The organism is Vibrio sp. YT-16 (assembly GCF_033337405.1).
In the GTDB taxonomy this organism is placed as follows: Bacteria; Pseudomonadota; Gammaproteobacteria; order Enterobacterales; family Vibrionaceae; genus Vibrio; species Vibrio alginolyticus.
On sequence record NZ_JAWOQQ010000003.1, the window covers coordinates 446,051 to 503,721 of the forward strand.

Annotated in this window: 51 protein-coding genes and 1 pseudogene (1 of these 52 cut by a window edge); 24 read left to right on the plus strand and 28 right to left on the minus strand. The window is 44.7% G+C overall.

The annotated features are described in order from the left end of the window. The 5 genes from R7F07_RS08095 to R7F07_RS08115 form a co-directional block, all read right to left on the minus strand. Positions 1-1,338: VWA domain-containing protein (locus tag R7F07_RS08095; RefSeq protein ID WP_318110474.1), on the minus strand; the 1,338-nt coding region annotated here is incomplete at its 3' end. After that, a complete protein-coding gene (locus tag R7F07_RS08100; protein WP_171342472.1) occupies positions 1,331-2,335 on the minus strand; it encodes a vWA domain-containing protein in 1,005 nt (334 codons plus the stop codon). The genes R7F07_RS08100 and R7F07_RS08095, both read right to left, overlap by 8 nt. Further along, the gene (locus R7F07_RS08105) at positions 2,328-2,804 is read right to left on the minus strand and encodes a DUF4381 domain-containing protein (protein WP_054574933.1); all 477 of its coding nucleotides are present in this window, start codon (positions 2,802-2,804) and stop codon (positions 2,328-2,330) included. Before R7F07_RS08105 ends, R7F07_RS08100 begins: the two co-directional genes overlap by 8 nt. A gap of 37 nt (positions 2,805-2,841) precedes the next feature. Then, a complete protein-coding gene (locus R7F07_RS08110; RefSeq protein WP_064354905.1) occupies positions 2,842-3,768 on the minus strand; it encodes a DUF58 domain-containing protein in 927 nt (308 codons plus the stop codon). A gap of 13 nt (positions 3,769-3,781) precedes the next feature. Continuing rightward, positions 3,782-4,738: an AAA family ATPase gene (locus tag R7F07_RS08115; RefSeq protein ID WP_025768547.1), complete on the minus strand. Its 957-nt coding sequence runs from the start codon at positions 4,736-4,738 to the stop codon at positions 3,782-3,784. 310 nt (positions 4,739-5,048) lie between these two features. On the opposite strand from R7F07_RS08115, the gene R7F07_RS08120 reads away from it, so the two are divergent. The 8 genes from R7F07_RS08120 (at position 5,049) to R7F07_RS08155 (ending at position 13,949) form a co-directional block, all read left to right on the plus strand. Beyond that, entirely contained in the window at positions 5,049-6,965 is a 1,917-nt protein-coding gene (locus R7F07_RS08120) for a methyl-accepting chemotaxis protein (RefSeq protein ID WP_171342473.1), read from the plus strand. A 56-nt stretch (positions 6,966-7,021) separates the two neighbouring features. Then, positions 7,022-7,222: a restriction endonuclease subunit S gene (locus tag R7F07_RS08125; RefSeq protein ID WP_005375165.1), complete on the plus strand. Its 201-nt coding sequence runs from the start codon at positions 7,022-7,024 to the stop codon at positions 7,220-7,222. Positions 7,223-7,468: 246 nt separating this feature from the next. After that, positions 7,469-8,137: a LuxR C-terminal-related transcriptional regulator gene (locus R7F07_RS08130; protein ID WP_021707603.1), complete on the plus strand. Its 669-nt coding sequence runs from the start codon at positions 7,469-7,471 to the stop codon at positions 8,135-8,137. Between the two features lie 228 nt (positions 8,138-8,365). Further along, positions 8,366-9,022 (plus strand): LuxR C-terminal-related transcriptional regulator, encoded by a 657-nt coding sequence (locus R7F07_RS08135; protein ID WP_005383910.1) that lies wholly within the window; start codon positions 8,366-8,368, stop codon positions 9,020-9,022. A gap of 206 nt (positions 9,023-9,228) precedes the next feature. Then, positions 9,229-9,819: a calcium-binding protein gene (locus R7F07_RS08140; protein ID WP_005375168.1), complete on the plus strand. Its 591-nt coding sequence runs from the start codon at positions 9,229-9,231 to the stop codon at positions 9,817-9,819. 152 nt (positions 9,820-9,971) lie between these two features. Further along, positions 9,972-11,690, plus strand: a complete 1,719-nt coding sequence (locus R7F07_RS08145) for a type I secretion system permease/ATPase (protein WP_042521608.1) — start codon at positions 9,972-9,974, stop codon at positions 11,688-11,690. Beyond that, positions 11,665-13,005: an HlyD family type I secretion periplasmic adaptor subunit gene (locus R7F07_RS08150; protein ID WP_005383906.1), complete on the plus strand. Its 1,341-nt coding sequence runs from the start codon at positions 11,665-11,667 to the stop codon at positions 13,003-13,005. Before R7F07_RS08145 ends, R7F07_RS08150 begins: the two co-directional genes overlap by 26 nt. A gap of 95 nt (positions 13,006-13,100) precedes the next feature. Further along, on the plus strand, positions 13,101-13,949 hold the full coding sequence (locus tag R7F07_RS08155; protein WP_005375171.1) for a mechanosensitive ion channel family protein: 849 nt from the start codon (positions 13,101-13,103) through the stop codon (positions 13,947-13,949). A gap of 95 nt (positions 13,950-14,044) precedes the next feature. On the opposite strand, the gene fhuB is transcribed toward R7F07_RS08155, so the two are convergent. Genes fhuB through R7F07_RS08175 form a run of 4 tightly spaced genes read right to left on the minus strand, consistent with a single transcriptional unit; the run spans position 14,045 to position 19,868 of the window. Continuing rightward, complete coding sequence (fhuB, locus tag R7F07_RS08160) at positions 14,045-16,012, minus strand: Fe(3+)-hydroxamate ABC transporter permease FhuB (RefSeq protein ID WP_171342474.1); 1,968 nt, start codon at positions 16,010-16,012, stop codon at positions 14,045-14,047. After that, the gene (locus R7F07_RS08165; RefSeq protein WP_171342475.1) at positions 16,009-16,938 is read right to left on the minus strand and encodes an iron-siderophore ABC transporter substrate-binding protein; all 930 of its coding nucleotides are present in this window, start codon (positions 16,936-16,938) and stop codon (positions 16,009-16,011) included. The genes fhuB and R7F07_RS08165 overlap by 4 nt, the downstream gene beginning before the upstream one ends. Then, entirely contained in the window at positions 16,929-17,714 is a 786-nt protein-coding gene (locus R7F07_RS08170; protein WP_005383893.1) for an ABC transporter ATP-binding protein, read from the minus strand. Before R7F07_RS08170 ends, R7F07_RS08165 begins: the two co-directional genes overlap by 10 nt. Positions 17,715-17,765: 51 nt before the next feature. Continuing rightward, positions 17,766-19,868: a TonB-dependent siderophore receptor gene (locus R7F07_RS08175; protein WP_171342476.1), complete on the minus strand. Its 2,103-nt coding sequence runs from the start codon at positions 19,866-19,868 to the stop codon at positions 17,766-17,768. A gap of 145 nt (positions 19,869-20,013) precedes the next feature. On the opposite strand from R7F07_RS08175, the gene R7F07_RS08180 reads away from it, so the two are divergent. The 6 genes from R7F07_RS08180 to R7F07_RS08205 all read left to right on the plus strand — a co-directional run bounded on the left by R7F07_RS08180 (position 20,014) and on the right by R7F07_RS08205 (position 27,197). Beyond that, complete coding sequence (locus tag R7F07_RS08180; protein WP_318110476.1) at positions 20,014-21,885, plus strand: ABC transporter ATP-binding protein; 1,872 nt, start codon at positions 20,014-20,016, stop codon at positions 21,883-21,885. Between the two features lie 228 nt (positions 21,886-22,113). After that, complete coding sequence (locus R7F07_RS08185) at positions 22,114-23,157, plus strand: DUF4118 domain-containing protein (protein WP_253657587.1); 1,044 nt, start codon at positions 22,114-22,116, stop codon at positions 23,155-23,157. Then, the gene (locus R7F07_RS08190) at positions 23,154-23,852 is read left to right on the plus strand and encodes a response regulator transcription factor (RefSeq protein ID WP_171342477.1); all 699 of its coding nucleotides are present in this window, start codon (positions 23,154-23,156) and stop codon (positions 23,850-23,852) included. Before R7F07_RS08185 ends, R7F07_RS08190 begins: the two co-directional genes overlap by 4 nt. A 151-nt stretch (positions 23,853-24,003) precedes the next feature. Then, positions 24,004-24,657 (plus strand): potassium channel family protein, encoded by a 654-nt coding sequence (locus R7F07_RS08195; protein ID WP_053320111.1) that lies wholly within the window; start codon positions 24,004-24,006, stop codon positions 24,655-24,657. 1 nt (position 24,658) lies between these two features. Continuing rightward, the gene (locus tag R7F07_RS08200) at positions 24,659-26,023 is read left to right on the plus strand and encodes a TrkH family potassium uptake protein (RefSeq protein WP_025768536.1); all 1,365 of its coding nucleotides are present in this window, start codon (positions 24,659-24,661) and stop codon (positions 26,021-26,023) included. A gap of 247 nt (positions 26,024-26,270) precedes the next feature. Then, positions 26,271-27,197, plus strand: coding sequence for a LysR substrate-binding domain-containing protein (locus R7F07_RS08205; RefSeq protein ID WP_115386780.1), 927 nt, complete (start codon positions 26,271-26,273; stop codon positions 27,195-27,197). 93 nt (positions 27,198-27,290) lie between these two features. Here the strand turns inward: R7F07_RS08205 and R7F07_RS08210 are convergent, their stop codons facing one another. After that, a complete protein-coding gene (locus R7F07_RS08210; RefSeq protein ID WP_318110477.1) occupies positions 27,291-29,027 on the minus strand; it encodes a BCCT family transporter in 1,737 nt (578 codons plus the stop codon). Between the two features lie 320 nt (positions 29,028-29,347). Here R7F07_RS08210 and R7F07_RS08215 point away from each other — a divergent pair, with 320 nt between their 5' ends. The 6 genes and pseudogenes from R7F07_RS08215 to R7F07_RS08240 all read left to right on the plus strand — a co-directional run bounded on the left by R7F07_RS08215 (position 29,348) and on the right by R7F07_RS08240 (position 35,225). Then, positions 29,348-30,535: an aromatic ring-hydroxylating oxygenase subunit alpha gene (locus tag R7F07_RS08215; RefSeq protein ID WP_017635305.1), complete on the plus strand. Its 1,188-nt coding sequence runs from the start codon at positions 29,348-29,350 to the stop codon at positions 30,533-30,535. Position 30,536: 1 nt separating this feature from the next. Further along, the gene (locus R7F07_RS08220) at positions 30,537-31,973 is read left to right on the plus strand and encodes an aldehyde dehydrogenase family protein (RefSeq protein ID WP_104980126.1); all 1,437 of its coding nucleotides are present in this window, start codon (positions 30,537-30,539) and stop codon (positions 31,971-31,973) included. A gap of 142 nt (positions 31,974-32,115) precedes the next feature. Further along, positions 32,116-32,277 (plus strand): annotated as a pseudogene (locus R7F07_RS08225) (rubredoxin); the annotation flags it as partial. Continuing rightward, positions 32,266-33,549, plus strand: coding sequence for an NAD(P)/FAD-dependent oxidoreductase (locus R7F07_RS08230; RefSeq protein WP_242013377.1), 1,284 nt, complete (start codon positions 32,266-32,268; stop codon positions 33,547-33,549). The pseudogene R7F07_RS08225 and the gene R7F07_RS08230, both read left to right, overlap by 12 nt. 12 nt (positions 33,550-33,561) lie before the next feature. Continuing rightward, the gene (locus R7F07_RS08235; RefSeq protein WP_005385877.1) at positions 33,562-34,878 is read left to right on the plus strand and encodes an NAD(P)/FAD-dependent oxidoreductase; all 1,317 of its coding nucleotides are present in this window, start codon (positions 33,562-33,564) and stop codon (positions 34,876-34,878) included. Continuing rightward, on the plus strand, positions 34,875-35,225 hold the full coding sequence (locus tag R7F07_RS08240; RefSeq protein ID WP_017635301.1) for an ethanolamine utilization protein EutQ: 351 nt from the start codon (positions 34,875-34,877) through the stop codon (positions 35,223-35,225). The genes R7F07_RS08235 and R7F07_RS08240 overlap by 4 nt, the downstream gene beginning before the upstream one ends. Positions 35,226-35,451: 226 nt before the next feature. Here R7F07_RS08240 and azu read toward each other — a convergent pair whose 3' ends face one another. The 4 genes from azu to norR form a co-directional block, all read right to left on the minus strand. After that, positions 35,452-35,904 (minus strand): azurin, encoded by a 453-nt coding sequence (gene azu / locus R7F07_RS08245; protein WP_005375211.1) that lies wholly within the window; start codon positions 35,902-35,904, stop codon positions 35,452-35,454. 335 nt (positions 35,905-36,239) lie between these two features. Next, on the minus strand, positions 36,240-36,890 hold the full coding sequence (locus R7F07_RS08250) for an HAD family hydrolase (RefSeq protein WP_171342478.1): 651 nt from the start codon (positions 36,888-36,890) through the stop codon (positions 36,240-36,242). A 269-nt stretch (positions 36,891-37,159) separates the two neighbouring features. Further along, positions 37,160-37,678 carry a hypothetical protein gene (locus R7F07_RS08255; RefSeq protein WP_005375218.1) on the minus strand — a complete coding sequence of 173 codons (519 nt, stop codon included), beginning with the start codon at positions 37,676-37,678 and terminating at the stop codon, positions 37,160-37,162. A gap of 397 nt (positions 37,679-38,075) precedes the next feature. After that, positions 38,076-39,608 carry a nitric oxide reductase transcriptional regulator NorR gene (gene norR / locus R7F07_RS08260; RefSeq protein ID WP_005375220.1) on the minus strand — a complete coding sequence of 511 codons (1,533 nt, stop codon included), beginning with the start codon at positions 39,606-39,608 and terminating at the stop codon, positions 38,076-38,078. A 190-nt stretch (positions 39,609-39,798) separates the two neighbouring features. On the opposite strand from norR, the gene norV reads away from it, so the two are divergent. From norV to R7F07_RS08280, 4 genes are all read left to right on the plus strand, one after another. Continuing rightward, on the plus strand, positions 39,799-41,298 hold the full coding sequence (gene norV, locus R7F07_RS08265) for an anaerobic nitric oxide reductase flavorubredoxin (protein WP_171342479.1): 1,500 nt from the start codon (positions 39,799-39,801) through the stop codon (positions 41,296-41,298). 10 nt (positions 41,299-41,308) lie between these two features. Further along, complete coding sequence (norW, locus tag R7F07_RS08270) at positions 41,309-42,457, plus strand: NADH:flavorubredoxin reductase NorW (protein ID WP_171342480.1); 1,149 nt, start codon at positions 41,309-41,311, stop codon at positions 42,455-42,457. A gap of 42 nt (positions 42,458-42,499) precedes the next feature. Next, positions 42,500-42,838: a DUF1971 domain-containing protein gene (locus tag R7F07_RS08275; RefSeq protein ID WP_005375231.1), complete on the plus strand. Its 339-nt coding sequence runs from the start codon at positions 42,500-42,502 to the stop codon at positions 42,836-42,838. 184 nt (positions 42,839-43,022) lie between these two features. Beyond that, entirely contained in the window at positions 43,023-43,901 is an 879-nt protein-coding gene (locus tag R7F07_RS08280; RefSeq protein WP_017821261.1) for an NAD(P)-dependent oxidoreductase, read from the plus strand. 195 nt (positions 43,902-44,096) lie between these two features. Here the strand turns inward: R7F07_RS08280 and R7F07_RS08285 are convergent, their stop codons facing one another. From R7F07_RS08285 to R7F07_RS08350, 14 genes are all read right to left on the minus strand, one after another. Further along, positions 44,097-45,536 (minus strand): catalase, encoded by a 1,440-nt coding sequence (locus tag R7F07_RS08285; protein WP_171342481.1) that lies wholly within the window; start codon positions 45,534-45,536, stop codon positions 44,097-44,099. Between the two features lie 290 nt (positions 45,537-45,826). Beyond that, the gene (locus R7F07_RS08290; RefSeq protein WP_005375238.1) at positions 45,827-46,444 is read right to left on the minus strand and encodes a glutathione S-transferase family protein; all 618 of its coding nucleotides are present in this window, start codon (positions 46,442-46,444) and stop codon (positions 45,827-45,829) included. 14 nt (positions 46,445-46,458) lie between these two features. After that, complete coding sequence (locus R7F07_RS08295) at positions 46,459-47,493, minus strand: NADP-dependent oxidoreductase (RefSeq protein WP_171342482.1); 1,035 nt, start codon at positions 47,491-47,493, stop codon at positions 46,459-46,461. Positions 47,494-47,644: 151 nt separating this feature from the next. Further along, on the minus strand, positions 47,645-48,244 hold the full coding sequence (locus tag R7F07_RS08300) for a TetR/AcrR family transcriptional regulator (protein WP_171342483.1): 600 nt from the start codon (positions 48,242-48,244) through the stop codon (positions 47,645-47,647). Positions 48,245-48,294: 50 nt separating this feature from the next. Further along, positions 48,295-48,615 (minus strand): N(4)-acetylcytidine aminohydrolase, encoded by a 321-nt coding sequence (yqfB, locus tag R7F07_RS08305; RefSeq protein WP_171342484.1) that lies wholly within the window; start codon positions 48,613-48,615, stop codon positions 48,295-48,297. Between the two features lie 67 nt (positions 48,616-48,682). Continuing rightward, positions 48,683-49,078, minus strand: coding sequence for a VanZ family protein (locus R7F07_RS08310; protein ID WP_171342485.1), 396 nt, complete (start codon positions 49,076-49,078; stop codon positions 48,683-48,685). A 2-nt stretch (positions 49,079-49,080) separates the two neighbouring features. Beyond that, positions 49,081-50,388 carry an oligosaccharide flippase family protein gene (locus R7F07_RS08315; RefSeq protein ID WP_171342486.1) on the minus strand — a complete coding sequence of 436 codons (1,308 nt, stop codon included), beginning with the start codon at positions 50,386-50,388 and terminating at the stop codon, positions 49,081-49,083. Positions 50,389-50,396: 8 nt separating this feature from the next. After that, entirely contained in the window at positions 50,397-51,428 is a 1,032-nt protein-coding gene (locus R7F07_RS08320) for a glycosyltransferase family 4 protein (RefSeq protein WP_017821257.1), read from the minus strand. Beyond that, positions 51,425-52,258 (minus strand): putative capsular polysaccharide synthesis family protein, encoded by an 834-nt coding sequence (locus R7F07_RS08325; protein WP_171342487.1) that lies wholly within the window; start codon positions 52,256-52,258, stop codon positions 51,425-51,427. The genes R7F07_RS08320 and R7F07_RS08325 overlap by 4 nt, the downstream gene beginning before the upstream one ends. Before the next feature lie 15 nt (positions 52,259-52,273). Further along, positions 52,274-53,521: an O-antigen ligase family protein gene (locus R7F07_RS08330; RefSeq protein ID WP_171342488.1), complete on the minus strand. Its 1,248-nt coding sequence runs from the start codon at positions 53,519-53,521 to the stop codon at positions 52,274-52,276. Beyond that, a complete protein-coding gene (locus R7F07_RS08335) occupies positions 53,487-54,539 on the minus strand; it encodes a glycosyltransferase (RefSeq protein WP_171342489.1) in 1,053 nt (350 codons plus the stop codon). The genes R7F07_RS08330 and R7F07_RS08335 overlap by 35 nt, the downstream gene beginning before the upstream one ends. Before the next feature lie 2 nt (positions 54,540-54,541). Further along, positions 54,542-55,351 carry a putative capsular polysaccharide synthesis family protein gene (locus tag R7F07_RS08340; RefSeq protein ID WP_005375261.1) on the minus strand — a complete coding sequence of 270 codons (810 nt, stop codon included), beginning with the start codon at positions 55,349-55,351 and terminating at the stop codon, positions 54,542-54,544. Continuing rightward, positions 55,329-57,509 carry a GumC family protein gene (locus R7F07_RS08345; protein ID WP_171342490.1) on the minus strand — a complete coding sequence of 727 codons (2,181 nt, stop codon included), beginning with the start codon at positions 57,507-57,509 and terminating at the stop codon, positions 55,329-55,331. Before R7F07_RS08345 ends, R7F07_RS08340 begins: the two co-directional genes overlap by 23 nt. A 15-nt stretch (positions 57,510-57,524) precedes the next feature. Then, a protein-coding gene (locus R7F07_RS08350) for a polysaccharide biosynthesis/export family protein (RefSeq protein WP_171342491.1) crosses the window boundary here: on the minus strand, positions 57,525-57,671 show its end. 387 nt of this gene lie beyond the right edge of the window; only the last 147 of its 534 coding nucleotides appear in the window; its start codon lies beyond the right edge, outside the window — the gene reads right to left on this strand; its stop codon occupies positions 57,525-57,527.

Here is a 57,671-nt window from a genome sequence, read left to right on the forward strand (position 1 = left end):
CTGTTTTAGCTTTTCTTCTACAACCGATAGGTTTTTCTTCGCGGCTTCAAAGTTAGGCTTTTCCTCTAGCAGTTTTTTATACAAATCAGCCGCATCTTCTAATTGACCATTTTGAGCGAGCGAGTTGGCGAGGTTATAGCGGCCGTTAAGGGAGGCATCATGAGAAAATGCTTCGATAGCGGCTTCGTAGTCACCTTTTTGATAACTGGCGGCTCCTTTCCAGCTTGGGTTTGTAAATAGGTTTTGCGCCTGTTCATACTCACCTTGCTTGTAGAGTTCCGCTCCTTGTTGGTCGGCATTTAAGAACGGATTAGCTTCTGCATGCGGTGTCCACGTTACTGGGACTGCAGTCGCAACTACCACCCAAATCAGGCCGCGTCGAAACAGTAAAGCCGCAGGAAGAAGTAACAACGGCAGTAACCAAAAGCCACTGTTGAGACGAGAATCAGTTTTAACTTCTTCGCTTTGGGTCGCAGAAAGCTGGCTACCAATGTTATTGGTAAAGGCCGCGATGTTTTCAACATCACGGTTGGTGTGTTGAATAGGAACAAATAGGCCACCAGTCGTATTCGCTAGCGTTTGTAGATTTTTCAGATTTGTTTTCGCTACGACGGTTGTGCCTTGTGCCGTTTTTAGCAGAGAGCCATCGGGCAGCGCGATAGGCGCACCGTTAGGAGTCCCGACGGCAAGAACAGAAATGCGAAACTTTGTACCTTGGACTAAATCTAACGCGCGAGACAGCTCTGACGTATCAAGATCATCCGCTAACACGATGATATCGCCTTGTTGCGTGCCGGCTTGAGAAAACTGGTTGATCGCAAGTTCAATCGCGGCAGGCAGGTTTGCTCCTTGAAAAGGCATCAGCTCTGGTGACAAATTTTCGATAATCCCCGCAAGCGTGCTGGAATCAGTTGTCAGTGGACTTAAGTTATAGGCATCGCCAGCGTAAGCAATAAGTCCAGTGGCTCCCTCTTTCCATTTAGGCAGCAAATCGAGCGCCTTATAACGTGTTTGTGCTAGCCGATTGGGTTTGATGTCTGTAGCAAACATAGAGCGAGACATATCAAGCACCAAGATACGGTTTTGGTTTAACTCAAAGCTTGGTCGAGCATTGGACTGCCAGCTTGGCCCCGCTAATGAAATGCAAGTTATTGCCCAAGCTAAACCCCATAGAGTGAAGTAATGCTTAGACTGCGTGTTTTGTCCGAGCATCCGCGATAGGTGAGGGGCAATCAGTGTGGACTTTTGGGCTCTAAATTTGTGATTAAGCAAGAGTGCAATAGGGATCACGATGAGCCCCAAAAGCCAATAAGGATTGAGGAAAATAAACTCAGCCATGTTTTCTCCTTAATAGGAATAACAATACCGACAATACAAATGCAGCGCTTAATGGATATGGAAACCATTCAGACTGAGGGCGCCAAGTTTGTGTGTCGCTAGATACGGGTTCTAGCTGGTTGATGGTGTCATAAATCTTTTCGAGCTCTTCTGTATCTCGCGCTCGAAAATATTGTCCACCTGTCACCTCTGCCACTTTAGTCAGTGTTTGTTCATCTAAGTCGGCTGCGGTGTTGACTTTGCGAGTCATGAAAAACTCTTTTACCATCATTTCACCAGCGCCCACGCCCACGGTGTAAATAGTGGCGTTGTATTTTTTCGCAATTTCCGCTGCTTCTAGCGGCTCGAGCACCCCTGCAGTATTGCTGCCGTCACTGAGCAAAATCATGGCTCGTTGCGGAGCATCACTGTCTACAAAGGTTTTTGTGCCTAAACCAATACCATCACCAATGGCGGTTCGTTGACCAACCAAGCCGATGACGGTTTGATTAATCTGCTGCATGACGGTTTTGCGGTCTGCAGTGAGTGGTGTTTGCAAATAAGCATGGTCGCCAAACAAAACAACTCCGAGACGGTCACCTTTTCTCTTTGCTACGAAATCAGACAGAACTTTTTTGACTGCTGTGAGGCGATCGATATATTCGCCGTTGAGTTCCATGTCTTCCTGCTGCATCGAACCGGACAGATCGACGACTAACATCAAGTCCCGATACTTGGGTTGGAATTCAACGGGATCGCCAAACCAAACTGGACGCGCACAAGCGACGACAAGAAGGCCCCAGATCGCGATTGAAAGTGCTTTTTGCAGCGCTTGCTTAGGCTTGCTGCGATTCTCATTGGTTGGTAAGTACGCCAATTTGATCTCGGCTTGTTGAGATTCTTGTGGCAGGAACTTGTATACCAGCCATGGGATGGGCAACAAAAACAGTGCCCACCACCAGACAAATTCAATGTTTAGCCATTGGGCAAGATCGGTTATGAGTGTTTGCTCAGTCACGGTTATTTGCCTTTTTCTTTGGTGGCAAAGCGTAGGTTATCCAAAAGACACAATCGTCTACCAAGCTTTGATGCTGCCCTTGGGAAGAATTCTGATACAACGCTTCTTGCCACTGATGTTGTTTGTCTACGAATCGACTTTCTTTGGTATGGCTATCGAGAAATTCATACCAAGCGATTCCGGTTAATGGTGCGATCTCTTCACGCGGAAAGTAACTCAATGCTGCCTGGCGCAATATTTCCAGAGCAGAAGAGGGGGTATGAGGCGCGGTAGGTTGAGTTAAAAGTGTTAATGCTGTCTTTTTTGCGCGTAAGTGTTTTTTACGCCATCTCACATAAAGACAAATGCCGAAAACGAAGAGCAAGGTGGCTGCAAGCACCACCCACCATCCCCAAGCGAGCGGAAACCAATCCGGTGCGTTTGGCAAAATCAAAGGTTCAAGGTTTAGGCTTTGGTTGTTTGTTGTCATTATTATTACTGCTTAATAAATACTGCTTGTCAGTTTGTTAGCTTAATTGTGAAATTAAGGGCCAGCCACTTGATAGCGTGTTAAATGGAATTGCTATTGAATGGCATTGCTGCTTAATGGTTTCTTGATGTTGGGTAAAGTGGCTTTCGAGTTCTCTTCGTTGTCCTTTAGAGCCAAAGTTAAACCATTGACTATGCTGCCCATCCGAAGCTTTCACTTGACCTCTAAAGTCTGTTTCGCCTCTTTCTAACGGATCATAAAACTGAACGGCCCTTACGCTATTGTGTTGTTTGAGTCGACGTAGTTGTGCCAGTTCCGTTGGTGTTACGTGGGCAAAGTCACTGAGCATAATCAATTCGCTGCCTTTTGGGGTGAGCGTATGAAGTGTCTCCAATACTTGTGTATACGGCAGTGTACGAGTGTCGTTGCTTGCAGTACGAGTTACTTGCGCATTATGTATGTCGACTATGGCGTTAAGAATCCGCAGCCCTTGTCTTTGTAAAGAAGAGGGGCGAAATTCAAGACATTGATGTCCGTCATCAATCACTGCGCCGATGCGATCTTTTTTAGCTAGAGTTAGCCAAATTAGAACACTGGCAAAGTGGGCCAATTGAACGGATTTGAGTACATACTTAGATCCAAAATGTAGACTAGAACTTAGATCAAGATAAAGAATGACCGCTTGCTCTTTATCTTCTGCAAACAACTTTGTATGTGCTTTACCGGTCCTAGCGGTGACTCGCCAATCAATGCTGCGAATATCGTCGCCAGGTTGATATTGGCGCACCTCCATAAAATCCATACCTCGCCCTTTTTGGCGACTGGTATGGTTACCACTCATCTGCGACCAGAGACTCTGTGCTGGTGGTAACCAACGTACAGATTGAGTGCGATATTGGAGCAGCTCTTCAAGGGTTAATGTCACCCCATTCGCATGAGGTGGTAATGAATGTGTAGCGGACATATCACTCACCTGTTTATGCACTGCCAACAAGGTTTAGCAGTTTATCGATGACCTGGTTTGCCGTAATGCCTTCCGCTTGAGCGTGGTAACTCAACAATAAACGGTGGCGCAGTACCGGATAAGCCATGGTTTGAACATCTTCCGGAGAGACAAAATCACGACCAGCAAGCCAAGCGTGCGCACGTGCACAGCGATCAAGAGCGATGGTGGCACGCGGACTCACACCCATTGACAACCACTTGTCCAACTCAGTGTCATATTCGTTGGCTTGACGTGTCGCCATAACTAAACGGACGATGTACTGCTCTATCGTTTCCGCCATATGAATATCCAACACTTCTTTACGTGCGGTGAATATATCTTGTTGGCTTAACATTGGGCGTTCAACCTTTGCTTCGCCTTTTGCTTCTCCGCGGTTAATACGCAAGATAGATAGCTCATGCTCCGCATCTGGGTATTCCACTTCTAAATGCAATAAAAAGCGGTCTAGCTGCGCTTCAGGAAGGGGGTAGGTCCCTTCTTGCTCTATCGGGTTTTGAGTTGCCATAACCAAAAACAACTCTGGCAGCGGGTAGGTATGACGACCTGCTGTGACTTGTTTCTCTGCCATTGCTTCAAGCATTGCCGCTTGTACTTTGGCTGGCGCACGGTTTATCTCATCCGCAAGAATAAGCGAGTTGAAGATAGGACCTGATTGGAAAGTGAATTCTCCGGTTTCGGGACGGAAGATATCGGTGCCGGTTAAATCGGCTGGCAGCAAATCAGGGGTGAACTGAATGCGGTGGAAGTCGCCTTCAACACAGTCTGAGAGTGATTTTACTGCACGGGTTTTTGCTAACCCAGGAGGGCCTTCAACTAAAATATGCCCATCCGCAAGAAGCGCAACAAGCAGTTGCTTTACCAGATCTTGCTGTCCGATGATCTGCGACTCTAAGTATTGCTGAAGAGTTTCGAAGTTAGATTTATGCATGCTTTGGACTCTCGGTATCCATATGATTTTCGTGTTGAGTATTGGTCATTTTCCATGTGAAAAAAGTTCCAACGCTCTATTGCAATTTATCTTTTCAATATTGGGACGCTACAGAGAATTGCAAGTACGTGCTATCTCTGAAAGTGCTTATTTGACAGTGTGTTACATTTATTTTTCATAATATAATGAGAAATGCCTCTAGTTTTGTACATATGAGCCGATAAAGATTCCGTGGTGTGCGTGTCATGAGATATGCACCTGATTCCCCTTGTGGGGCCAATAACAAGTGATTCTTTTAAAAGGTCCGAATATGTTGAAACTTCATTCCTTGAGCATCAAACAGAAGGTTGTACTTGGCATTACGTTTGCTGTTCTAGCATCAACAATCATTGTTGGTGTTATGGCTCAGCGTCATGCGAGAGATGTATTGAGCCATCGTCTTATTGACATCGAGCTACCTGCGATGTTGCAGCAAATCAATACCGAAATTGACCGCGAAGTTGTCGAAATGCAACAAGCGGCAAAACAGCTGGCTACAAACGAATTTATTGTTGAAGCCCTATCTAATACAGACCGTGATCCGTCAGTAGAAGTTCAGTTGGTTCAGCAGCTCAATAACGTTAAATCACAGTATGGTCTTAATGATGCGTCGGTAGCGAATCGTCAAACGGCATATTACTGGAATCAAAACGGATTCTTACGTCAACTTAACCGAACGCAAGATGCTTGGTTCTTTGGATTTACGTCGTCTGGTCAAGAAACGTCCGTGAGTGTGTTCCAAGAGGCAAATGGCGAAGTGAAAATGTTTGCCAATTTCCAAGATATTAATGGTACATCAATGTCAGGTCTCTCTAAATCTATGGGAGATATGGTTGCTTTGCTCAATGGGTTTAAAATTGAAGATACGGGTTACGTGTTCCTCACTAATGAACAAGGCCAGATTCAAATACACCGCCAACAAGGTAAGAACCAAACTTCTATCACTAAACTATTTGGTAGTGACGCAAGTGCGCTGTTGAACAAAAATAGCTTCAACCTAATTAATGTGGAGTTTGAAGGGCAGGATACTTTTGTTTCTAGTTTGTATGTTCCTTCAATGAACTGGTTTGTTATTGGCGTGGTTCCCGTTGATGAAGTATTCGCTGACCTGAATGCGACAGCTAAAAAAATGCTGTTTACGACCATCATTGTTGCCGTTGTATTCATCCTCATGGGCGTATGGTTAGCAAACAGCATTACGAAACCAATCCGACTGATTGCCGATCGTTTTACCGACCTTGGGCAAGGTGAAGGCGATTTGGCGCAGCGTATTGAAATTAAGGGTAATGATGAAATTGCTCAGCTTTCAAAAGGCTTTAATGGATTTATTGAGAAGATTCATGCCACGATGAAAGAGGTTGCTTTAACCAGTGGCTCATTAAGTCAAGCGGCAGAAAGTGTGTCAACGAAAGCAACATCCACACACGACAACAGCCAAGAGCAGCGTGATCAAACCATTCAAGTAGTTGCAGCTATCAACCAAATGGGTGCGACCATCAGTGAAATTGCATCGAACGCTGCTACCGCTGCTGATACGGCAAATCAGGCTTCAGATAACACTCAAACTGGTCGAGAAGTTGTGATGAAAGCAAAAGAGGTGATCAGCCGCCTAGCCGATGATGTTGAAACAACCAATATTGTTGTTACGCAGTTGGCATCGACAACCAAAGATATTGGCTCGATTCTGGGTGTAATTCGTGACATCTCTGAGCAAACGAATTTACTTGCGCTAAACGCTGCAATTGAGGCTGCTCGTGCTGGTGAGCAGGGACGTGGTTTTGCGGTTGTTGCTGATGAGGTAAGAAACCTAGCTTCACGCACGGCTGATTCTACAGAAGAGATTCAGCGCATGATCAATCAGCTTCAAAGTGACGCACAAGACGCGGTAAGTGCTATGGAAGCGGGCAAAGCGGTCACCATAGAAGGGGTTACTTCTACCGATGAAGCAGTCGAGGTATTAATCAGTATTTCTGAACGAATCACCGACATCTCTGATCGTAATACACAGGTTGCAACGGCGACGGAAGAGCAATCCACGGTGGTGCATACCATTAATCAAAATATCGAAGAAATCAACGCGATAAATGAAATGACAACCGCGACAGCAGAAGAGTTGGCGGATGCAAGTCGCGATCTTCAAGCGCTCTCTTCTCGTTTGGACAAGATGGTTGGTAGCTTCAAGTTATAGAGTTGGATAGAATAGGCGAAGTTTAAAAGTTCAATCATTAATTTTAGGTAAGTACTATGAATGACTTCGAAAAAGAACTAGAGCAAATTTCTCAAGAAACCGCTCAGGAGCCAGAAGTAAAACTGCCGTCGCTAGAAGAGCAAAAAGCGATCGTCGCTGAGCTGAAAAAGCTGGAAGCGGAAGGTAAGCTGACGCCAGAAGTGTTAGAACAACACTTTGGTAAGTTTAACCAAAAAAACGCAGTTCCAATCCACTAAGTTAGGTGGTGTTTTGCCTCTAACGTGTGTGATTAAATCACCTGCTCAAACACAAAAAGGGAGTTTATACTCCCTTTTTTAATGTCTGAAAAATGCTAATACCTCTCACATACTTGCCACTTAAAAATTATTGACACTTCAATGAGTTATTAATTAGTACTAGTGATTTTCATACTTGACAATACTACCGCTCTATCTAAATCTATTGCGTATTTCAATAAAAACGACCAAGGGAATGCGATCAGGATGGAGCAGCAAAAAAAAAGAAACGTTATTTTAATCACGGAGGGAAGTCTACAGTCATCTCTGTTGAAAGATGTATTGGAGACCAAACTCGGTATTAGTGTTGCTCTAATCACGCCAGATAATCTGATTCACGGAGTGTTACATGAATCTCTTGCATCAGCCATTATTGTTGATTGCAGCGTGATCACGGATGAAATTTTTCGCCGTTATGCGGAGTTTAAAGCGGCCAAGCAGAAAGACACGCTTGAAATCTTAATTAATTGTGAGCAATCCATATCGACAGAAGATCTCTTTGCTTGGCGTACTTTGGCCGGTATTTTCTATACCTCTGATGATATAAAAACGTTGCAAGTTGGTATTGGTAAGGTGCTTCAAGGAGATATGTGGTTCAGCCGTAAGTTTTCTCAGCAGTACATTACTTACCTTCGTCGACATTGCAAACCTATAAATAAGAATGTTTCCGCTATTCTGACCAAACGAGAGCAACAAATAATTACCTTTCTTTCCATGGGGGCGTCCAATCAACAAATCGCCGAACAATTATTTGTCAGCGAGAATACGGTAAAAACGCATTTACATAATATTTTCAAGAAGATTGATGTGAAAAATAGAGTTCAAGCACTTATTTGGGCAAAGGAAAATATTTCAGACAACTCGTTAACGGTGTAATGCTATTGCAATATTAGGTTGCCTAATTTAGTAAACTCTTAATAATTTCTGTGACCTGAATGTGTTAAAAGTGTTTCTTTTATGAGAAACACTTTTTTTGATTCTCTTTTTAATAACTTTAGAATTTAAAAAAGTAGCAAATAACTTTACTCTGTGAACTAGCACTTACATATCAAACTAAGTGCTGACGATTAACTACTAATTTAAGAATGTTAAGTCACTGAAAGTATGAGAAACATTATGGAACAGTATATGGAAAAGCCTGAAATCCTAATGCTCACTCAACAAAGTTTACAGAGTGAAAACTTTAAGGAAATGCTTTCTAAAAATACAGAAACTAAAATAACGATCATTGATACTAAAAACCCTAGCTATCATGAACTCATTCCGGAACGCTACTTTTTGCTTGTTGATTTTTCAGTTGAGATCCCTTCCGAAACTTTAGTTTATTTAAAAGATAGTAATAAAGTGCTAGGAACCATAATGCTTAATCTAGGTTATGACTTAGACACAGAAGAACTCGCTTCTTGGCCTCATGTAAAAGGTATATTTGGTCCAGGAGATTCAATGGACAAGGTTTGTCAGGGATTAAAAGCAATAATAAAAGGGGATAACTGGCTGTCTCGAAGATTACTTGATCAGCTAGTAAATTATTATCGAGGTAGAGAAGCAAATAACATTATCGAACCTGCTATTGAGGTTGAGCTTACTCGGCGTGAAGTTCAGGTTTTAAAAATGTTGAAAGAAGGTGGTTCAAATATGGAAATCGCTGATTCTTTATTTATCAGCGAGCATACTATTAAATCACATCTATACAATATTTTTAGAAAGTTAGAAGTAAAGAACCGTACGCAAGCTACAAGTTGGGCTAAGAGAAACCTGTAGTACTAGTATTAACTTGCTGTAATAAAAAGAAAATACTCTATAAAGTACTAAATTTTATATTTATTATTAAAATGTCAGTCTGAAATATCATCCCATATTCAAACTTATTCCTATTCAGTTGACTATTAGACTTCTCATGTCGTGACGAATCTAGTCAGACGTGGAACAGAAGGTCTATTCAATTAATAAGCTAAGAGGGAATAAAAATGAGCGCAAGTGACAATGACACGTATTTAGGCGATGCAGGTGTAAATAACCAATTTGCTGATTTCGATGGCGGCGATGATTTGTTTATCGGTTTTGGTGGTAATGACTCGTTTGTTGGCGGTGGCGGTAATGATTATGTGATCGGCGGCGACGGCGACGATCGCCTAACTGGTGGTGCTGGAGATGACATCCTTAGGGCTGGTACAGGAAACGACTACCTCGGCGGTGGTACCGGTAATGACTTGCTGTTGGGTTTGTTGGGTGACAATAAATTAAATGGTGGTGTCGGTGAAGATATTCTTGTTGCTGGTTCTGGTGACAACGTTTTAGTTGGCGGCAGCAATGGCGATAAGTTTGTGTTCACGGATAAGTTTGGTGGCCATGGCGAAGCCAAAGTTGTTGATTTCACCATTGGTGAAGACTCTTTGCACATCATTAGCGACTCTGTCACTGACTTTGGTGATTTAAGCTTTAGCTACGATGCAGTTGGGAATGCAGTGTTTACCGATGGGGCTGATCTAACAGTGAAACTTATTGGCGTGACTGAAACTGACATCAACACCTATGGTGCAGATCTGTTCGTAATCTAAACGACTGAAAATAACTCTGGATGGGAATTAGTTTGCGTGGCTCTGCCATGCTGAGGTGAACTAATCGGACACTCTAGAGCGATTTGAGGTTACCTTAAGCTAGGCGCTAGTATTTCTGGCGCCTACAATTTTCACGTTAAACGGAAGTAGTCGTGCAAAAAACGGTTTTCAAAGAAGTGAAACAAAAACTATGCACGCTTGCGGGCTTGCTGATCGTTTTTAGCCTTTTTATCAACTTATTGGTTCTCTCGATTCCGTTGTACATGCTTCAAGTGTACAACCGAGTGATATCTTCCTACTCAACCGATACTTTATTCTTGCTCACTGTCATCGTAATTGTCGCGTTGTTAACCATGTCCATCATCGACATTGCACGAGCACAAATGAGTAAATCTTTTGGTTATTGGATGGACACAAAACTCTCCGCTTTCATGCTCAAGCGCACGATTCAATATCAATCACATACCGGGAAGAGTTATACCTCGCAAACTCTGAGAGACATTCAGAACATCAAAAGCTTTTTGAGCAGTCAAGCACCTTACCCACTGTTGGATGCGCCCTGGACACCGCTGTTTATTTTATTTGTGTATTTATTGCACCCGATATTAGGTCACATCGCGTTACTTGGATCTATCGTATTGTTTAGCCTAGGTCTACTTAATGAGCTAATGACGCGTAAAACAATGCAAGAGAGCGAAGTCAGAGCGATTTCTCATATCAACAACGCAGAATTAGCCACGCAAAACTCCAATTCAATTCTCGCAATGGGGATGATGAATGCATTTTTAGAGAAGTGGCAGTCGCGCGTGAGTGAAGTGAATGTGCTTGAAGAGCGAGTTGCAGGTAAGTCTATCTACATGGCTAACTTTTCTAAGTTTGTGCGTGGATCACTACAGATATTTTTACTGGGAGGTGGTGCATGGTTAGTAATCCAACATGAGATAACGGCAGGGGCGATGATCGCGAGCTCCATATTAATGAGTCGGGCATTATCGCCGATGGAGCAGGCGATAGGCACGTGGCGAAGTGCGATGTCTGCTAAAGGCGCCTATAAAAGGTTGAAAGAAATCGATGCGATCGTGCGCCAAGATGAATCAGATATGCCACTGCCTAAACCAAAAGGACACTATGAGCTTACCGGACTAGCCTATCGCCATCCTGGAGCAACCGAACCAGTGCTCTCATCGCTCAGCTTATCGATTCCTCCGGGTGTTGCTGTTGGGGTGATTGGCCCTTCTGGTACGGGTAAATCGACGTTTGCTCGGCTGTTATTAGGTACGGTTAAGCCATTAGCGGGTAAAGTGACTCTTGACGGTATGGAAGTCTCCGTATGGGCATCTGAAGATCGCGGCGTACATTTTGGGTATCTCGCTCAAGAGGTGGAGTTATTTCCTGGCACAATTCGAGAGAACATCGCACGCTTTAAAGAAGAAGACCCCGCTAAAGTCATCAAGGCGGCGCAACTAGCAGGATGTCATGAATTAATACTCAAGAAAAACAAAGGCTATGATTGCATTATTGGTGAAAATGGCCGTGGTTTATCTGGGGGGGAAAGGCAGAGAATCGCTCTTGCAAGAGCCGTTTATGGCGACCCATCTATTGTGATTTTCGATGAAGCGAATGCCAACCTCGATGGTGAGGGAGAGGCTGCGTATCAACGTTTAATTGCCCATTTAAAAGCACAGAGTACAACGATTATCGTCATTGCCCACAATCCGAGTACGTTACGACAAATGGATAGGCTGTTGTATTTGGCTGACGGCCGAGTCAAGTTATACGGCGCTAAAGATGAAGTATTAAAACGTTTGATGGGCGAAGAAAGAACAGATATCCCAAGGGTAAGAAATGAGCAATCAACTGCCAACCGTTAATCAGAGTTCTACCGAGATCGTATACCGTTTTAGCCCCAAAGCGAGACTAAGCTTTCGAAAACCAATTTTACTTGGTGTGGTGACCTTAAGTGTTTTTCTTGGAGGCCTTGGCTACTGGGCTGCAACAGCCAAATTAGAAAGTGCAGCGATTGCTTATGGTGATTTGTCTGTTCTCACTAAGCGACAAGAAATTCAGCATTTAGAAGGCGGTATTATTGAAAAGCTATATGTACAGGAAGGGGATTTAGTCGAAAAAGGTCAGTTATTGATTCAACTTTCTAAGCGTCAAGCTATGGCTAAGTTGGATTCGTTAAGTGGTCGTTTTATCCATACTCTAGCAAAGGAAAACCGTTTAAGTGCGGAGCTTGATGAGCTTCCAACGATTGTATGGTCTGATGATCTTGAAAGCATTCCCCGTGTCGATATCGTACAAGAAGCACAACTGGTTCAAAACAAGATCTTTGAAGCGAGAAAGCGATTCTTTGATAGTAAACTGAGTATCATTGAGCAGAGTATTTCTGGAGCAAACTTAGAGCTTGAAAACCTTCAGCAAACCAAAGTGATTGAGACGGAACGGCTCAACTTTATTGCTGAAGAAATAGACAGCAACCAAGCCTTGGTGCAAAAAGGTTTCTCGGGAAAATCTACTTTACTTCAACTCAAGCGCTTAGCAGCGGAGGTGAGAAGTACCTTAAGCCAGTTAGATAGGCAGTCGCTCACCGTTAGAAAAAGGTTAGATGAGAACCTAGCGCAAATTGAAGAGTTGAAGCTTGAAAGGCTGAATGAGATTGTCGAGGAACTACGAAATACCAAAACGGAAATTGTCGCAATTCGGGAAGAATATCGCTCCGCTCAAGATATTGTCGCAAGAACAACGATCAACGCACCTATTTCTGGTCGCGTAGTCAACATGCAAGTGTTTACCGAAAAAGGTGTGATTGGCTCGGGTGAAACGTTACTAGAACTGGTCCCGCAAGACGATAAGTTGTTAGTCGAGGCTCGTGTTAATCCTCAGGATATTGATTTAGTGAATCCAGGCCAGCAAGCGCATGTTCGTCTGACCGCTCTGAATGCACGGACGTTGGCACCTTTAGACGGTACTGTGCTGACGATTTCTGCCGATAAGCTCTCGCAAGAAAACCAAGAAGATTTTTATCTCGCTAGAATTGCAATTTCACCGGAAGATGTGACAAAACATCGTTTAACCTCAGGCATGAATGCCGAAGTGCTTATTTTATCTGAGCCACGAACGCCATTGAGCTACCTAATAAAGCCAATTACAGAAAGCATGAATCGCGCCTTTAGAGAGGAGTAATTTCAAAAAGACTTGAGTGAGCACGGACAACAGACAAAATAATTTGTTATCGTTAGCTGTTACTGGGCCGTATTTTTATTCGAGGGAGCCGTGGAATGGAGAAAGTGCAGTTAGTTGTCGATTTTCTTCTCACTCATAAATTGATTTTTACCGCACTGATCTTTGCGATTATGTGGTTAATTCGTCGTGCAATTTTATCGATGATTCGTGGTGATCACGCTTTTCTCTCAGAAGATCAGCGTAGTTGGATGTCCAGAACTAAAAATGGCACCTTTGCTGTTACATTACTGATTTTATTTATTTTATGGCAATCAGAAATTAACGAGTTTGCTCTGAGTGTAACGGCGATTGCCGTTGCCATTGTAGTGGCATCCAAAGAAATCATTTTGTGTTTTACGGGTTCGATTCAAAGAGCAAGTTCGCGTTCTTTTCGCGTTGGAGACTGGATTGAGGTCGGAAAGTTGTGTGGTGAAGTGATTGAGCACAATATGATGGCGACGGTGATTCAAGAGATCGACCTGCATCATGGGCAATATCATTACACCGGCAAAACAGCGACATTGCCTAATAGTATGTTCTTTACCTATCCAGTAAAGAACCTCAACTTCATGAAGCGGTACGTTTACCACAACTTTTCTGTAGTGGTGAAAGACTTCGTCAATTTGTATCCACTGTTACCGATTTTAACTGATAAAATTGAAGAACATTGCAGTTACTTTGCTGATGTTGCACATCGTTACAATGCGATGATTGAAAAACATGCCGGTGTTGACCTTCCTGGTTCTGAGCCACATATGCATATTTCTAGCAACATTAATGGTGAACAAATTCTGCACGTGATGATTTTCTGCCCAACCGATAAAGCTAACCACTTAGAGCACTTAATTCGTAAGGACTTTATGGAACTTTATGAGCAACGTTTTCCTGTAGTGCGAGAAGAATAGAGCATCGTACTTCGCCTTTAATTTCAAACCCCGCTATCAAAATAGCGGGGTTTGTTTTTCTTAGCGTATTTTTAGGCTGTAACAATATTCCCAACTTAGCTGAATTTACTCTTCAGCATTAAAAATAGGAAGTAAGTGCTGCCTATAATAGCGACCAACGTGCCAGCTGCGACCTGACTTGGATAAATAGCGATTTGTCCTAGCCAATCTGCCCACAACATTAGGGTTGCGCCAATTAAGGCACCGACACACAGTTGCTCTTTCACTTTTCTTGCTCCTAACATCATCGCCATATGGGGAGCGACCAAGCCAACAAAAGATATTGGACCAACTGTAGCGGTAGAAAAGGCGCATAACAAAGCAACGATGGTGAGCATAAGCGTATTGGCTACGGTAGGGTTAAGCCCTCGTGCATTTGAGAATTGTCGCCCGATGGCAATTAGTGTTAGCCAACGAGAAATCGAGAATACAGCGGCAAGCAGAACTATTATGGCCAAACATAGCATCAGTGCGGTGTCGGCTGTGACTCGATAAATAGAACCAGTTAGCCACAATAAAATTTTGTAACTGTCACCAGAACTTTGAGCTAGCGAAAATTGAACGAGGGCTTCTAGTAGTGCCGTTAGTGCGATGCCGGACAACACGAAGTTAGATGGATTAAAATGGCTTCGTTTACCGATAATCAGCAATAACATCAATACGGACATACTTCCGAAAAAAGCGATACCCCAGCTAAATGCGGAGAGAAGCGACCCAGCGATGACTCCTGTCGTTATAATGGCAAACGTGGCTCCGGAAGACACACCGAGAATATCGGGACTTGCCAGAGGGTTATAAACAATGCGTTGCAAAATGATTCCGGCAACGGATAGCGCAATACCGACAGAAAGTGCGGTTAACATTCGCGGCCAACGCAATTGCCATTGGAACTCACCTGGCACAGACCATTGGATCCCGTTTATACCATGGGTAACGAATGAGTAAGCTAGAATCCCAACCAGACTGAATAGCGCAATGCTGCATACCGCGCGTTTAGAAAGCGCCGTTTTTCCTTGGCTCATTGAAAGGTTAAGTTGATCGGTTGCCGTCAGTTTTTTACGAGTAAACCAAATTAAAGCGGGAGCGCCAATAGCTGCAGCCGCTACGCCGCTAGGAATGGTTTCCTCTAACCATAAGCTCAGCGAGATAGCGGCAGAGTCTGTGATGATTAGTAGCATTGCGCCCAAAAGCATGCTGCTGATCAATTCGTCGCGCGGTGTTCTTGCCCCCATCGCTCTGGCAATATTGGGTGTCAGTAATCCGATGAAGCTGATAATACCAACTGCGGTGATGGAGGCAGATACCAGCCAAATACCCATCACCATTAACGCACCAAACGCGGGTAATACCGCTAAGCCTCGGGCTGCTGCGCCTTCTTGTCCTAGTTTCATTAAGGTCAGAATACGTGGTGCGACGATCAAAATTACGATTGCGATAGCGCAGCGAGGCAATAACCACTCAAACCAATCCCAGCTGTATTGAGAGAGGTCTCCTGCTCCCCACATAAAAATATTCTGTGCGAACTGGGCGTTTAAAATAATAATGGCTGTGGCGATAGAACCGAGCAAGATATTGATCACCATCCCCGAAACGACCAACGGCAAACCTGTCATATTACGCACACCGGCAATTGATACGATCAGGCCAAACGCCACTAAAGCCCCAAACATTGCGGCTAATGCAGAGTAATCGGCGACCCAATCGACGAACCAAATGTTTACCACGACTAATGCAAGCCAAGCACCAGAAGAGGTGCCAAGAGTCAACGGCGAGGTGAGGTTATTCTGCGTTAATTGCTGCATTAAGCTGCCGGTGAGACCAAGCATGGCACCAACAAGCAGGGTCATACTTAACCTAGGAAGTTGCGCTTGCGTAAAGAATACATCACGAAACTCGGTTGCTACCTCTGGTTTTGTTAATAATTGCCATTGTTCGAAAAGTGATAAATTAGTATCAATTTGTAGGCTAAAGACGCTAAGTAACGTAATCAGCGCCAGATAACCAATATAATGTTTCGTTCTCATTGTTCTGGTGCCAACTCTATTAGACTGTCGGTAATCGCTTCAGCGGTGTATTGCAAAGACATGGCACCGCCATACGCCCACACTGCTCTGACTGAATTTACCCGCTGCTTTTTCACAAACGGCATCGCTTGCCAAAGTGGCGACTCTTTCAGTTTTCGTTCTTCTGGGAAAGGTTGTACGTAGAGAACGTAGCTGTTTTGAAGGCCCTGAAGCCGATTGATTCGATCTTGCTTTACTCCCCACGCTCGTGGGTCCTCTTTAATTGGAGCCTGTAATCCCAGTTTTCTAACCACGTAGTCAGTGGTGGAGTTTTCGGTTGCAAGTAATACAGTATTCGGAGTTGAAAATCGCATCACAAGAACGCTGAGTGGAGAAGAGTAATAGTGGCGAATTCGCTGGCGCATCTGCGCAAATGAAGAATCTAATTCTGCCAGTTTCTGTTCAGCAAGTGCCTCTTTATTGAATAGCTTGCTGAGCGTACGAAAGTGACGAATGGCCGTTTCAGCAGCGGCCTCATTTTCAGAAAAATTAGGTAAATAGATTACCGGAGCAATTTGTTTGAGTAACGGAATCAAGTCTTGCTGTGGAGACGCAGCAAGGATGACATCTGGTTTCAAACTGGCTATTTTTTCTAAGTTGGGCTCTGCTCGGGTTCCAATATCTTCAATTGATTCTGGTGCAGTTGGATTGACGACCCATTGGCGGTAGCCTGGTAAATTTGGGGCTGCGATTGGTTCTACGTTTAGCGCCAAAACTTGTTCTAAGATGTCCCAGTTTAAGGCTACAACGCGTTGTGGCGCGTGCTCAAAACTATGCTCACCATATTCATCGGTAACGGTGATGACTGCATGTGCATTGGTCATAAAAAATGCGAGGAGAAAAGCAGATTGTGTAACCACGGTAAGTAAACGAGCCATTATGCGCATACAACAGCCACCTTTTGGCTCGCTAATGTGTTAGCCGGGCTTGGGTGCTCAATCAGCTTAATTGGTGACTCATATAGTTTAGAAAGGCGTGCCTCGTCTAACAACATGTCGGCGTTGCCTTCAAAGGCAATCTTACCTTTTTTGAGCGCAACAATGTGGGTGGCGTAGCGCAGTGCTAAGTTCAGATCGTGCAGGATCACGATAATGCCTACATTCTCGGTTCGATTCAGTTCTGCCAGCAGCGCCATTAGTTGAAACTGATGGTGAACATCGAGCGCCGAGGTTGGCTCATCGAGAATTAAAATTGGCGATTGTTGAGCCAGTAGCATAGACACCCAAGCACGTTGGCGTTCGCCGCCCGATAAGTCATCCGCCAAAGCTTGAGCAAAAGGTGTAACTCCTGTTCGTTCCATAGCCTGCGTGATGATCTGTTTGTCTTCGGTTTTCCAACGACCAAGTGCCCCACGCCACGGAAAGCGACCTAAGCGCACTAGCTCTTCTACCGTTAAACCAGCCGAAGAGGGCAGCTTTTGTGGCAAATAGGCGATCTGTTTTGCCAACTCTTTGGTTTTGAGTGATGAAAGGGAAGTATCGTTTAGTGTTACCGTGCCTTTATCTGGTGGCATTTGACCAGAAAGCAGGTTCACCAGTGTCGACTTACCTGAACCGTTATGGCCTAAAACGACCGTTAGCTCATTTGTTGGGATGTTAAGTTGTTCGATGCCGAGGATCTGACGTCCACCTCGCACGATCTCAATATTAGACAGTTGAAACATGGATGGCTCTTAGGAGAAAACTCCCCTCAATAGAGGGGAGTAGAAGTACAATTACCAGCGGTAGTTTGCGTTTAGCATAACAGAGCGAGACTGGCCGTAGTAACACCAGTAATCGCAACCTGAAACAAACTCTTTATCTAGGATGTTGTTCACGTTTAGCTGTGCTTGCCACTGTGAAGTGATGTCGTAAGTGACTGACGCATCCCAAAGAGTGACTGAAGGAACAGTTAGGTTCGAGCTCTTAGGGTTATCTTTTGACTCACCTACGTAGCGCACACCAGTACCGATATTGAGGCCTGGAATCAGGCTGTAGGCACTGTAGTCTACCCATGCAGACGCTTGGTGCTCAGGAATAAGTGCGGCTTGTTTTTTACCTTGGCCAAAGCTCTCATCTGTTTTCGCTTTAGTGTAGGTGTAGCTTGCCATCAGCTTTAGATCGTCGGTTAGCTGCGCCGTGCTTTCTAGCTCAATACCTTGAGATGTCACTTCACCTGTTTGTGTCGCAATCCATGTTGATGGGTTAGTAACCAACGCGTTCTTTTGCGTGATGTCGAACCATGCAAGGTTGATAAAGCCATCCATAAAGTTTGGCTCATACTTCACACCCACTTCTACTTGCTCGCCTTCCAGCGGTTTGTAAAGTTCATTGGTTGCCGCATCAATAGTGCTGATCACTTCAAACGACTGAGAGTAGTTTGCGTAAGGTGACAGGCCATTGTTTGCAAGGTACATCACACCCGCACTTAGAGAGAGCTGACCATCATCACGAGATTCACTTTGATCAACGGTAGCGCCTTTGCCAGAGTTTTCTGTTTTCACCCAATCGTAACGAGCACCTATGTTACCAATCCACTGTTCATGCAGTTTCAATTGGTATTGTGAATAGAGACTTGCTTGAGATTTCTCAATCTCACGTTTCACGTTGTTGGCAGGATCAAGAGGGGTGAAGTTGCCGTAAACTGGGTTCCACGGATTGATGGTACCAAATGCGTAGTTGTCCTGCTCGTCGCCATCGGTTTTGTGGAATTGCAGATCCATACCGATAAGCACTGTGTGCTCTGCGTTGTCTGTCATCCAGTTGCCGACGGCATTGTTATCGAACGTGATGCTCTGGTTTTTTCCGTCACGGAATACGATGCCTTGCGTTAACTCTTCTTTCGCTGGATCGTTGTTTGAGAACGCGTAAGAGCTGCGCAAGTACAACTCATTCGAACCGTAGTTGAGGTTTTGCGAGAGTGACCACGTGTCATTGATGTCGTGCTCTAGTAAGTAACCTAGAGAAAACTGCGTGCGTTCGTATTTATCGTAGTTTGGCTGACCAAGGTTAGTCGAAGGATCGATTTTGCCAAAGTTAGAACCAATCAGAGTACCTGCTGCCGGGAAGAATGGGTTAGTTGGTACACCGTCATCATGAAGGTAAGTTGCCAAAACGGTCAGCATTGTACGGTCAGAAATGTCGAACTCGACACTTGGCGCTAGGTAGAAACGCTCGTTATTTGTGCCGTCCAGTTCACCATCTTGGCTTGTCATCAAGCCAACCAAACGATAGCGCACAGTGCCTGCGTCGTTTGCTTCGTCAGCAATGTCAAAACCTACGGATTGGTGTTGGTTGTTGCCAACTTCGACTTTTACTTCGCCTTGAGGCGTAAACGTTGGTTTTTTCTGCACCGCATTCACGATACCGCCTGGTGCCGATTCACCAAACAGAATAGCCGATGGACCTTTAACGACTTCTACACTTTCTAGGCCGTAAGGTTCGACCAACCATGTGTAGTAACCATCGCGGAATAGGCGGTTGCCGTTTAGGTAAGTCGCTGCATCAAATCCACGAACTTTGAACCAATCAGTGTCGTTGTCTGCGCCATAAGGCTGAGCGGTTACACCAGACGTGTAGCGTAATGCTTCATCTAGCTTTTTCGGTGCACGAACACGAAGTTCATCTTCAGAAATGATAGATACGCTGCGCGGCGTTTCTGCTGCCGGGGTTTCTACTTTAAGTGCTTGCGCGGTGACCGTTATGGTCTCCATGGCAATCACGTCATCTTGTACGACGTCTTCTTGAGCTTGTGCTGTGAATGCAACCACTGCTGTAGGTGCTAAAGCACAAACCAACGCGTTGCGGATAGCGATGGTCAGTGAGTTATTCTTTTGCATAAATCTATTCCCGATAATTATGATTAACGCTAAGCTTAATTGTAATTATTATCATTTGAGCTTTTGTTTCGGTATTTTACTGACTTTTGTATCAAAAGATAGTAAAACGTTCGCAAATTCATTCGCGGTACCTAAAGTCATTGTTATGTTCAATTGGTTTGAAAAGCTGACCCAACCCTTTCCCCAGATGGAAACCGAAAAGCCACCGAAGACGCTATTTGGCTTTTGTCGTTTTTACACTCGTGGCTTTGAAGCCCCTTTACTCGTTATGGCTGTGTTCAGTGCGCTTATTGCCATTACTGAGGTGACGCTGTTGCGTTATATGGGCGAGCTCGTCGATATTCTCTCTAATCAAGATCGCGCAACATTCTGGCAAGACCAGGGTGATCGCATGCTAATGATGCTGTTCTTAGTGGCGGTTGTGATGCCAGCTCTCGGTTTTGTCCACTCAATGGTGATGCACCAAACGTTATTGGGTAACTACCCGATGTCTATCCGTTGGTTGATTCACCGTTACTTGCTAAAACAAGCGGTTGGATTTTTCCAGCGTGACTTTGCAGGCCGAGTTGCGACCAAAGTGATGCAAAGTGCGTTAGCGGTACGAGAAACGGTCATGAAGCTGGTGGATGTACTGGTTTATATCAGCGTTTATTTTCTTTCGATGCTCTGGATGATGGGCGAAGCCGATGGTTTGCTAATGTTGCCTATTGTGATTTGGATAGGAATGTACGCGGTTATCCAGTTCTACTTTATCCCTAAAATGAAACAAGTAGCGACGGAGCAAGCGGATGCTCGTTCTGTAATGACTGGGCGCATTGTCGATTCTTACACCAACATATCTACCGTAAAGCTATTCGCGCACTCGCAAAGAGAGTTGGAATACGCAGAAAGCAGCATGAAGCAATTTTTGGTGACGGTTTACCGCCAAATGCGCATGGTGACTTGTTTACTGTTTAGTGTGGATGCCATCAACTATTTGCTGCTGATGTCTATTAGTGCTATTTCGGTTTATCTATGGCTAGATCACGCTGTAACAATTGGTGCTATTGCGATTGCTATCAGTATTGCGATTGCTATCAGTATTGCGTTGCGCGTACAAGGTATGTCGAAGTGGATCATGTGGGAAGTTAGCGCACTGTTTGAAAACATCGGTACAGTAGTAGACGGTATTAATACGATTTCAAACGATGTTGAAGTGAAAGACGTACCAAATGCTAAGCCTTTGCAAATCTCTCAAGGTGAGATCTGCTTTGATCACGTAGGTTTTAACTACAGTGATGAGAAGGCAGTATTTGAGAACTTGAATCTGACTATCAAACCGGGCGAAAAAGTCGGCATTGTCGGTCGTTCTGGGGCAGGTAAATCCACGTTGGTTAACCTGTTGCTGCGTTTTTACGATGTGAATACGGGTAAGATTTGTATTGATGGGCAGGACATTTCTCAAGTCGAACAAGAGTCGCTTCGCCAACACATCGGTATGATCACGCAAGACACCTCTTTGCTACATCGCTCAATTAAAGAGAACATTCTTTACGGTGATCCAGATGCTTCAATGGATGCCGTTATCGCAGCTGCTGAGAAAGCACATGCTCATGATTTCATTCAATCTCTACGAGACGAGCAAGGTAACGTTGGCTATGACGTTGAAGTGGGTGAACGCGGTGTGAAGCTGTCTGGTGGTCAGCGTCAACGTGTGGCGATTGCTCGCGTTCTGCTGAAAAACGCGCCAATTTTGATCATGGATGAAGCAACGTCTGCACTTGATTCAGAAGTAGAATCGGCAATTCAAGAAAACCTTGAAGTTCTGATGGAAGGAAAAACAGTGATTGCGATTGCTCACCGTTTATCAACGATTGCCGCGATGGATCGTTTGATTGTAATGGATGACGGCAAAATCATTGAGCAAGGCTCGCATTACGAGCTGCTGCAATTGGGTGGTGTTTACGCTCAGTTGTGGAAGCATCAAACCGGCGGATTTTTGTCTGAGCAAGGTGATGCTCAACTGCAAGTCATCTAATATGACGCTACACGAAAGAGGAGCAAATGCTCCTCTTTTTTGTGTCTGTCGTTTATACCGAGTAAGTAGGCGTTAATGGGCAACGTTAACTTGTGATTATTCATTGAGTTAGGCCAACTTAATGATGATTATGTTTATAACTCACTGTCGTTATTGAATTTTTTACGCTTTTTTTACGCGAACTCCGAATGGGCTTTTGCTAAAGTTTTCTACATCGAATTTTGGTTGATGTATTTTATGTTTGTTCAATGGCGAGATAACACCTTTCTCTTTTCTACTACCGTGATTGTTGGCGCGGTTGTCGTCTCATGGTTGTTAGACCAACTGTTTGGCTCTACAGCCGCAGTCCTGCTGATTTTACAGTTAGCGGTCGTGGTAGTGGCGTTTCAATGCAACTCGCGATTCGCTTATGCGGCGGCGGTGATCGAAGCGTTGAGCTTCAACTTCTTTTTCACGACGCCTCGTTACTCTTTGCAGATGTTTCGTCCGGAAGACATTTTTAATTTAGTCGTGTTTATGGTGGTGGCATTTATCACCAGCACCTTTGCGGATCTTTATCGTCGCCAGCAGGGCGAGTTAAAACAAACCAAGCTGCAAAACAGCATCCTGCTATCGGTGTCCCATGACTTACGCACGCCGCTGGCAACCATTATTGGAACATTGACCACACTCAACGAGTACATGCCCAAGCTCAATGACTTAGAGCGTAAAGAATTGCTCGACAGTGCGACTTCAGAAAGCCATCGCTTGCATCAATATATCGAGAACCTCTTACAGGCGACTAAGCTCCAGCACGGCACATTAAAAATTACCAAAAAAGATGAGTTGATTGCAGATATTGTTCGGGATGCGGTTTCTCGTTTGCCAAATTACACCGAGAAAGTGTCCATGAATATGGATGATTCCGTTGATTATTTGTCAGTAAGTCGTTCGCTCATCGAACAAGCGATTTTTAATGTGTTGGATAATGCCATGCGATTTTCACCAGAGAATGAATCTGTTGAGGTTTCACTTTCTAAGCAGGGTTCGTCGTGCGTGATTGATGTTCGGGACATGGGGATTGGCATTAAAGCTGAAGATGCGGAAAAAATATTCAGCCTTTTCTATTCCGGCACGAACAACAAATCGGCCGATTCAGGCACCGGAATGGGACTCGCGGTTGCCAAAGGCATCATCACCGCACACCAAGGATATATTCAATCTATGCCAGTATCAGAAGGGACGCTGATCCGCATTCGACTTCCACTCAATCAAGGAGCAGAGCAGGCGTGAGTTACAAAGTTTTAGTCGTGGACGATGAGCCTCGCATTCATACCTTTATTCGAATTTCGCTGTCTGCTGAAGGGTTTGATTACATTGGCGCGAGTACCATTTCAGAAGCCAAAGCGTGTTTCGAAGCGCATTCGCCGCACGTCATTCTGCTAGATTTAGGCTTGCCCGACGGCGATGGGAAGGAGTTTCTCACTACGCTTCGTCAGACCTATAAAACGCCAGTGCTAGTGCTGACAGCTCGCGATCAAGAAGAGGAAAAAATCCGCCTTTTAGAAGCGGGCGCGAATGATTACTTGAGCAAGCCTTTTGGCGTAAAAGAGCTCATCGCGCGCATCAAAGTGCTGGTTCGAGATTTGGTGGATGAGCAAACCGTCGCTGATGAGCTGGTGGCTGGCCGAGTCAAAATCATCAAAAGCACTCACCAATTTTGGTTGGATCAGAGGGAAATTCCACTCACCAAGAAAGAGTTTTCTTTCATTGAACAATTGATTCTCAAGCCGGGAAAACTCATTGAGCAAACTCATTTGCTAGCGGTGATTTGGGGAAAAAGTCATGTCGAAGATACTCACTACTTACGCGTGCTAGTGAGTCAACTACGCAAAAAACTGAACGATAGTGCTGACGAACAGCGGCTATTAAAAACCGAGCCGGGGCTGGGTTATCGTTTAGTGCTAGAGGCGTCCAAGCACCACTAAATTCCAAATTTAATCAACGTTAATGCCAAGGTTTAGTGCTGGTTATCGGCACTCGAACAGGATTCGTGTTGCCTATTTTCCGTGACGGAAAATCAGTCTAACCCTTAACGCATTAGCATTTTCTATACATAAAACACAGTTAGGTATTGATATGGCTCACTTTACAGTAATTGGTCTAGGGCGATTTGGCGTTGCCGCCAGCTTAGAACTTATTCATCTTGGACACACCGTAACGGGGATGGATAGCGACCCGAAAATCGTCGAAAAATACGTCGAAGAGTTAACGCAAGCGGTCATATGTGACGCAACAGACGAAGGTGCACTCAGAGAGTTAGCGTTAGCGAACAGTGATGTGGTGTTGGTGGCGATTGGCGAAGACATGCAAGCCAGTTTGTTGTGTACGCTGGCGCTGAAAAATCTGGGTGTGAAATCTATTTGGGTCAAAGCGAGCACCAAAGCGCACCATACCATCGTGTCTAAGCTTGGTGTACAACGCATTATTCATCCGGAAGAGGAGATGGGCGTAAGAGTCGCGCAGGCACTCAACTATCCGATGGTGAACAACTATTTAGAAATGGGGCATGGCTTGTATGTGGTGGAAATCCACGTTAAATCCAATCTGCACGATACGCCGCTTTCTAAGTTGATCAGCCGAGGCAGTTACAACATTCAGCCAATCTTGGTGAAGCGCGAAGAAGCCGTCTACACCAATATCAATGATGAGTTTGTGCTTAATGAGTTCGACACGCTGTTGCTTTGCGGTAGTCGCGCTGAGCTGAAATACGTCGCTCCAAGGTTGGTGTAACATGGTTTTGTGGCATCCCTCTATTATCCCAATCGAGCGAAAACCCAAAGCGGGCAAAAAATTGTTGGGCGCACCGCCATTAATACTTAGCCTCAGCTTTGCGTGCTTGATCATGCTCGGCACGGTCTTACTCAAACTGCCGATTGCCACCACAGAGCCCATCACTTGGATTCAAAGCCTGTTTACAGCAACATCGGCCATTACGGTGACGGGATTAGTTGTGGTAGACACGGGCACGGCGTTTACGCCTTTTGGGCAAGTGGTTATTGCTTTCCTGATTCAATGTGGTGGCCTAGGTTTGATGACGTTTGCTATCGTGACCTTGCTGGCTCTGGGCGGAAAAATTGGCTTTTTGGAGCGAGCAGTCGCGAGAGAGGCGTTCAACCAGACTGATTCATCGACACTCATTGCCACTGCTAAATCTGTATTGATGTTCGCTCTGCTCGTTGAACTTATTGGTTTCACTATTTTGAGCGTTTATTGGAGTGAAGAGCTGGGCTGGGAAACCAGTTTGTTCCATGGTTTCTTCTACACCATCAGTGCGTTTAACAATGCAGGTTTTGCGTTGAGTGCCGATAGCTTAATGCCTTACGTGGACGACCCGGTCGTTAACTTCACCATTACCAGTTTGTTCATTATTGGTGGTTTAGGCTTCTCGGTTTGGATTGACTTAAAACGCAATCGCCGTTGGCATCGACTCACCGTTTACAGTCGAATGATGATCTTAGGCACGATGATCATTAACGTGGTGGCACTTATCGCGATTTATCTGATTGAATATGACAACCCCAACACGCTTGCCCCGTTGAGCGAAGCAGGGAAATGGTGGGCATCGTGGTTTCAAGCGGTGACGCCAAGAACGGCAGGGTTCAACACTTTAGCTATCGATCAGTTGGAAGATGCCACAACGGCGATCATTCTGGTGTTGATGTTTATCGGCGGTGGATCATTGAGTACGGCAAGTGGCATTAAAGTTGTGACATTTATAGTGTTAGTCTTGGCGACTTACAGCTATTTGCGTCGCGATGAAGCAACCTATGCCTTTCAACGCGAGATTCCCAAAGAGACCATCAGCAAGGCATTGGCGCTGACTCTGATCTCGGTGGGGGTGACTTGGTTTGCCATATTCACGCTGTTACTGACAGAGAAAGCGTCTATGTTAGACATTATGTTCGAAGCGGTCTCGGCACTGGGTACGGTTGGGTTATCGCGAGGCTTAACGGGCAGTTTGTCCGAACCGGGTGAGTTAGTGATCATCTTCATGATGTTTATGGGACGATTAGGGCCTCTTACATTAGCGTACTTCTTAGCCAGTCCAAGAAAGAAAAAAGCGCGTTACGCGAGTACTAAACTGGCAATAGGGTAAATGGGCTAACTCGTACAAAGTGAGCAAAAGGCTAGACAAAAGAGGAGTAACTGCTCCTCTTTTTGTGCTCGTTGTAGCCACGAAACTGTATACGGCAGTCTCTCTCACAACAATTTATGATTCATCTCTATTTTTTATCATTTATAAATTGTCGTTTTTGAGGTGTTGTCCAGAATGGCATTATCCACGTGCAACATAAGATTGCCGGGAATAAAAATAATTACAATACTGCCTTACTGGAAGATACATGAAAATCAAACCCCTCCCACCTTTAAATAGCCTCGTTGCGTTTGAAGCGTCGGCGCGGCACTTGAGTTTTACGTTAGCCGCTGACGAGCTAAACGTGACCCAAGGTGCTATCAGTCGCCAAATTAGACAATTAGAAGAATACTTAGGCAAGGCTATGTTCACGCGAGCCAATCGAAGCATTAATTTAACGCCTACAGGTCTTCAATATTATCAAGCTGTCAGCCAATCTTTGCTCGATATTGCTCAAATAACTGGTGAAGTGAAGAAGTGGCAGGGCGAACAAAAGATCACGGTTGCGACGACAAATGCAATGGCAGCCTTGTGGTTGTTGCCTAAGGTTGCTCAATTTCAAAATGAACATGATGACATCGATATAAGAATATTGGCCTCAGATAATGTGTTGGACTTACGCCGATTAGATTGCGATCTCGCCTTGTTTTATTGTCGCACTCCACCTGCGGAAATGGATGTGACAACGCTGTTTTCAGAAGAAGTATTCCCTGTGTGTAGCCCGCTTTATTTAGAGAAAATCGGCCAGCCTAGTAAGCCAGAAGAAATCTTCAATAAAACGTTACTCTATCTGGAAGAGTCTCAAAGAGATTGGGTGAATTGGGAGCAGTGGTTTGCGAGTGTAGGATTGCCAAATATTTCGCCTCGTAATCGCATGAACATCAATAACTATCCAATGCTGTTACAAGCGGCAATTAATGGTCAGGGAATCGCGTTAGCCTGGGGGTCATTAGTGGACGACTATTTACAAAGCGGTGCTTTAGTTAGGCCAGTCGAACACGTGCTTTCAACACCTTCCAATTTCTCTATGCTTGAACCTAAAAATAGAGGTTTAATCCCAGCAAGCGTCAAGCGTTTTAGAGAGTGGCTTTTGCAACAGTTGCCAGATGAGGTGGGTGATCGAGGTTTAGCCTAAATCAATAAGCAGAGAAAATAACAGAGTTTGGTCATGTTAAAAAGCGGGAGTACCAGTTCCCGCTTTGTTTTAATTGATTGATGAAACGACGCACTAACTTAGTACTGGTCCCTGATTGAGTGTGGAATCATCTTTTAGTGAGGATGTTGAAGCGATAGGCTCGGAAACCACTGTTTTGCTTTCAACAAGCGGTTCAACAGGACCATCAAGTTTCTCTTGCTCTGGGTGAACGTGCTCTGGAAGCATTGCCCATGGCTTAGGTTCGCGTCGAATACTATGAAACAGCGTTAAGCTCATCACTGCGATAAAAATGGCGATAGGGAAACCGGCAATAATGGAGGCCGTTTGCATTGCTTTTAACCCTCCTGCGTATAGAAGTACTCCCGCAATGGCTGCGATCATGATCCCCCACAATACGCGTATAGAGGTAGGAGGCTCACTGTGCCCAGCGGCATCGAGGGTACATAGAACCAAGGTACCCGAGTCTGCGGAGGTAATGAAATAAGTACCGAGTAATAGACACGCAAGCACGCTAAGTAGTTTACCAAACATACCTGTATCTAGATTGTCGAATAGCGTAAACAAAGCGCGTGTCGTATCGGCTTTAGTCGCTTCAAGAATAGGGCCGCCAGAAAAATCCGCAGGTGGTGTTTGTTTGGTTTCTTGTGCCGCAGTGACTTGCTCTTGATGAGCAACACGAGCGTCTTGCTCTACCTTCAACGCTGCACCACCAAATACTGAAATCCATAAGAATGTGATCAGCGTGGGTACGATGAGAGCACCGCCGATAAGCTCACGTATTGTGCGTCCTTTAGAGATACGAGCTACAAACATGCCAACGAAAGGCGCCCAAGTCATCCACCAAGGCCAGTAATAAGCCGTCCACCAGTTTTGCCAGCCAGAGTCATTCTGTGCATCGCTCCATAAGCTCATACCGACAATGTTTTGTGCATAAAGCCCCGTGCTTTCAAGTAGCGTATTTAAGATATAGCGAGTTGGGCCAATATAAAGTACGACCAGCACGAGTGCGAGTGAAAGCAGCATGTTCCATTCTGATAAACGGCGAATACCTTTCCCTACACCAGATAGCACCGACGCAACCGCACAAGTACAAAGGGAAACGATAATAAAGAGTTGAATCCCCAAACTAATGTCTAGACCAAAGGCTTGATTCAAACCAGAGTTTATTTGGATAACTCCCATCCCCAAGGTTTGAGAGATACCGAAAGCAGTCACCGCGACTGTTAGGATATCAACCGTGTGTCCGATAGGCCCATAAATACGATCACCAATCAAAGGGTACAAGATAGAGCGTAGGGTAAAAGGCAGATCTTTACGGTAGGAAAAGTAAGCTAATGCGAGTGCCACAATGATAAAGACAGACCAAGAATGTAGACCCCAGTGAAAGAATGTCAGTTTCATTGATGTTGTTGCGGCTTCATTGGTCAGGCCTTGAGTAAATGGGTTGTCAGCGTAATGCCACATCGGTTCGGCGACCGACCAGAAAATTAAGCCTATCCCCATGCCTCCGGAAAAAAGCATGGATACCCAAGACAAATAACTAAACTCTGGTTTTTCGTCATCTTTACTCAAACGAATATGCCCATATCGACTAACCATAAGGTAAAGAAGAAAACCGACAACGAGTGAAACAAGTCCGATGTAAAACCACTTCATATTCTGCAGCAAAATGCCGGAAATCGTTTCGAAGTATTGGCCCGCTTGGTTGGCGAGAATGGCGCAGAAAAGTACAAAACCGATAACGACGATCTTTGATGCGATAGTCACAGTCGGATTGAGTCCTTTCAATATCCCAGATGTTGCTCTCATAGGCATCCCTCACAGTGCGTTTGTTTTAGCGTTATTGTTTGTTGCGTTATTGTTAATTTTTGAAAGAGAGTAGAGAGAGAGCTTTTGTGTTTCAACTGATTAATACTCATCGGTTAATGAGTATTAATCATGACAAGAAGATCATTGTTAATTAAAAGGTTATTTTTTTTGTTCGAGATCAATGCATGAATGACAAAAACTCATCCAAGCCCGGCGAAAAAGTCGTTTGTTTGTTGCCGGGTTGTTAATCAAAATCATCTCCACTAACACAACACGATGTTGTACGCACTGGATGCAACTCGACTCTCGGAGATATGAATATGAGCAATGTCAACCAAACCATTATTCCTGTTGAACTTGTTGATAATGTACTGAACCCAATCAGTGAAGCAACAGGAATGCCGAATCAGGCCTACACCAGCGAAGAGTATTTTACTTTTGAGCGTGATCAGGTGTTTGGTAACACTTGGGTATGTATTGGTTTTGCATCAGACCTGCTTAAAAATGGTTATGTGATGCCACTTGATTTCATGAATCTTCCACTACTCATGATGAGAAATCGCCAAGGTGAAGTCCAAGTTTTCCACAACGTATGTAGTCATCGTGGTATGAAGCTGGTTCATGAGGCAGGCGAAGTTCAAGGCATGATTCGCTGTCCTTACCATTCATGGACGTACGATCTTGACGGCAATCTAAAAGGCACACCACACATCGGTGGTATCGCAAAACACAAAGATGACCGATTTAAGTGTGAAAAGCATGGCCTTAAGCCACTTCGTTCAGCCGTTTGGATGGACATGGTATTCGTCAACTTATCGGGCAAAGCAGAAAGCTTTGAAGAGCATATCGCGCCGCTAGAGCAACGTTGGCAGCAATTCTTAGGTGAAGAAGGATTAGGGCTTCTTCGCCGCGTGAACATGGGTGGCAACTTAGAGATAGAAGTGAAAAGTAACTGGAAGCTTGCCGTAGAAAACTATTGTGAAGCTTACCACTTACCTTGGGTGCATCCGAGTTTGAACAGTTATTCTCGCCTAGAGGATCACTACAACATCATGTTTGCAGAGCGTTTTGCTGGCCAAGGTAGTCTCGCATACAACCTCTCTGATACTGCAGGAACACACTTACCTAAATTTCCAAGCTGGCCAGAAGATAAACTGCGTCATGCAGAATATGTTGCACTCTTTCCAAACGTGTTGCTTGGTATTCAAGCCGATCATGCCTTTGCGATGATGATTGAACCAATCACTGCGAATAAGAGTGTTGAGCACCTACGTGTTTTCTATGTGGGTGATGAAGCAACGAAAGATGAGTTCGCTGCGTGCCGTACTGCTACCGTTGAGTCATGGCGAGTCGTATTCGGCGAAGATATTGGAGCGGTCGAGGGCATGCAGGAAGGTCGTTACTCACCTGGCTTTGGTGGTGGTGTGTTCTCACCAGAAATGGATGTTCCGACGCATTTCTTCCAAACCTGGTTGGCAAAGCAAGTGAAAGCGGCACTGGAGCAGTAATATGATGCATTACCTTAATTATATTGATGGTGAGTGGTGCGATTCAGAGCAAGCGCTGACCGTCATGAACCCTGGCACAGCCGAAGCGTATGCGACGATTGCAGAAGCCACTATCACCGATGCAGATCGCGCAATGGCAGCGGCACGCCGAGTGGTCAATCAAGGCCTTCTTTCGGACGTTCGTCCAGCCGTCAGAACCGAGTGGATGTTAAAAGCCGCCGCAGCTATTCGTGAAATGGTTGATGAAGGTGGGTTAGTTGCCTGTCGTGAAAATGGGAAATCTTTGCAAGATGCCAAAGATGAGTTTTTAGAGTCGGCACGTTACTTTGAATACTACGCAGGCATGGCCGACAAGCTGGAAGGCACATCAATTCCGTTGGGTAAAGACTATGTCGACTTCACTCAATATGTGCCGTTTGGCGTGTCGGTGCAGATTGTGCCGTGGAATTTCCCTGTCTCTATTTGTGCACGCTCATTGGCACCTGCATTAGCCGCAGGTAACGCAGTGGTGATCAAATCGCCAGAGATTTCCCCACTTGCCATGACTCTGTTGATTCAAGCGATTGAAAAAGCGGGCTTCCCGAAAGGTACGATTAACCTTCTATGCGGTAAAGGCTCAGTCGTTGGCAGTCATTTGGTGCAGCACCAAGAGGTCGATCAAATTGTCTTTACGGGTTCCGTTCCAACCGGCCAACACATCCTGCAAGATTCAGCGCAACGCGCTACTCCATCGGTGATGGAGCTGGGTGGTAAATCGGCTGCTATCGCGCTGAAAGATGCGAACCTCGAAACACTTTTGAAAAGCGTTCAGGTCGGTATTTTCTTTAACGCTGGTCAAGTGTGTTCGGCAATGTCTCGTTTGCTGATTCAAAAAGAGCGTTATGAAGAAGTAAAAGCGGCAGTAGTGGAAATGGCAAAAAGCCTAACCATTGGCCAAGGCGAAAGCCAGCCGGACATCACACCGTTGGTATCTGCTGATCAACAAGCACGCGTGCTTGAAATGATAGAACAAGCAAAAGCCGACGGCGCGAATATCCTAACGGGTGGCTACGCACCTGATCTATCGGGTTACTTTGTGGCACCAACAGTGATTGAAGCCACGCCAGATATGCGCATTGCACAAGAAGAAGTGTTTGGTCCTGTATTGGTGATTACACCGTTTGAAACTGAGCAAGAAGCAATCGAGATCGCGAATGGCACCGATTTTGGCCTGGTCGCTGGTGTTTTTGGTGAAAGCCTAAACCAAACATTACATGTGGCACAGCAACTGCGTGGTGGTCAAGTGTTCATCAATGAATGGTTTGCTGGTGGCATCGAAACACCATTTGGTGGCGTGGGCTTGTCCGGTTTTGGGCGAGAAAAAGGACAAGAAGCGATTTATAGCTATGTCCAGACACGCAATATTGCCATTCGTTTGCAGCAAGACAGCAACGTATAGCTACCGTGTAACTGTATTTTCATCACCTCGTACCGGCTTGGATTTCAGACCACAAGCTAGGGCGAGGTTGATGGAATCACAACAAATCTGACAGCGGTTTGTAAACACGGAAATTCTGAACAAGGTAGTTGGAGTATAAGTGATGAGAAAGTGGCTCTGTATTATTTGCGGCTTAATCTATGATGAAGCACAAGGGTGGCCATCCGATGGCATTGCACCAGGAACAGCATGGGAAGATGTGCCGGATGATTGGTTATGCCCCGATTGTTTAGTGGGTAAGGCCGATTTTGAAATGATCGAAATCACCGACGATGCGCCAGTAGAAGAGGTCGTGGCAGTGTCTTCGGTATCGGTAGAAGCGTCTGTTCAGCCAAATACGGCTCAGCCACTTCCATCTGAAGTCACTCAACCTATATTTTCAGCTGACCCTATCGTTATCATCGGCAGTGGCCACAGTGGTTACCAGTTGGCAGCGGCACTTAGAGCACAATCTGAAACGGTTCCGATCACTGTCTTTACCGCTGATGATGGCGCACTGTACAGCAAGCCTGCCTTGTCTAATGCACTGGTCATGAATAAAGACGGCGACGCGCTACAAAGTGAGAGCGCGTTGGAGTGGGAAAGCCGTCTCAACATCCGAGTTTACCCGCATACCCGTGTTGAACAGATCGATCGTGCCAATTCAACGTTACATACCTCCATCGGTAAACACGCCTACAGCCGCTTGGTACTGGCAACAGGTGCATCACCGATTGAAATCCCAATTGAGGGCGATCGCTCTTGGGTTATGAGTGTGAACGACTTAGTTGATTACCGCCGTTTCAGAGCGGAGCTGCAAGACAAAAAGCGCATCGCGATCCTAGGTGATGGCTTAATTGGCTGTGAGTTCGCAAATGATCTGATCGAAAGCGGTTATGAAGTAACAGTTATCGGGTTGGGTCAATGGCCAATGGAGCGTTTGATCCCGCAACAGTTGGGTGAATCATTACAAAGCGCACTTGCCGATCGAGGCGTGCAATGGGCTCTACAAGACAGTATCACCAGAATCGAGCCAAGGTCCGCATCCAGTGCGGTTTTACATCTAAACAGTGGCAAGCAGATTGAAGCAGATCTAGTGCTGAGCGCGGTTGGACTCAAGCCAAATGTTTCTCTGGCTGAGCGCGCGGGGCTTGAAGTTGGCCGGGGCATTAAAGTGAATCAATTCGGCCAGACGAGTGATGAGAATATTTACTCGCTAGGTGACTGTGTTGAAACTGAGCAAGGTTGGCAGCCCTATATTGCACCGATTAATCAAATGATCCCTTCTGTAGCGAAAAGCTTGCTAGGCGATGTCGCCCCTATCTCGTTAACACCAACTCCAGTGATTGTAAAAACGCCGATTCTTCCACTCACGATTTTCCCGGTAGCCGCTGAAGAACAGGGACAATGGTACATCGAGACCCAAGCAGATGAATTGACCGCTGCGTTTTATTCACCAGAAGGAGCAATGCTCGGTTTTGCGTTGCTAGGAAGAAAAGTACAGTCATTACGCGGCCCTTGGCTAGATCAATTGTCATTGAAACTGTCAGCAGCGTAGCGGAGAAAAAAGATGATTCATTTACCCAATGATGACGTGACGTGTGGTTGGTACCATGCGTTGCCAAGTATTCCAGAAAAATCGGCGTTAAAAGGTAAACAAAGTGCTGACTATGCCGTGTTAGGTGCCGGTTTCGCAGGCCTAGCTATGGCAAGACGTTTAGCTGAACTTATGCCTAATGCACGAATTATACTGATTGATGCGCAACGTATCGGCCAAGGGGCTTCAGGAAGAAATTCGGGCTTTGTTATCGATTTGCCTCATAAGTTTTCACTTGAGCATCCCGACCCTGAGCACAAACAAAAGTTATTGTCGCTCAACCGTTCTGCGATTGCTCAGCTAAACACTTTAGTGTCGAAGCACAGTATTTCTTGTCAATGGTCAGCAAAGGGCAAATATCAAGGAGCCGTAGGGGCGCGCGGTGAAGCGTATCTCGATCACTTTGAGCACCTAATGAAAGACCTTGGCGAACCATACTTCCATGTTAATGGCAGTGAGCTGGCGAAAGTCTTGGGAACCAACTACTACAGCCGCGCAATTTACACGCCAGGTGGTTATTTAATGCAACCTGCTGCTTTGGTGCGTGGGCTAGGGGAAAGCCTTCCAGAGAACGTCGAGGTGTTAGAGAACTCGCCAATCCGCAAGCTCAGTAAAGAAAACGGTTGCTGGGTATTACATGGAGATAGTGGCTCTGTTGAAACCCCTGAACTGCTGCTTGGGACCAGCATTTTTACTCGGGAGTTTGGTTATCTTAAAAACAGACTACTTCCAGTGATGACGTTTGCAAGCTGGACGCGTCCATTAACCGACGCAGAAATGCAACGATACGGAGGTGAGCTGAATTGGGGGTTAACTCCAGCTGATCATGCGGGAACGACGTTACGTATGACCGCCGATCGACGTATTTTGATCCGCAATACTTACAAACACGTGCCGAAATATGGCTCAAGCATGAACGATAAAGTCAGAGAACAAATTCGCGACGATCATCGTCAGGTCTTTCTGGCGCGTTATCCCGAGCTGGCCGACGTACCATTTACTCACACATGGGGTGGGGTGTATGCAATCTCTCGTAACTTTACTAACTTTTTCGGTCAATTAGATGAAGGTGTTTATGCCAGCGCTTGTGACAATGGTGTTGGTGCTGCGTGGGGAACCATTTCTGGAACACTGTTAGCTGACTATGTCGTTGGTGCGACATCTAAATCATTGGATGACATACAGCAAGTGACAGGAATGCCTTGTTTGAATCCGCCAGAGCCTTTTTTAGGTTTGGGAGTAAAAACGCGTATCCAATTAGCAAAATGGCAAAGCCGGAGTGAATTATGAAGCCAGTCAAACTTGTTGATAGTAAAAGTCTAGATTTCAATGTTCGTGGTGATACGCCAGGAATGGCGTATGTTGCCAGGGCGTTAAGCCCAGAAATTTCACCAAACATAGGCGTAGGCTTTGCTAAATGGGAAGGCGCTAAAGTGGCTTGGACAGTGCTTTATGATGAGGTTATTTTCGTGATTGAAGGCTGTTTCGAGCTGACCGCAAATGGTGAAACACATTTTGTGCACCCAGGTCAGATGCTGTGGATACCGGAAGGGACTGAATTGGTTTATGGTGGGCATGCTCTGTTCGGCTATGTGGTTCATCCAGGAAACTGGAAAGAGTTACATGGTATTGAATGACTTTTATCATTTAGTTGTGTTTCGGAAAGGCAAAATAAAAATCTGATTTTTAACCATAACTTTTCGCAAAAGAACTTAATCTCAATGGAGCAAGGGTTTCATACTTGCTATGTTTCTTGGTCACGTTTCCAGACGTGTTAGACCTTTCTCAATTGCTATTTTATCTATCAAAAAGGGAAGCCTTGGCTTCCCTATAATGAGTCTTCTTTTGGCTTGGCTAAAGCTTTTATTTTAGCTCAAATTTACCCTGCATGATTGCCCAGTGACCCGGGAACGAACAGAAGAATGAATAGTCACCGCCGGCTTTCATTTTCTCAGTACTGAACGTAATGCTGGTGCTTTCACCGCCACCAATTACTTTTGTGTGAGCGTAGACGCGATCATCATTTGGTTTTACGTAGTTATTTTCTGCTCCAGCTGCCATGCCATCAGTACCGACTGCTTGTAGGTTGGCTGTGTCAGAGATGACCACGTTGTGACCCATCGATTGCGCTGGCATCTTACCTGTGTGATTCAGCGTTAGTTTTACCTCTTTACAAGTGGCTGGTACGCTCAATGTTTTAGTAGAAAACTGCATCATATCGTTAGCATCTAATGACACTTCACACTCGGCACTGGCTTGGGCACCAAAGCTCATTCCTACTAATGCGAAGGTTGTTGCTAATAAACGTAAAGACATATAACACTCTCCATTTTGTATTTTAGGCTGACTTGGATTGATCTTATCCAATAGTTCTCATTATCAGCCAATTTTCACTCCAAAAACGTGCTTCAATCGGTATATTGACGTTTTGTTGCAAGCTTGTACTGGTCAGTTCCGCTATTTGATCACTCAAATGCCTTATTTCATGCGATTGCGTGAGTTAAATCAAAAGTCGTGATTAGCCAGAGTTAAGGTGAAAATAATCTCTCTAAACGGGTGGCAGAATTGTTTGGTTTTACGGTATTGGAGAGGTTTCAAGAAAGAAGCTCAGCTAAATTGCTGAGCTTCTAGAGAACAGACGACAAGTAAACCTAGCGAGTTTGCTTTAACGTGTGCAACACATCATGCAGTGAAGGTGCGACAGTATGGCCTAATTGTCTTATTTCGTTGCAAGGCTCAACCAAATCAGGAATTTGATAAGTGATCATGTTCGCTGCTACCGCAGCACGTACGCCATTATTTGAATCTTCAAAAGCGAGACATTTGGTTGGATCTACGCTTAGACGACTTGCTGCAAGCAGGTAGATCTCTGGATCAGGTTTGCCGTGTGACACTTCACAGCCTGTCGTTAAGTTGTCGAAATACTTGCTTAGGCCCGCTAACTCCAACTTCTTCTGTGCCACTTCTTTTGCTGTAGAAGTGGCGACTGCAATTGGCAACCCTTGGCCTTTCAACCACTCAAGCAGCTCAATCACCCCTTCTTTTACCGGTATCGCTTGGTGCTTAACCACAGCGTCGTAACGGTCGCGCCACTCTTGGTGTAAGCGGTCAAGATCATCCCCATAAGCTTTACGAAAAATCACTTCAATGCCCGCTGCATTGCGACCAATGATTGAAAGGTAAACATCTTTATAGAAGGGTAGGTTCTGGGCTTCACATGCTTCTTGGAAAATATGCATACAGACGCGCTCAGTATCAAGGAGCAAACCATCCATATCAAAAATAGCAGCTTGGTAGTTCATTACATTAAGACTTTTTGGTTGGGATGGCGCATTTTGACACAAGCAGATCGGTTTTTCTTCTAAAAATTAGAACTTGATTTTGATCCTATGAGTTCACATTGCCTCTGAACACACTATAAACAGAGTCTATAAATTAGGTGTGAAATATAATATTTTTAAAATTATAAAAATTTCAGTTAAATATATAAAACTCTATCTTAATATAAGCTAGAGTTTTATTAATATTCTATTGTAATTTTAACTATTGGATAATTTATTAATAGTTAAAATTAATAATAAAATAATACCAAGTCACGATTGTTTACGACTGCATGAGTGTACCAGCTCTTGACTTCAGATATTTGTTGCTCTGATAAGCCTCCGAAGTCAACGTTATCTTGGTGAATATCTTGATTTTTTATCATAAAAACAACAGGGAAATCGTCAGGGAATGGGAATTTTATAGGATAATCGGTATTAGTGAATGGAATATCGCAGAAATCGTTTACATCGCAAGGATACCAAGAGTTATTGGATAAGTAATAACCAGTTATCTTACATATAGCTTCAAGCAAGTAAGCATAGGCGTAACCCAAGTGACTGTATTTTATCTCTTCAGACAGCATCTGCATAAGAAGCTCTTCAGCTCGGATGCTTTCGCCACTACTTTCCAGCATTTCATTAATCACTTTAAAGGAGTCTTGACACCTTTCCATGATGGCTTTTTCTAGCTCTGGATTACGCTCATTCTTTAGTACGTTAAAAACCTTTTCAGTATCTAATGAATATACTGTCGCCCCATATCCCATATTTTATTCTCCTCACTTTTATACAGTTAAATTCATTTAAGTGTTTTTATCGAAGGGATTATATTTTGATGTTTTTTGAAGGTAAAGTGTATACATAGAGGTTGTATTTATTATGATGAACTTTGAAAGTTTAGATTCTTAAAATAAATACTATATATTTAATTTTATTAGAACTGGCTCATAAAAATACCTTAACTATTATTGTGTTTATTGTTAAGGGTTATTAAATCTGTGAGGTGGTTCAAGACAATAAAATTTAGAAGAAAATACCGTCAAACTTAGGTGGCTATTCTATCTGAGCACTCAGCTCACTACTTATAGTGGGCTGAGCGAGCGGTTGGGCATCGGCTCTTTATTTGGCGATGAATATGCCATATTAGGTGATATTCGTTAGTGTCTATTTTATCCCTAGCCGTTTTGCTAATCGGTGCAAATTGCCGTTATCTAATTCAAGCTGACGTGCCGTTGCTGCCCAGTTACCTTGGTTCTCTTCCAGAACTCGAACAATCATCGCTTTTTGGAAGGCGTCTGTGGCAGGCTTTAATCCGCCTTCTGGTAGCTCAAGCCGAGATTTTTGTTCCGTTTCTTCAACGTTCTTGATGTTCTGATTCGGCGTTCGGATGTCAAAATCTTGCTCAACTAACTCAATGTCCATGGCGTGGGTACGCGCTTTTGCCAAAACACCAGCACGTTTAATGACATGTTCAAGCTCTCGCACGTTGCCTGGCCATGAATAGTCTTTGAGTGCCTGCACCAAAGTGGGGGACAAACGAATGCTGTTCAATCCCAATTTGCTTCTTAAACGTTCGGCAAAAAAGCCTGCGAGTAACACCACATCGTCTTCACGTTCACGAAGAGGTGGAACATGAAGCGGGAAGACGCTTAGGCGGTGATATAAGTCGGCTCGGAAGCGACCAGCAGTCACTTCTTCATGCAATATACGGTTGGTGGCGGCGACAATGCGTGTATTGACTCGAATATGGCGGTCATCACCCACACGTTGAATGTCGCCGTATTGTAGGGCTCGAAGTAACTTGGCTTGCAGCTCTAACGACAGTTCGCCGACTTCATCTAAAAACAGTGTGCCGCCATCGGCTTGTTCGAACTTACCCTTGCGATTGCTGATTGCGCCTGTAAATGCGCCTTTGATATGGCCGAACAACTCGCTTTCCGCGACTGATTCTGGCAGCGCCGCACAGTTGAGGTAAACCAAAGTATTGCTAGAGCGGCTAGAGCGATGGTGAATAGCGCTGGCAACCAACTCTTTACCTACGCCCGTTTCTCCCATCACCAGCACAGACAATTCCGTATCGGCGACGGCATCAATCTGCTCTTGAAGATTCTTCATACCCTGAGAGTTGCCAATGATTTCATTACTTAAGGTGCGCTTCTCGGCGTAAGAGTCACGTGGCAGGCTCGCTTGTGTTTCTAATTGCTCTAACAGGAGTGCAGTGTGTAGGCCACCTGCTGCCAACGCGCTGACAAAACGTAACTCTTGGTTGCGTAGCCCATCAAATTGATTGGGGTCGAAGGCGTCAATCGTAATGGCACCAATCAGTTGATCGTCGATCAGCAGAGGTAAACCAATGCAGGAATGGACATGCAGTTTGTCATCGTGGTTTGGAATCAAGCCATCGTATGGATCAGGTAAGTCGCTGTCGGAGGGAAAGCGCACGATATCGCCTGCTCGGGCAATGGCTTCTAATCTTGGGTGCTGCTCAATGGAGAAACGGCGTCCAAGGACCTCTTTCGCCAATCCATTGATCGCTAAAGGTTTAAAGTGCTGGTCTTCATACAAAAGAAGGGCAGAAGAGTCACACTTCAATACCTCTCGAATCGTGGTTAATAACGTGTCAAAGCGAGCTTGTTGAGTGAGCGCCGAGTTAAGGTCTTGCGTGATGTGTAGCCATTGCGCGATTAAAGAAGTCATAGCCAATACCGATTGTGTCAATATGACTATTGTAGTGTCTAAATGACTATTTTCAACTGTGTCTAAATGACAGCTATTAAAGTTGGGTTTTAATTAAGCTATTGAAATATATAGAAATTAAAAGTTGGCACGCCCAGTGCAATACAAGAAGAAATTATTTTTGTTTATCCCGTCATTCAAGGTAGTAATTATGACAATTCACGTAAAAAACAACATCCACTGGGTAGGTCAACGCGATTGGGAAGTTCAAGACTTCCACGGTACAGAATACAAAATGACAAAAGGTACCAGCTACAACAGTTATCTAATTCGTGAAGAGAAAACCGTATTGATTGATACGGTCGATCATCGATTCAGTCAACAATTCATCCAAAATTTAGAGATGGAAATCGACCTTAAGTCTATCGACTTTATCGTGGTAAACCATGCAGAAGAAGATCACTCGGGCGCATTGTCTGCATTGATGGAGAAAATTCCGAACACACCAATTTACTGTACAGAAGCGGCGATTGATTCGATTGTGGGTCATCACCACCATCCTGAGTGGAACTTCAAAACCGTAAAAACGGGCGATAGCATCGATATCGGTAATGGCAAGCAACTAGTGTTCGTGGAAGCGCCGATGCTGCATTGGCCAGACAGCATGATGACTTACCTAACGGGCGATGCAGTGTTATTCAGTAACGACGCATTTGGTCAGCACTACTGCGATGAACGCTTATTCAATGATGAAGTGGATCAAAATGAGTTGATGGAACAGTGTTTGCGTTACTACTCAAACATCCTAACGCCATTTAGCAGCTTGGTAACCGCAAAAATCAAAGAAGTGCTGAGCTTTAATTTGCCTGTCGACATGATCGCTACGTCACACGGTATTGTATGGCGCGATAATCCAGTTCAAATCATCGAGCAATACTTAGCATGGGCAGACAATTATCAAGAAGATCGCATTACGATTTTCTACGACTCTATGTCAAACAACACTCGAATGATGGCTGATGCCATTGCGCAAGGCATTCACGATGTCGACCCTGGCGTGGCGGTCAAAGTCTTTAATGTCTCTAAGCATGATAAGAATGAAATTCTCGCCAACGTATTCCGCTCAAAAGGTATTTTGGTTGGTTCGTCTACCATGAATAACGTCATGATGCCGAAGATCGCAGGCATGCTAGAAGAAATTACCGGTCTGCGCTTTAAAGCGAAGAAAGCCGCTGCGTTCGGTAGCTACGGTTGGAACGGTGGTGCGGTGGATCGTATCCATGCTCGATTGACCGACGCAGGCTTTGAAACCGCAGTGAGTTTGAAAACCAAATGGCGCCCAGATGGTAAAGCGATGCGTGAGTGCCGTGAGCATGGTCAGAACATCGCGAAGTTGTGGGCAAAGCATGACCTGACAAGTCCTGTTATTTCTCCGGCGATTGCTGCGTCTGCACCACAAATTCAATCACAATCCGCTGCGCCAGCGACAACACAGGCGGTAGTAGATGCTTCTAGCAATCCTACTACCGAGGCGCATCCCGCAGATTGTCAATGCATGGTTTGTACCGTTTGTAATTGGGTATACGACCCAGCGAAAGGCGAGCCTAATCAAGGCGTTGAACCGGGTACGGCATGGTCTGAAGTGCCAGATTACTTCTTGTGCCCAGAATGCCATTTGGGTAAAGACGTCTTTGTCGAATACAACGGGTAAGGGGGCGAATATGCAAGCACCTATTGTGATTATTGGTAGCGGCTTTGCGGCTTACCAGTTGGTGAAAACAGTGCGTCGAATGGATGCACATATTCCGCTGCAAGTGTTTACTGCTGATGATGGCGCGGAATACAACAAGCCCGATTTGAGTCATGTATTCAGTAACAAGCAAACTGCCCAAGACTTAGTGGTTAAAAGTGGTGAAGCGTTCGCACAGGAACACAACATCGAACTGCTCGCCCATACCATGATTGAGCATGTCGACGTGCAAGCTCAGCAAGTGGTCGCCAACGGCCAAACCTATCCTTATTCCAAACTGGTGTTTGCGACAGGCGCGAAAGCCTTTGTGCCGCCAATATCTGGTGGTGCAGCACCTGAGGTGATAACGCTGAACTCGCTACAAGAATATCAATTAGCGGAAGAGCAAATTAGCCGCGCGGAACGAATTCTAGTAATGGGTGGTGGTTTGATCGGCGTCGAGATCGCCATGGATCTCGCAACCAGTGGTAAAGCCGTTACGGTGGTTGAGCCAAATCCCCGTTTGCTCGCTAACTTGATTCCTGAATTTGTTGCATTGCCGCTGGAGAATCAACTTAAGCAGCAAGGTATTCAACTTGCCTTAGAGACTGGAGTTGTCGCGATCAATCACTCGGATGATTCGCTGGTGGCAAGCTTGAGCAAAGGTAAGGAAATCGAAGCCGATGTAGTGATTTCAGCTGCGGGTTTACGTGCTAACACTTGGTTAGCGAAGGCTTGTGGGTTGAGTGTCAATAAAGGCATCGAGGTGGATGCTCGATTACAGACATCAGCAGCCAATGTGTTCGCATTAGGCGATTGTGCTGAGATCCAAGGTCGAATGATGCCGTACCTCCAACCGATCGTGCTAAGTGCCAATGCTTTGGGCAAACAACTACTGGGGCAAGAAGCAGAGTTGAAACTACCGCCCATGATGGTAAAGGTCAAAACGCCGAGCTACCCAATTCAATTGGCAGGCGATTTTAGTTCGGTGACGAACTGGAGCGTGCAGATTTCTCAAACTGGCATTGCCGCGAAAGCAGAAGATGAAAATAGCCGACTCATGGGCTTCGTCGTGACGGGAGAACAAGTTACGCAAGCATTTCCATTGCTTCGAGAGTTGTCTCAAGCCGGTCAGGCTTAACCGATTTAAACGAAAAGAATTGTAATTAGAGAGGGTATTATTATGTCGCATCTACGAATTCCTAAAGACTGGACTGTTCAACGTTCAACGCCTTTCTTCACTAAAGACAATGTGCCACCAGCGCTACTGACTCATCACAATACCGCTGAGGGTGTGTTTGGGCAGCTGTGCGTCATGGAAGGGCAAGTGACTTACTACGGCTTTGCTGATGAAAATGCCACAGAGGCAGAAGTAGTGGTGGTGATTAATGCAGGCCAGTTTGCTACAAGTCCACCGCAGTACTGGCACCGCATTGAGATGAGCGATGATGCTCAGTTCAACATCAATTTCTGGTCGAACAAGGACAAGAGTGGGCAAGCGATGTTCCACGCTAAGCAGTAGTGAACCTTTGTAAGTGCTTTGACTGTTACGCTAATCGTCAAGTAAAGGGGGGTAGAAGGCGCAATAAACGGACTGCAATGCAGGATCATCGAGACCGAGGAAAGAGAAATCACGAGTAATGATTTCAATTCTTTAGTAGCATGTTACGAAACATTTCAGTCAGGTGAACTAAGGGAAGCGTGCAATGGAAAAACAACGAGTAGCATTTATTGGTCTGGGTGTGATGGGATACCCAATGGCTGGTTACCTAAGTAAAGCGGGCTTTGAAACCAAAGTATACAACCGCACAAAAGCGAAAGCCGACAAATGGGCTGAAGAATACCAAGGCGTAGCTTGTGAAACACCACGTGAAGCGGCAGAAGGCTGTGACATCGTTTTTACCTGTGTGGGTAATGATGATGACGTTCGTAGCGTTGTTTACGGTGAAGAGGGCATTCTGGTCGGCTTGAAAGCGGACGCAGTGCTAGTCGATCACACGACCACTTCTGCAGACCTAGCGGTTGAGCTGGCTGAAGCGTGTGTTAAGTACGGTAATCACTTTATTGATGCGCCAGTTTCTGGTGGTCAAGCGGGCGCAGAAAATGGTGTTCTAACCATCATGTGTGGTGGTGAACAAAGCATTTTTGACCGTGTGTCTCCGGCGATGGATGTGTACGCGAAGCAGATGACGCTACTGGGTGAAAACGGTCAGGGTCAACGCTGTAAGATGGTAAACCAAATCTGTATTGGTGGCGTTTTACAAGGGCTGAGTGAAGCTTTGTTGCTGGCACAAAAATCAGGCTTGGACATCGCTCAAGTTGTAGAAACGCTTAAGCATGGCGCTGCAGGTTCTTGGCAGATGGAAAACCGCGCAAATACGATGGCTGAAGACAAGTTCGATTTTGGCTTCGCTATTGATTGGATGCGCAAAGACTTAGGTTTCTGTCTGCAAGAAGCTGAGCGAGTGGGTCTAGAACTTCCACTGACTAAGAAAGTGGATGAGCAATACGCAGACCTTCAACGTGATGGTTTAGGTCGCATGGATACATCAGTACTGATCAAAGCGGTAGCTAAAAATCAGTAGTTGATGAATCAGTAATAGATAAACAGTTCTTTGGTATCAAAGAGCTTAAAGAAATCTAAGTTAATCATAATGAACCTCCTTGAGCATGGTTTATGACTTTTGATTAAGGATTAGTGATTTGAAATCAGGAGGTGCTGTAGAGCACCTCCTTTTTTTCGTCTTTAAATCACACAGTGTAATGATTGCAGCGTTCGCTTACTTGTTTAAGCCTAGTGCAATTTCAAGACCTTTGCCGTACGCTTCGTCCGCTTGGTATGCGTGGTTTACGTGACGTTCTTTAATGAAGTCTGGCACACCATCCATCGCTCGTGCGGTGTTATCAAACAGCGCTTGGCGTTGCTCTTCGTTCATTAGTCGGAACAGGTCACCTGCTTGGCTAAAGTAATCCTCATCAACACGATGGTCGTAATGGTCAGCATGGCCGCTAATTCGCAATGGTGGCTCTGAATAATCAGGCTGCTCTGCCCATTCTTGTTTGTAGTTTGGCTCGTAACCCAGTGTTGAACCAAAGTTGCCATCAACGCGCATTGCGCCATCACGGTGGTAGCTGTGAACAGGGCAACGAGGTGCGTTCACTGGGATTTGATGATGGTTCACACCTAGACGGTAACGCTGAGCATCGCCGTAAGCGAACAGACGACCTTGTAGCATCTTATCTGGAGAGAAGCCGATACCAGGTACAACTGCTGCTGGGTTAAACGCTGATTGCTCAACTTCTGCGTAGAAGTTTTCTGGGTTACGGTTCAGTTCGAACTCACCAACTGGGATCAGTGGGTAGTCTTTTTGAGACCATACACGTGTTAGGTCGAATGGGTTGAAGTTGACTTCATCCGCTTCTAACTCAGGCATGATCTGTACGTACATCTTCCATTTAGGGAAGTCTTGACGCTCAATCGCTTCGTAAAGGTCACGGTGATGGCTTTCGCGGTCTTTACCTACGATGGCTTCTGCTTCTTGGTCAGTCAGGTTCTTGATGCCTTGTTGAGTTTTGAAGTGGAATTTCACCCAGTAACGTTCGTTTTCTGCGTTGATGAAGCTGAATGTGTGGCTACTAAAACCATGCATATGACGGTAAGAAGCTGGGATACCACGGTCACTCATTACGATAGTCACTTGGTGGAATGCTTCTGGTAGTGATGTCCAGAAATCCCAGTTGTTGGTAGAGCTACGCATGTTAGTGCGAGGGTCGCGTTTTACTGCGTGGTTTAGGTCTGGGAATTTTAGTGGGTCACGTAGGAAGAATACTGGTGTGTTGTTACCAACCAAGTCCCAGTTACCTTCTTCAGTGTAGAATTTTAGTGCGAAACCACGGATGTCGCGTTCTGCGTCTGCTGCACCGCGCTCACCAGCTACAGTAGTGAAGCGAGCGAATAGTTCTGTTTTTTTGCCGATGTCAGAGAAGATCTTAGCGCGCGTGTACTTTGTGATGTCATGCGTTACTGTGAACGTACCGTAAGCACCAGAACCTTTTGCGTGCATACGACGCTCAGGGATCACTTCGCGGTCAAAGTGTGCCAATTTTTCAAGGAACCAAACGTCTTGTAATAGTTGAGGGCCACGAGGACCTGCAGTCATAACGTTTTGGTTATGTGCGACAGGGCAACCTGCTGCTGTAGTCAATTTCTTGTTTGTCATTTTTCTTCCCCCTCCAGGGCTCAATACCTTAGAAACTGTAGAGGAGGTTATTACGGAAAAGCTGGGGGAGAAAACTGATATTGCTTATCAATTCAATAGATGGTGACTATGGTCGAAACTATATTAGAATCAGAAATTTACTACATTAGCTTGATTGACATAACAATCGACGTTCTCGAATGCGATTGACTGGGGGGAGCGCTATCCAGTTAGCGTGTCTGCGATGCTAGTAATATCGCCCCTTAAATGAAGTTTTACGTGTCATCAAAGGGGCGAAAGGGGGGAAGTAATTAAGAGTACTTCACTTCAAGTTGTTCAGCTTTTGCAAATGCTGGGTGTGTCGCGAGCTGTTTCCCATAACGTTCAATATTAGGGAAGTGATTAACTAAACCAAACTTTTGAACCAATTCGACAATGAAAGACATCATGATGTCAGCGCCAGTCAGACGCTCTTCTACTAGGTAAGTTTTGCCTTCTAAGGATTGCTCGAAGTAGCCTAGTACATTCATTGCTTCCTTGTCGGCATAGCCTGATAAAAACTGAGTTTCATTTGGCTCTTTGCTTACGAAGATTTTTAGCAGCATAGGTAAAATTGCGGAGCTTTCTGCAAAGTGCATCCATTGCAAATATTCTGTGTGTGCTTTTGTACCGCGCTCAGGAGCAAAGGCTCCGTCACTGTATTTCTCAATCAAATATTCGGTCATTGCACCTGACTCAATGATAATCTCGCCGTTATCTTCAAGAACTGGTGACTTTCCTAATGGGTGAACACTTTTTAGTTCTGGCGGTGCCATGAAGGTCACGGAATCACGGACATAGGGTACAATTTCGTAATTTACATCTAGCTCTTCAAGTAACCAAATGATGCGCTTTGAACGAGACTGATTGAGGTGGTGAAGTTTAATCATTTACATATCCCTTTTTATAATGGGTCGTTAATCTGTACTACAAGTTTGCCGAAATTCTTACCTTCCAACAGACCGATGAATGCTTCTGGCGCATTATCCAGTCCTTGTACTAGATGTTCGCGGTATTGGATCTTTCCTTCTGCCAACCATTGATTAATATCTTGCGCAAATTCACCGTAACGATGTCCGTAATCATCAAAAATGATGAAGCCTTGCACCTTGATTCGTTTGGTCAGGAGCTTACCCATTAGTAATGGAAGGTGGTCGGTACCTTCAGGCAGCTCTGTCGCGTTGTACTGAGAAATCAAACCACAAAGTGGGATACGCGCGTTTGTATTCAGAAGTGGCATTACAGCCTCGAATACTTTGCCACCTACGTTTTCGAAGTAAACATCGATACCTTTGTCACAGGCATTTCTCAGTTGTTCTGCAAAGTCTTCAGCTCTGTGATCAATACACTCATCGAAACCAAGCACCTCTTTAGCGTAACGGCATTTTTCTTCTCCGCCTGCTATACCAACAACTCGGCAACCTTTGATTTTACCAATTTGACCAACTGTTGCGCCTACAGGCCCCGTAGCAGCTGCTACCACGATGGTTTCCCCTGGTTTTGGCTGACCAATGTCGAGTAAACCCATGTACGCGGTAAATCCTGGCATACCTGCAACGCCTAACGCGTAAGAAGGGTTTTGCGGTTCTTTACCAAGTTTAATGACCATCTCACCAGTTGAGATAGCGTAGTCTTGCCAGCCAACAGTGTAGGCAAGAACCCATTCACCCGCTTCGTAATCTGGGTGGTTTGATGTTTCTACCTGACAAACGGTACCACCGACCATTACGTCATCAATTGCAACAGGGTCAGCGTATGATTCGGCATCACTCATGCGACCACGCATGTATGGATCTAGAGATAAATAAACCGTTCTCAATAGCATTTCACCCTCTTTCGGAGTCGGTTTCGTTACCTCTTCTAAACGAAAGTTTTCTTGTGTCGGTGCACCATGGGGACGTGACGCGAGTACGATTCTGCGATTTGTTGCGTTAGTCATATCTATCTCACTTTTTGATTAGACCGGTCGTCTAGTATTTATTTCAAAATATCCCGCTTATTTAAAGCGGGAAGGTTTACTGTGTTAACACTGACGCTTTTTCTGACAGTGAAACGTGTGTAGGGTGTTCATTCTGCTTCCACGCCGCCTGTTATGGACAAGTGCGCGTATTCTGCAGTAAGTGTTGAGTATAGGTCAGACTTTGCGTCAATGCTGCCTGATCTTGATAAAGTTTGTTCAGCAAGCTAGCGCCATTCCAAAGGTAGTATATCTGCCTTGCTAATAACGCACTGTCACCATTGGGGATTGAGCCATCTTGAATGCCGATGTCTATGCAATCCGCTATCGCTTGAATGGTTTTGTCTGCTCCTTGGCGTAATGCCAAGCGCATTGACTCAGAGAGATCGGAGACTTCTGCACTTAACTTAACCAATAAACATTTGTTCGCATTACACACGTCGTCTTCTACTTTGACCATTTCTTCGAAATAGCTCATTAGGCGTTGGTAGCCACTCAGTTCAGTATTGGTAAAGCGTTCGTTTAAACACTCAAAATACTTAGTAAAGTAGTCTTGAATCATCGCTTCACCAAATTGTTCTTTGGATTTGAAGTAATGATAAAACGAGCCTTTTGGCACTGCGGCCTTTTTTAATAGCTCTGAAAGACCAACACTCGTGAACCCTCGGTTTACGATCAACTCGTATCCGACGTCGAGAATATGTTGGCGTGTGTCATTCGTCTTTGCGTTCATGAAGTGTACTATAGAATGAATTAGACCAGTCGTCTAGTATTTGTTGTGGGTTATTTAATCAGCTCATACTCAACAACAAAGAGCGTGTCGGTATTTGGGTAGATTTCTCGAATTAACTGCTTGAGTTTTGGTAGTTCGATGGCTTCTTGTTCTGCATGAAACTCATTAATATCTTCAAAGTGAAGTGGTTCTACAGAACGTATCTTGATATCGCAGACTTTACGATCCGTTTCTAAGGTAAAAACTTCGACTTCTGTATTGGGAACGTAATGGCTTTCTGATTCATCTCGAATCGTTATCGTCTTTTTGCCTGACGTGATCAACGGGGTTAAGAATTCAAAAAAAGTTATCTTGGTTGGATGAGATGGCATGATGTACTCGTTAGTCTGGTTGTTTGGCGTAATTATATACCCAAATCCCCCAGAGATTCCTGTATTACTAGAACGATCGAGTGCGGATGAAGCGAATTAACTTGGCACCAAAGTAACCTGAGATAACGCCTATCCAGTTGGTGCTGAGATCATCAAAACTAAATGATCGATTTGGAATAAAAAGTTGGCTTATTTCTTCCATTGAAACGATAGCTAACAGCAGTAGCAAAAGACGAATCCCAAAAACGTCGGTTTTATTCGAGCTCACCAGAGAAGGGAACGTGAAGACCGATAAAAAGCCGATCAATAAACTGAAAGTAAAGTGAAGCGTACTTGATCCGCCTAAGTAGGTTTCCATTTGCAGGTAAGCAGTATGGTGTAGGTCAGAGCTTTTCCACAAAGAGAGTGAAGCGGTTAGCATCAGGACTAAAACAAAACTCGTGCGTGCCAGTATTAAAGCCATAATTAACCTATTGGAAAGAAGCCTAAGTAACGTTTTACAAAGTACAGTGCAGCTAAATTCTGGATAGCCATGCCAATTGCCATTGCCCACGCTGCACCAATCACACCAAACATTTGACAAAGCGTAACAAGTAGGCAGATGGACACCGTACCGGAGGAAATTGTAATGTATTTCATGGTTCTCTCATGACCACTCATTAATAATAAAAAACCTACTGAACCAGTCGCAACATTGACTAACTGCCCCAGAGAAAGGACGACTAATAGTGGTGCCGCGGCGAGAAACTCCTCACCAAAAAACTGCATTACAAACTCGGGGAAGAGGGTGCAAATAATTACGGGTACAATCGCTAAACCAACATTGGCTCGGCACGCCAAGCGGCTCAGATTCTGCAGTTTGCGCATTTGGCGTTCTTTGTAGAGAGAGGCAAACATCGGGGCGACCACAAAGTTAATGGTAATCAGCACAAAGCCAATCAGTAGTGATGTACGTTGGGCTGCGGCTAACAAACCGAGTTCCGCTGTTGAGATAAAAAAGCCCGCAATAACAAGGCTTCCCCATTGAAGAACATTCGTGAAGATACTGCCAACCCAGACTTGCTTGGCAGAAGAGACCATTTTTTTGTTTGGTACGAAAGCCGATGTTTGATATTGATCTGAGCCTAGCCAATTGACACTAGATATGACCGCGACACCTATGCTCGCTAAAAGCAGTGCGGTCATTAGATTGTTGATATTTTGCTGACCGATATAGTCTAGGGCAAAGACAAAAATGACCATCAACATGCTTACCCCAAGCTGCAACGCAAACAGAGATGATACAACTTTTCTACATGCTTGAAGCACCCGACTGTTGGTTTGCGCAAGCACCAAGAAAGGTATGCAAAGCAAGCATAAAATAATCGCATACATCGGTGATTGAGTCTGGTTTAGCTGTTCTGGAAACAGATTAAACCCTGCCAACAAAACGCCTATGGCGAGCAAGCAAAATGCCATACTTCGATAAAGTGCGGTTTTATAGTTTTGGCTTTGTTCAAGCTTCTCTTTGTTATTAAAAGCGATCGCATTGTAACGAACTAACGAGACATCAAAACCTAGCTGAGAAACGATAGCGAGTAGCGAGACTAGGTTGAATAAAAAGAAAAATTGACCGGCCGTCGAAGCGTCACTGGTCTTCGATACAATCAGAGTCAGTAAAAAAGCAAATAGCGCACTCAACACACGCGTGATTGCGGTTTTTAATCCAGTAGATAACAAGCTTTTTTTACCGCTGGGCATCAACAGTAATTTTTGTTGAACAGTGTGAAACATAGGGGCATTTAACCGTAAAGTTTATTGAGTGCGAGGCGCTGTTTTTCTTCACTGAAGGCATCGTTTAATTCTGCTGTATATTGGCGAAAATCGATCTCTTCATAATGATTGACACAATGCGCGATCTGCTTGGCCATTTCTTCAGGTGTGAGCGCTAAAAACGGGTAGTTGAGATCTTTGGTTGCGCCGATGGTCCGAATAACCATAGGAAGATGTAACTTGGATGCTTCTAGAATGGTTAACGGCATCCCTTCCCATGCTGCAGTATGTAGATAAAGGTCTGAACCCTTGAGCTTTTCAACTACCTCATCGCGAGGCAGCATGCCCGTTACATCCACATTTTCAGTGCGTAATTTCTGTTCGAGTACGTGGTCACCGCCACCTATCCATGTGATCTCTATCGGGCGGTTAAGCGCATACCGATTAAGGAACTGCAATGTGCTGATAAGAAACTGAGGATCTTTTTGGGGCGCGACACGACCAAGTACAACGAGCTTCAGCGCTTCTTGCTTGTTTCGCTCTATACGATCTTCACTTTGATAAGACACGTAGTTGTTGAGCAGTTCGGCACGTTTCGCACCAATGCTAATGGCTAGGTCACACTCTCGTTGGCTACAGCCTGCAACCACATCAATTTTGCTCAGTTTTACTTTCTCTAGTGCTTTATAGATCTGGCGTGCAAGCTCTGAGATATCTTCACGTTCGAAGGCATAACAGTGCGGTGTGTAAACCAAGCGTGCCTTGCCAAGCTTTAGAAATCGGCCGAGAAATCCTGCTTTACTCGAGTGCAAATGCACGACGTCGGGACCAAGTGATGCAATCATGTGGTTTGCATCGCGAATAAATTGAAGCAAGCCGCCTTCTACCCACTTTGTCTGTACGAAAATGTGGTGGTTGTTCTCATTGGTCAAGTCGTTTTCTCGGGCTCTGGCTAGCAAGAAATGCTGATAAGGCTCGTCTCTGGATGAGTGAACATAACTATAGAGGGCGGTTTGAACGCCACCTCCAAATGCTTCTGTAACATGGAGCACTTTCTTCATGATGATTTTGTCCCTGGTGTTTGCATCCATTTGTGTTTAAAAGCATCACGCTCTTGCTCTGAATAAACGTGGCGATACAAGGGAAGATCGTACATATAGAACAGTTTTGAGAAGTCGTAGTGATTCTTAAAGTGTTGGTGGATATTGGAGTACCACTTGTTTTTCGCTTCGTTGCTGTTTTTCAGCACGAAGTCTTGCAACTCAATAAACTCACCGATTTCTTTATCAAGAGAACTGAGCTGTTCGCACTTGATTAGCATGACGTTGGCCTGATCGTTCTGGAATGTGAAGAAAGGTTGAGTGTTGTCCAGCTCTTGGCGCATCACATCGATATTGAAATTACGCTTTAACTCGTTGTCGAACCAGTCCGCAAAATAGTTGAGATTGATATAGTTATCAAAGCAATGCTCGAGGTGCTGATACGTGACTTCCATATCTCGGTGAATTGCATCATTCTTTTTGCCTTCGATAAATTGCAAATGGAGGTCTTGAAAGAAACGAGAAAAGACAGTTGCGATTGGATCGCGGACCAGCGTAACGATTTTAATCTGCTCGCGTTTTTGTAAGATACGTTTTCGCTGCTTGAGCACTAAGCGATAGAGTGCGCGGTTTCGGAAGTCGAAGAATTTACTCACGTCTTTTTTATTGTGATACATGTGAAATTCTTCGTGATCATCAAAGGTGTGGATGTGATAGCTCGGGATATTTTTCTCCCCTAGCGTGTGCTCAATTGATGAGGAGCCAACTTTGCCCATTTGGTAAACTAAAACAAAATTATCAGCTTGGAGTTCTCGGTTCTTTTCAAATTGTCGAGAGATTGAATACTTCATCTATCCTATCCTTGATTATTCATATTCGTGGTGATGGTTTACCGGAAAAGTATGAGCAATGGCCCTTGAGTCGTTGCTCATGCTGATCATGACGGGTAATAAGAGTATTAAAATTATGGTGGTGTTTACCGCAACGAAAAACACCATGATGAGGGCGTATATCGCAAGTAATAGGCTTTTTCTGTTTTCATTAAGACTACGGAAGCAAAAGCGAATAAAAAGAAAATAACCACCAAACAGCAGACCGATACCAAGCAATCCGTATTCAATTGCGGTATCTAACACAAAGTTGTGGGTGTAGATCGCCAGCTCATCATAGTTAAAGTAACTGATCATAAAGTTGGGTAACATTTTCGCGCCGACACCTAGCACTGGGTGTTGAAGTAAAATATCTAGCCCATTGGCAAGTAAAAGTTTTCTATGAAGATTCGATACCCAGCGGGCTTCACTTTGGTTGGCAAATAAGACGTCTTCTTGGGTTATTTCCAATGTGTCTGCTAGCGTTTCAAACCCAACGTAGAGTGTGGTTGTGACGGCAGTAAACACAATGAAGCTCAAGGCTAATAAAATCGCCCACGTGTACGTTTCGCTGAGCGATTTTCTCATTAAGTTTTTTACGAGCAGTTGGTCAAAGAAGAAAAGCAGACAAAAACCAAGTAGCGCTTTTCTTTCTTGTGACAACACCAGTAATACTAAAGCTACGAGCATCAAAAGGTGAAAAGCGCGAATTTTATCTCGATAAAGGTACAGTAGTGAGCACAGTACACCGAACCCGTATTTACTTACCCCGAGTAACTTAAACCCGCTTTGATAACCCTGAGCAAAGTGCCATAAGGCAACGAGCGTACAGATGAAAAACAACAGATACGTGAAATAAACCATTACCCGTTCGTCATCAAACACGCCATAGGCGTACATTAGGCTCAGTAGGCACAAAATCGCTAACCATTGCACAGTTTCTATAACTAGCGGCATTAAAGGGACGCGATTTAGCAGACCATTTATGAACACATACCCAGTGAACAATACGAGGAACCCCATACAGGGATGCATGAGTTTTTCAGCTTTTCCTTCCAATACCACTAATGCAGTAAAACCAATAGACAAAAGGCTTGCGATGTCAGATGGGGCTAGCGCTATTCCTCCAGCACGAAACTTCATAGGAATAAAGAACAATGCTAATAGGCATGCTGCAAGCAATGAGGCGCGATGGCTCGATGGCGCGGAACTATTTGTTGGCGCAAAGCTGCTGGTAGATTCCATAGTAACCTTCACGAAATTTATCGATGGTGTAGAGAGAGGCCCTATTGACGGAGTATTGACTTGCAGCGTCGTACCGCTCAACACTTTCACACAGCTGGAGAACTTTTTGGCTCAGTTCAGTGGCGTTACCAACTTGAAATAAATATTCGGCACGTCCGGTGACTTCATCCAAACCAGGTACGTCCGACGATAGTACGGGTAAGCCTGCTGCCATCGCCTCAACCGCCGCCAAACCAAAGCCTTCGACGTGCGACGATTGCACGTAAATATCCATGTCGTTCAAAAAGGCTGGAATGTCAGAAACTACGCCATGAAAGTGAACACGTTGCGCGACGTTGATTTTTGTTGCCAATGCTTGCAGTGACGATTTTTTTTCTCCATCTCCCGCAAGGTGGAGTTCGTATCGTCTTGGTAAATGGATAAGTGCTTGGATAAGCGTTTCATGATCTTTATGTTGGTGAAGTCGGCCCACCATTCCAATCTTGATAACTGGTTTGTCGATTAGGTGGCTGGCGCATCTTGGCGTCATAGAAAACCTTTTTAAATCAACGCCATTGTGCACCACGTGATATTTGTGTTGGTAGCGAGGCATGAACTTCACCAGTTCATCTTGTACTTTTTCACTAATACTGACCGTCAAGTCGTGGCCCCAATACAAGACGTATTCCATGAACTTAAACAGCGGATAGTCACGTCGACGGTTATAAGAACAGTGCTCAGTCTGGATTCGTTTTTTACCTACCGCCAATAGCGCTAGGTAAATGGAAGGGTAGAGGTGCCCGTGAACGACATCCGGCCAACGCAGCAAAGAGAATTTCTCACTCAATGGCAATGTGCGCCAGTTAAAACACTCTATGCCTTGGGCGGATAGCATTGGTAAGTAATCATTTTCATCACACAAGACCAAAATTTTGATTTCGTATTCAGGCTTATGTTCTAAAACAAGGTCGACTAAGAACTTCTGAGCACCGCCGTTCTGAGAAAGATCATTGATAATATGTAGAATCTTGGTTTTCATGATTAATTGGTCAGATATTGCTGTTTAAGGTCGGTGATTTCTGCATTTGAGAAAAAGTGCTTCGTCAATTTAGAATTCAGCATTTCTTCAACGTACTCGGGTGTAGGTTGAAATTGCGTTTTGAATTCTTTCATTAGTGGCGAGTACCATTTGTTGTCTGATTGATTTTCATAAACAACATCCACGGGGTAACCTAAAAAGTCTTCAACTGCGGAGTTAGCCTTCGTTAGCTTGTCACTTCGAATTACCAACAGTGAGAAGTTATTGTTATGGTATGTTTGATAGCCTACTTCGTGATTAAAAGACTCGTTAAACACATCAATCCCTGTTAGTTGTTTGATCTCGTTGTCAAACCACTGCAGCGCATATTGATGATTCATGTGCTTATCAAATGCTTCTTGGAGTAATTGCGGTCGTTCGGTACGTATTGCGCTGTCATCCTTTAGATATTTGTCCGCCATCCAAAAAGGAAGTGCTTGAAAGAACATTGAGACATTTCGTCCGATCGGTTCACGCACCAGCGAGATAATTCGAACTTTTTTCTTACGCTTTAACATGTGGCTCATTGTTATGCGCTTTAGTCGTCGCTTTAACGCATTGATCTGAGGCTTATGCAATTGCGCTCTAACAGGGGATATTTGTTTTTGCGCATCGACAGTCATAAGGTCGTGCAAGTGAATCGAGTTAGGAATGGAATGCTCTAATGCACTCGAACCTACTTTGCCCATTTGATAGATCAATACCGGCTGTTCTTGGCTTTTCAACGTTTGGTACCAAGATAGGTTTACGTTAGTAGGCGTATTTCTGGACATAAAGCGTCTCTCCTTCCTTGGCCTTGGCTTGTGTGATTAAGACGCCAAGAGATGGAACTGAGTGTTGTATTTGTTTAGATAACGCAAGGTTAACCAGTGATGATTTTGTCGATTCTGAGCGAATGACGGTAATCAGACCATTGGCATACTGACCAAGAATAAGTGCGTCACTCACTGACAGTAGGGGCGGTGTATCGATAATGATCCGGTCATACTTATTTTGAAAATGTTCGAGCAACTTTTTAAAGCGATCAGAAGCCAATAATTCCTGTGGGTTTGGCGGAATTAGGCCGGCCGGTAATACATCTAAGTTGGCTTCTTTTATATGTGTAACACAATCTTTGATTGGCGTATCCATCGTCAGGATATGCGTTAAGCCAGGGCTTGATTCAGCAATACCGAATCGCTTTGCGATGGAAGGTCGACGTAAATCGCAGTCGATGATCAACACCTTTTCCATTTTTGAAAACGACACCGCCATATTGATACTGGTTGATGTTTTTCCTTCTTCTGGAATAGCAGAGGTAAAGGGCAATATCTTTTGCTTCGTGTTGGTTAATCTGAGCAGAAGCGAGGTTCTGACTGAGCGGCAAGCTTCACTAAATAGCTTTTCTTCATCATCTAAATACGCGGTATAACTGACGCCGTTTTTACGCAAATTGCGTTTTTTGACCATAGGAATCACACCTAAACACGTAACACCAAGTTTTTCCTGCACATCGGCTGTGCTTCGGATAACTTCTCGCATCGTTTCTAAGATGATGACCAGAGCGCAAGCAATGGCAAAGCCAAAAAAGGTGGCAATCAGTACCAGTTTGATTCGTTGTGGTGCCACCGGGAACAGAGGAATGATGGCTTTATCAGTAAAGCGAGCCGTGACATTCTTGTAGTCGCTGGTGGCGTTGGTCTCTTTCTCACGATTTAAGAACGCTTCATAGAGTGCCTTATTAGATTCAACCTCGCGTTTTAACTGTTCGTAACGCGCTTTTTGTGACCCTAACGATTGGAAGTCTGACTTTTTGTTATCGAGTTCTGCTCGAAGCATGTCCTCTTGCGCTTTTGCAGCAAGAAGGTCTTGTTGCTTACTGAAGGAAATGTCACGGATGAGTTGCTGGGTTCTTGATTGAATTTCAGCAAGCTGTGCTTTCGCCTGAATCATTCGATCATGTTTAGGTCCGTAGCGCTGTGCCAGTTCAGAGAGATTTTTGGCTGCCTGTGCTTCCGACAATTTTAGATCGCGGATTTGCGCTTGATTAGCGAATTCATCAATTGACAACAAGCTGTCTAAACTTTGCGAAGATTTACGTCGTAACAGTTGGATTAACGTCTGCGCTTCAATACGCTTATTAACAGCGATATTCAGCTTGCGAGTGAGTTCTTCTAGCTCATTTGCGTAAATTTCATCAATACCGTTTATATCGATCAACCCTTCTTTTAACAAGAATTCTTGCAGCGCTTGCTCCGAGTTACGTAATCGCTCCTCCAATTTTTGAGAGTTATTTGTCAACCAAGTAGCCGCATTTTGTGTAACGACCAATTTGGCTTCAAAATTTGCGTCAATATAGGCTTGGCCGACCGCGTTGGCGATTGTCGTAGCAAGCTTAGGATCGGTAGAACGAAAGCGAATTCTGACTAATTGGGTGTTACGTACTGGCTCAATATCGAGTTTACTTCTGAAAGCTTGAAGTGCCTGATAATAGGACTCTGAAAACTGGGCGGTTTCTTTTGGGCTTGGTGCCACATTCAGTAGGTCTTGAACAAAAGGAATCGACTTTATTTGGTCGATTTTTTTATTTAACCCCCCTGAGCTTGTGAATTCAGGTAATTGGGTAAGGTTCAGCTCTCTAATGACCTTATCTGCAATATGATTCGATTTTAAAATGGCGATTTGCGTTTGAAAGTACTCTTTTTTTGTCGTGTCGACGCCATATACTTCCTCGATTGAAAGGGCGCTTTTTTGCTCCTCTTGGATGAGTAGCGTAGCTGTAGCTTGGTATATCGATGCTTTGGAGTAGATATACCAAGTACAAGTTAATGAGAACAGAAGCGTGAATGCTGCGATGCTTAGCCAATTCTTTTTAATCGCTTTGAAGTGATGGCCAAAACGAATCAGTTCTACTTTGTTCATCTGGAGATTATTTGGATGAGTCCCGTTCATTTGATTCCCTGTCACTTAAAAGAAGCTCTGGTCAATAAATACAATGTCACCAGGTTCAACGTTGCGGTGCATACTGACCTCCTCCATCGTTTGACCTGTTTTATGCTTGGTGAGGTTAATGCCTTTGCGTGAGGCTCTGTCGGTCAAGCCACCTGCTAGAGC

What these genes read in the sequence shown, in the direction of transcription:
- R7F07_RS08200 (WP_025768536.1), top strand. Translation starts at nt 24,659, where the DNA reads ATGGTTTTGTGGCATCCCTCTATTATCCCAATCGAGCGAAAACCCAAA.
- R7F07_RS08220 (WP_104980126.1), top strand. Translation starts at nt 30,537, where the DNA reads ATGATGCATTACCTTAATTATATTGATGGTGAGTGGTGCGATTCAGAG.
- R7F07_RS08175 (WP_171342476.1), bottom strand. Translation starts at nt 19,868, where the DNA reads ATGCAAAAGAATAACTCACTGACCATCGCTATCCGCAACGCGTTGGTT.
- azu (WP_005375211.1), bottom strand. Translation starts at nt 35,904, where the DNA reads ATGTCTTTACGTTTATTAGCAACAACCTTCGCATTAGTAGGAATGAGC.
- R7F07_RS08310 (WP_171342485.1), bottom strand. Translation starts at nt 49,078, where the DNA reads ATGGCTTTAATACTGGCACGCACGAGTTTTGTTTTAGTCCTGATGCTA.
- R7F07_RS08170 (WP_005383893.1), bottom strand. Translation starts at nt 17,714, where the DNA reads ATGTTTCAACTGTCTAATATTGAGATCGTGCGAGGTGGACGTCAGATC.
- R7F07_RS08230 (WP_242013377.1), top strand. Translation starts at nt 32,266, where the DNA reads ATGATCGAAATCACCGACGATGCGCCAGTAGAAGAGGTCGTGGCAGTG.
- R7F07_RS08335 (WP_171342489.1), bottom strand. Translation starts at nt 54,539, where the DNA reads ATGAAAACCAAGATTCTACATATTATCAATGATCTTTCTCAGAACGGC.
- R7F07_RS08255 (WP_005375218.1), bottom strand. Translation starts at nt 37,678, where the DNA reads ATGGGATATGGGGCGACAGTATATTCATTAGATACTGAAAAGGTTTTT.
- R7F07_RS08110 (WP_064354905.1), bottom strand. Translation starts at nt 3,768, where the DNA reads ATGTCCGCTACACATTCATTACCACCTCATGCGAATGGGGTGACATTA.
- fhuB (WP_171342474.1), bottom strand. Translation starts at nt 16,012, where the DNA reads ATGAGAACGAAACATTATATTGGTTATCTGGCGCTGATTACGTTACTT.
- yqfB (WP_171342484.1), bottom strand. Translation starts at nt 48,615, where the DNA reads ATGCCATCTCATCCAACCAAGATAACTTTTTTTGAATTCTTAACCCCG.
- R7F07_RS08180 (WP_318110476.1), top strand. Translation starts at nt 20,014, where the DNA reads ATGTTCAATTGGTTTGAAAAGCTGACCCAACCCTTTCCCCAGATGGAA.
- R7F07_RS08115 (WP_025768547.1), bottom strand. Translation starts at nt 4,738, where the DNA reads ATGCATAAATCTAACTTCGAAACTCTTCAGCAATACTTAGAGTCGCAG.
- R7F07_RS08250 (WP_171342478.1), bottom strand. Translation starts at nt 36,890, where the DNA reads ATGAACTACCAAGCTGCTATTTTTGATATGGATGGTTTGCTCCTTGAT.
- norV (WP_171342479.1), top strand. Translation starts at nt 39,799, where the DNA reads ATGACAATTCACGTAAAAAACAACATCCACTGGGTAGGTCAACGCGAT.
- R7F07_RS08285 (WP_171342481.1), bottom strand. Translation starts at nt 45,536, where the DNA reads ATGACAAACAAGAAATTGACTACAGCAGCAGGTTGCCCTGTCGCACAT.
- R7F07_RS08120 (WP_171342473.1), top strand. Translation starts at nt 5,049, where the DNA reads ATGTTGAAACTTCATTCCTTGAGCATCAAACAGAAGGTTGTACTTGGC.
- R7F07_RS08130 (WP_021707603.1), top strand. Translation starts at nt 7,469, where the DNA reads ATGGAGCAGCAAAAAAAAAGAAACGTTATTTTAATCACGGAGGGAAGT.
- R7F07_RS08155 (WP_005375171.1), top strand. Translation starts at nt 13,101, where the DNA reads ATGGAGAAAGTGCAGTTAGTTGTCGATTTTCTTCTCACTCATAAATTG.
- R7F07_RS08215 (WP_017635305.1), top strand. Translation starts at nt 29,348, where the DNA reads ATGAGCAATGTCAACCAAACCATTATTCCTGTTGAACTTGTTGATAAT.
- R7F07_RS08295 (WP_171342482.1), bottom strand. Translation starts at nt 47,493, where the DNA reads ATGACTAACGCAACAAATCGCAGAATCGTACTCGCGTCACGTCCCCAT.
- R7F07_RS08140 (WP_005375168.1), top strand. Translation starts at nt 9,229, where the DNA reads ATGAGCGCAAGTGACAATGACACGTATTTAGGCGATGCAGGTGTAAAT.
- R7F07_RS08240 (WP_017635301.1), top strand. Translation starts at nt 34,875, where the DNA reads ATGAAGCCAGTCAAACTTGTTGATAGTAAAAGTCTAGATTTCAATGTT.
- R7F07_RS08275 (WP_005375231.1), top strand. Translation starts at nt 42,500, where the DNA reads ATGTCGCATCTACGAATTCCTAAAGACTGGACTGTTCAACGTTCAACG.
- R7F07_RS08345 (WP_171342490.1), bottom strand. Translation starts at nt 57,509, where the DNA reads ATGAACGGGACTCATCCAAATAATCTCCAGATGAACAAAGTAGAACTG.
- R7F07_RS08315 (WP_171342486.1), bottom strand. Translation starts at nt 50,388, where the DNA reads ATGTTTCACACTGTTCAACAAAAATTACTGTTGATGCCCAGCGGTAAA.
- R7F07_RS08330 (WP_171342488.1), bottom strand. Translation starts at nt 53,521, where the DNA reads ATGGAATCTACCAGCAGCTTTGCGCCAACAAATAGTTCCGCGCCATCG.
- R7F07_RS08135 (WP_005383910.1), top strand. Translation starts at nt 8,366, where the DNA reads ATGAGAAACATTATGGAACAGTATATGGAAAAGCCTGAAATCCTAATG.
- R7F07_RS08125 (WP_005375165.1), top strand. Translation starts at nt 7,022, where the DNA reads ATGAATGACTTCGAAAAAGAACTAGAGCAAATTTCTCAAGAAACCGCT.
- norR (WP_005375220.1), bottom strand. Translation starts at nt 39,608, where the DNA reads ATGACTTCTTTAATCGCGCAATGGCTACACATCACGCAAGACCTTAAC.
- R7F07_RS08280 (WP_017821261.1), top strand. Translation starts at nt 43,023, where the DNA reads ATGGAAAAACAACGAGTAGCATTTATTGGTCTGGGTGTGATGGGATAC.
- R7F07_RS08340 (WP_005375261.1), bottom strand. Translation starts at nt 55,351, where the DNA reads ATGTCCAGAAATACGCCTACTAACGTAAACCTATCTTGGTACCAAACG.
- R7F07_RS08205 (WP_115386780.1), top strand. Translation starts at nt 26,271, where the DNA reads ATGAAAATCAAACCCCTCCCACCTTTAAATAGCCTCGTTGCGTTTGAA.
- R7F07_RS08300 (WP_171342483.1), bottom strand. Translation starts at nt 48,244, where the DNA reads ATGAACGCAAAGACGAATGACACACGCCAACATATTCTCGACGTCGGA.
- R7F07_RS08105 (WP_054574933.1), bottom strand. Translation starts at nt 2,804, where the DNA reads ATGACAACAAACAACCAAAGCCTAAACCTTGAACCTTTGATTTTGCCA.
- R7F07_RS08165 (WP_171342475.1), bottom strand. Translation starts at nt 16,938, where the DNA reads ATGCGCATAATGGCTCGTTTACTTACCGTGGTTACACAATCTGCTTTT.
- R7F07_RS08185 (WP_253657587.1), top strand. Translation starts at nt 22,114, where the DNA reads ATGTATTTTATGTTTGTTCAATGGCGAGATAACACCTTTCTCTTTTCT.
- R7F07_RS08235 (WP_005385877.1), top strand. Translation starts at nt 33,562, where the DNA reads ATGATTCATTTACCCAATGATGACGTGACGTGTGGTTGGTACCATGCG.
- R7F07_RS08210 (WP_318110477.1), bottom strand. Translation starts at nt 29,027, where the DNA reads ATGAGAGCAACATCTGGGATATTGAAAGGACTCAATCCGACTGTGACT.
- norW (WP_171342480.1), top strand. Translation starts at nt 41,309, where the DNA reads ATGCAAGCACCTATTGTGATTATTGGTAGCGGCTTTGCGGCTTACCAG.
- R7F07_RS08150 (WP_005383906.1), top strand. Translation starts at nt 11,665, where the DNA reads ATGAGCAATCAACTGCCAACCGTTAATCAGAGTTCTACCGAGATCGTA.
- R7F07_RS08290 (WP_005375238.1), bottom strand. Translation starts at nt 46,444, where the DNA reads ATGATTAAACTTCACCACCTCAATCAGTCTCGTTCAAAGCGCATCATT.
- R7F07_RS08325 (WP_171342487.1), bottom strand. Translation starts at nt 52,258, where the DNA reads ATGAAGTATTCAATCTCTCGACAATTTGAAAAGAACCGAGAACTCCAA.
- R7F07_RS08320 (WP_017821257.1), bottom strand. Translation starts at nt 51,428, where the DNA reads ATGAAGAAAGTGCTCCATGTTACAGAAGCATTTGGAGGTGGCGTTCAA.
- R7F07_RS08195 (WP_053320111.1), top strand. Translation starts at nt 24,004, where the DNA reads ATGGCTCACTTTACAGTAATTGGTCTAGGGCGATTTGGCGTTGCCGCC.